Origin of the sequence: Mycolicibacterium chitae (assembly GCF_900637205.1) — a bacterium.
In the GTDB taxonomy this organism is placed as follows: domain Bacteria; phylum Actinomycetota; class Actinomycetes; order Mycobacteriales; family Mycobacteriaceae; genus Mycobacterium; species Mycobacterium chitae.
The window spans coordinates 339,160-396,129 of sequence record NZ_LR134355.1 but is presented as its reverse complement, the minus strand read 5'-3'; the positions used below and the strand labels follow the sequence as shown (position 1 = coordinate 396,129).

Genomic DNA, 56,970 nt, shown 5'->3' with positions numbered 1-56,970 from the left:
TGTCTCGGTGGGCAGCTGTGCGCCGGCCGAGGTTCCGTCGGCGCAGGCCGGCAGTGCCGGGGTGCAGATCAGCACCGGCACCCCGCAGGGCGTGCGCGCCCAGCAGGTGATGGACATGTTGAACTCCGACTGGCCGATCGGACCCGTCGGAGTCGAGACGCTGGCCGCCCCGGACCAGGTCGACGCCGTGGTCACCACCATGGACGGGCTGTGGTGGGACCGGCCCTACACGCTCAGCGGCATCGAGTACGGCGCCGGTTCGGCCACGCTGCGGCTGCTGACGTCCTACGGCGCCCGGCAGGACATCGAACTCGACACCGACGATGCGGGCATGGTCGACCGGTTCGAGGTCGTCAACCACCCGCCGGAGATCAAGTCCTGGGCCGACGTCGACGATGTGCTGTCGGCGACCGGGGCGCGTTACTCCTACCGGGTCTCGCGGATCGTCGACGGCCGCTGCGAACAGGTCGCCGGCACCAACACCGCCGAATCGCTGCCGCTGGCATCGATTTTCAAGCTCTACGTGCTCTACGCCGTGGCCGAGGAGGTCCGCGCCGGGGCGCTGTCGTGGGACGAGGAACTGGCGATCACCGAGGCCACCAAGGCGGTGGGCTCGTCCGGCTTCGACGAACTGCCGCCCGGGGCCAAGGTTCCGGTGCGCGACCTGGCCGAGAAGATGATCGCCAACAGCGACAACATGGCCACCGACATGTTGATCAACCGCGTCGGCACCGCGGCGGTCGAACGCGCCCTGGTCGACGCCGGACATCACGACCCGGCGAGCATGACGCCCTTCCCCACCATGCGCGAGCTGTTCTCCGTGGGGTGGGGCCGGCCGGATGTGCGGGAACAGTGGAAGCACGCCTCCCGCGAGGGTCGCGCCGAGATGCTGCGCGACGCCAAATCGCGCCCCTACGAACCGGATCCGGAGCGCAGCCACTCACCGGCCTCGCCCTACGGCGCGGAGTGGTACGGCAGCGCCGAGGACATCTGCCGGGTGCACGCCGGCCTACAGACCGGGGCGACGGGACCCACCGCACCGGTCAGGGACATCGTCTCGGCCATCCCCGGCATCGACCTCGACCGCGAGAAATGGCCCTACATCGCCGCGAAGGCGGGCAACCTGCCCGGCGATCTGACGTTCAGCTGGTACGCCGTCGACCGCACCGGGCAGCCCTGGGTGCTGAGCCTGCAGATGAACTGGACGCGGTATCACAGCCCGGCCACCGCGGGCTGGCTGATGATGACGATCAAGCAGATGTTCGGCCTCATCCCCGTCGGGCAGCCGGCAGCTCGATGACGACGTCGGCCACCGAACGCGGGTGGTCGCGGCCGATGAATTCCCGTTCCTGAGCGGCCCACCGATCCCAGTGCGGCGCAAAGGTTTCGCCGTCGCGCGCCAGCGCGCGGCGCTTACGTTCGGCCGCGGGCATCTCGAGCCAGACGCCCAGGTCGGCCAGCGCGCGCGAGCCTGGCGTCAGGGCGCCGACGCCCTCGACGATCACCCGCTGCCCGGGCGCGACGGTGTGCCAGCCGGCCGGCGCGCCGGTGGACCAGTCCCAGCGCCGCCAGCGACCGGTCGCCCCGACCGCCCGCGGCGCCAGCAACTCGGTCCGGACGTGGTCGCTGGCCCAGCGCAGCCCGCCCCAGCCCGGATAGATATCGTCGAGGCTGATCACCTCGCTGCCGGACCAGGCGCGGCACAACCGGTGGGCCAGCGAGGTTTTGCCGGCCCCCGACCGGCCGTCGATCAGCACCGTGGTCGCGCCGGCGGGCACCCGGCGCAGCAGCTCAGAGATTTCCAATGAAGTTCCAATGCCCGGTGGCGACGGACACCCCGATCGCCACGGCGACGATGGCGAAAGCCGCCAGGATCAACGCGATCTCGCGGCCGCCGAACGGCGAGGGACGCGCCCAGGTGCGGGTCGGGTAGGCGCCGAACCCGCGGGCCTCCATCGCGGTGGCCAGCATCGAACCGCGCCGCACCGCGAAGACCAGCAGCGCGAATGCCTGCCCGGCCACGCGCCGCAGCCGGCCTCGGTCGGCGACTCCGCGCGCCCGGCGTGCGAAACCCAGATACTGCCAGTCTTCTCGGAGCAGCCCGACGAGGCGTAGGCCCGCCAGCGCCCCGAGCACGAAGCGCGCCGGCAGCCGCAGCACCTGGCCGAGGCCGTCGGCGAGTTCGGTGGGGTCGGTGTCGATGAAGAGCAGGACCGAGGGCAGCGCGATGGCCAGCACCCGCAGGAATGTCGCCAGCGCCAACGTGATCGAGCCGTCGCTGACGTTGATGAGCAGGAAATGCCAGTACACCGTGCCGCCGGGCTGGCCGTAGAGCAGGATCGTGACGGCGGTCAGCGCCGCGGCCAGCAGCACCACCGCGCCGCGCAGCAGCATCTGCCGTAGCGGCACCCGCAGCACCAGCAGCAGGGCCACCTCGAGCACCAGCGCGGTCAGCGCCGACACCCAGTCCACGCTGAAGATCAGGCCCAGGGCGAGGATCAGCGCGGCGGCGAGTTTCGCGACCGGGTTGAGGGTAGGGGCGCCGGTCATGACAACTCGATCCGGCGGTCGGCGAGCACGTCGGTGAAGTCGAGGTCGTGGGTGACCGCGACGACACCGGTTCCGGCGGCGACGATCTCGGCGAGCAGGCCCACCAGCTCCGCCCAGGTGTTGCGATCCTGGCCGAAGGTCGGCTCGTCGAGGACGATCAGCTCCGGCTGGGTGGCCAGGATGGTCGCCACCGACAGCCGGCGCTGCTCACCGCCGGACAGCGTGTAGGGATTCGCCTCGGCCAGGCCCGTCAGGCGCAGGCGTTCCAGCAGCCCGTCGCACAGCTCGGCGATCGTGGCCTCGTCGCGGCCGAGCGCCCTTGGCCCGCAGGCCAATTCGTCGCGCACACTGCCGGTGAGGAACTGGTGCTCGGGATTCTGGAAGACGCTGCCGATGCGGGTGAGCAGCTCGCGGGAGCGCCAGGCGATGGGCGCGCGGCGGTCCGCGGCGGGCGCGAACCCGGCCGCGGCCTCGAGCCGGCCCGCCCGCGGCGGAAGCAGCCCGCCCAACGTCAACGCCAGCGCGGACTTGCCCGACCCGTTCGGGCCGGACACGACCGTGGTTGCGCCGCCGAGGATCTCGACGTCGCCGATGTCCGTGCGACGCCCCGACGGATAGCCGACCGACAGGCCGTGCGAACGCAGCAACGCCGCACCGCGGACGCCGCCGCGGGGCGGGCGGGGCGGTTCGACGCCCGGCACCCAGACCCCGGCGCGGGTCAGCCGCTCGCCCTCGGTGTCGATGACGTCGGCCGGCGCGCCGTCGGCGAGGATCGCCCCGGCCTCGCCCAACACGATCAGCCGGTCCACCACCGGCAGCCACACCTCGGTGCGATGCTCGACGACCACCAGCGTCGCACCCGTGCGTTCGACGGCCGCGGCCACGGCGTCGCGGACCTCGAGCACACCGGCCGGGTCGAGATTGGCGGTCGGCTCGTCCAGCAGGAGCAGACCGGGATTCATCGCGAGCACGCCGGCCAACGCGAGGCGCTGCTGCTGCCCACCGGAGAGCCGGGCGGTGTCCCGGTGCAGCGGCAGCGACAGGCCGACGGCGTCCAGCGCGCGTCGCACCCGCGGCCAGATGGCCCGCCGCTCGACGGTGAAGTTCTCCATCCCGAACGCGACGTCGTCGCCGACGCGGGACAGGATCACCTGCGAGTCGGGGTTCTGCAGCACCATGCCGATCCGGCTGCGCCGCTCGCCCGGCGGCGCGCCGTCCACCAGCAACCGGCCGGACTCGTCGCCCTCCTCGCTGCCGCCGAGCAGCCCCGCAAGCCCTTGCAGCAGAGTCGATTTCCCCGATCCGCTGGCGCCCAGCAGCAGGACCCGCTCCCCCGCGGCGATGTCGAGGTCCAGATCGCTGATGGCGTGCCGGGCGCGACCGGCGTGCCGCCACGACCAGCCCCGGGCGCTGGCCCCGATCACCGCGCGGGGTCGCCGGCCGACCAGGCCCGGCCCGAGGCGAACCGCGACAGCGCCCCGGTCTTGGCCAGCCCGCGGACCGCGAACCAGGACAGCGCCCCGGCGAGCAGCGCCCCGGAGACGATCCCGGCGGCGGTGTAGGTGACGGCGAAGGCCGTCGCGGCCCCCGGATACCAGAGCACCAGATCGTTGATCGCCATCGCCAGCCCGGCGGTCGCGCCGGCGAGTACCGCGACCGGCAGGTTCCACACCCGGTAGAAGAACAGCGCGAACACCAACTCCGCGCCCAGGCCCTGGATCAGGCCGGATTCGAGCGTCAGCACGCCCCACTGGTTGCCGACCAACGCCGACACCGTGGCCGCGACCAGTTCGCCGTAGAGCGCCGCGCCGGGTTTGCGGATCACCATCGCGACCAGCACCCCGGCGAACAGCCAACCGCCGCCGGCCAGCGCCTGCAGACCGGGCAGCAGCGCGCTGAGCGGGGCGGTCAGGGGATTCGAGGCGATGTTCCACAGGACGAACACCAGACCCGCGGCGACCGCGAGCACGCTGGCCACGACGATGTCGACCACCCGCCAGCGGTACACCCGTTCGGCCATGGCTTTCACACTCCCTACGCCGGCATTACCCGGACAGGTACATACGGTCGACGGCCCTCAGCCGTCCTCTCAGCGCACTGCCGCGTGCACTCCCGTGTGGGTTTATCTGCACCAAGGTAGCGCAGTCGCACTGCGGGCAAGCACCGCGGCGGTATGCTCCGTGGGCTGCGGTGAACGGGAACTCGGTGCGAATCCGAGGCGGCCCTCGCCACTGTGAGCGGGAAGACGGTTTCCCCCATGCCACTGCTCGGGCCTCGTGCGCGGGTGGGAAGGCGGACGCCGCCGGTCCGGACCAGTTGATCTGGCCCGGGAGACCCGTGAGCCAGGAGACCGACCACAGCACCAACATCGATGCCCACGAGGTGCTGGGCGGAAAGGCACTACAACCATGCACATTGCAGAGGGCTTTCTGCCCCCGGTGCACGCGGTGGCCTGGACCATCGCGGCCGCGCCGTTCGTCGTCTACGGCGCCAGACAGGTGGTCGTGACGGTGCGGAAGCATCCGTCGGCGGGGCCGTTGCTGGCCGCGGTCGGCGCGTTCTCGTTCGTCATGTCGGCGATCAAGCTTCCCTCGGTGACCGGTTCCAGCTCCCATCCCACCGGGACGGGGCTGGGCACCGCGATCTTCCGGCCACCGGTGATGGCGTTCCTGGGGACGATCGTGCTGCTGTTCCAGGCGCTGCTGCTGGCGCACGGCGGCATCACGACGCTGGGGGCCAACGCCTTCTCGATGGCGATCGCCGGGCCGTGGGCCGGGTTCGCGGTGTTCTTCGCGCTGCGCAAGGCCGGGGTCGGCCTGCTGCCGGCCGTGTTCGCCCTGGCGTTCGTCGCCGACCTGGTCACCTACATCGTCACAAGTGTGCAGCTGGCGCTGGCCTTCCCGGCCGCCGAGGGCGGCATCGCGGAGAGCTTCGCCGAGTTCCTGGCCGTCTTCGCCGTCACGCAGGTGCCGCTGGCCATCGTCGAGGGGCTGATCACCGTCGTCGTGGTCCGCGTGCTCATCCAGGTCGCCTCCTCGGAGCTGGTGAACCTGGGCTTCCTGAACCGCAGCACCGAGCGCGAGGAGGTCCAGTCATGAGCACCGGTTCCAACGGACGTTCCATGGCCCCGATGGTTATCGCCCTGCTGGGGCTGGCCATCGTGATCGCCGTCGGCTCCCTGCTCTTCGGCTACTCCCGCGACGCCGAGGCCGAGTTCGGTGGCGCCGACGGCCAGGCCGAGGAAGTGATCACCGAGATCCACGAGGACTACGAGCCCTGGTTCTCCCCGCTGGTCGGCGAGCTGCCCGGCGAGGTCGAGTCCGGACTGTTCGCGCTGCAGGCCGGGCTGGGCGGCATCGTGCTCGGCGGCGCCATCGGCTGGTACGCCGGACGCCAGCGCGGCCGCAAGGAAACGCAACCCACGACCGGGTGACCACCGCGTCGTGAACCCGCTCGAGATCAGCGCCGCCCAGAACCGGTGGTCGACCGACCCCGCCCTGGAGAAGGTGTGTCTGTACGGCGGGCTGCTCCTGTGCGCGATGGTGCTGCCGCCGCGCACCGGGGCGCCCCTGGTGCTGGTCGTCACCGCGGTCGCGACGATCGCGCTGGCCCGGGTCCGGGCGCGGCTGTTCTTCCTCGCGCTGTTGGGGCCGGCGGTGTTCATCGCGATCGGTTCGGTGCCGATCGCGGTGAGCCTGCGCGGCGGGCCGCACCTGGAACCCGGCGGGGTCGACCTGGCCGTGGACACCGCGCTGCGGTCGGTCGCGGCGTCGGCGGCGACCATCGGCCTGGCCGTGACGACCCTGATGGCCGATCTGCTGGACCTGGCGCGGCGCGCGGGCGTGCCGGCGGCGCTGTGCCATGTCGCCGATCTGACGTATCGCCTGGTCGGCATCCTGGTGCGCTCGGCCATGACGGCCCGGGAGGCGGTCGGGCTGCGGCTGGGCCTGCGGGACGCCCGCGGCGCCATCGCGGTGGTGGGCGCCCAGTCGGCGCTGATCTTCGTGCGCGCCACCGGGCGGGCCCGGGCCATGTCGGAGGCCATGTCGCTGCGCGCCGAACCCGGGATGACCGCGGTGCTCACCGAGGACCGGCCGGTGCGCCCGGCCCGGCTGGCGGTGACCGCCGCGGTGCTCGGAATGGTCGCGGCGGTGTCGGTGCTGAGCTGGCGGTGGCTGCGGTGACGGCCGGGGTCCTGGCGCTGCGCGACGTCGGGTTCGCCTATCCGCGCGGGCCGCGGGTCCTGGACGGGGTCAGCCTCGCGCTGGGGCCGGGCGAGCGGATCGCGCTGCTGGGCGCCAACGGCTCCGGCAAGACGACGTTGCTGCGGCTCCTGGTCGGCCTGGCCACGCCGACGACGGGCAGCCTGCTGCTCGACGGCGCCGCGGTGGGCACCTCCCGGGCCGAGCGGACCCGGCTGCGCACCCGGGTGCAGATGGTGCTGCAGGAACCCGACGACCAGATCGTCGGTGCGACGGTGCGCGCCGACGTCTCGTTCGGGCCGGCCAACCTCGGTCTCGACCGGTCCGAGGTGGTGGCCCGGGTCGACGAGGCGATGGCCGCCCTCGGCATCGCCGACCTCGCCGACCGCACGCCCAATCACCTGTCCTTCGGTCAGCGCAAGCGCGTGTCCATCGCCGGCGCGGTGGCCATGCGGCCGCGGGTGCTGCTGCTCGACGAGGCCACCGCCGGCCTCGACCCGCGCGCCGTCGAGGAACTGCTGGCCACGCTCAGCGCGCTGGCCGAGGCGGGCACCGCGGTGGTGCTGGCCACCCACGACGTCGACGTCGCCTGGACGTGGTCGCACGAGAGCCTCGTGCTCGGCGGCGGCACGGTGCGCCGCGGCGGTACCCACGAGTTGCTCGCCGACGACGACGTGCTCGCCGGGGCCCGGCTCACCGTCCCGTGGGGTGCGGCGGTGTCGCGGGCGTTGAACCGGATCGTGCTGCGGCCCGACGAGGTGTGAATGCACTGCCGTCGTGCGCAACCGGGCCATGCACGACGGGCGGTCACCCCTTCAGGAGTGACCGCCCGTTGTGGCGTGTATCGGCTACTCGGCCGCGGTGGCCGCGAGGTCGGCTTCCTCGCCGCTCTTGGCCGCCTTGGGGGCCCCGGAGAACGTGAACCGCGCGTCCTCGCCGGCACCCTCGCCGTCCCAGTTCTCGACGTCGACGGTGATGAGCTGCCCCGGTCCGATCTCGTCGAACAGGATCTTCTCGCTCAGCGCGTCCTCGATCTCGCGCTGGATCGTGCGGCGCAGCGGCCGTGCGCCCAGCACCGGGTCGAATCCGCGCTTGGCCAGCAGGGCCTTGGCGCGGTCGGTGAGGACCATCTCCATGTCCTTGGTCTTCAGCTGGTTGCCGACCCGACCGATCATCAGGTCCACCATCTTGATGATCTCGTCCTGCGTGAGCTGGTGGAACACGATGATGTCGTCGATGCGGTTGAGGAACTCCGGCCGGAAGTGCTTCTTGAGCTCGTCGTTGACCTTGAGCTTCATCCGCTCGTAGTTGTTCTCGCCGCCGCCCTGGGTGAAGCCCAGCCCGACCGCCTTGGAGATATCGGAGGTGCCCAGGTTCGAGGTGAAGATCAGCACGGTGTTCTTGAAGTCGACCGTGCGGCCCTGACCGTCGGTCAGACGGCCGTCCTCGAGGACCTGCAACAGGGTGTTGTAGATCTCCTGGTGAGCCTTCTCGATCTCGTCGAACAGCACGACCGAGAACGGCTTGCGCCGCACCTTCTCGGTGAGCTGGCCGCCCTCCTCGTAACCGACGTAGCCCGGAGGGGCACCGAACAGCCGCGAGGCGGTGAAGCGGTCGTGGAACTCGCCCATGTCGATCTGGATGAGCGCGTCGTCCTCGCCGAACAGGAAGTTCGCCAGCGCCTTGGACAGCTCGGTCTTACCGACGCCGGACGGGCCGGCGAAGATGAACGAGCCGGACGGACGCTTGGGATCCTTCAGGCCGGCGCGGGTGCGGCGGATCGCCTTGGAGACGGCCTTGACGGCGTCCTCCTGGCCGATGATCCGCTTGTGCAGTTCCTCCTCCATGCGCAGCAGCCGAGTGGTCTCCTCCTCGGTCAGCTTGAACACCGGGATGCCGGTCCAGTTGCCCAGCACCTCGGCGATCTGCTCGTCGTCGACCTCGGCGACCACGTCGAGATCGCCTGAGCGCCACTGCTTTTCGCGCTCAGCGCGCTGTGCGACGAGCTGCTTCTCCGAGTCGCGCAGCCGCGCGGCCTTCTCGAAGTCCTGCGCGTCGATCGCGGATTCCTTCTCCCGGCGCGCGTCGGCGATCTTCTCGTCGAACTCGCGCAGGTCCGGCGGAGCGGTCATCCGGCGGATCCGCATCCGGGCGCCGGCCTCGTCGATCAGGTCGATCGCCTTGTCCGGCAGGAAGCGGTCGTTGATGTAGCGGTCGGCCAGCGTGGCGGCCGCGACGATCGCACCGTCGGTGATCGAGACGCGGTGGTGCGCCTCGTAGCGGTCCCGCAGACCCTTGAGGATCTCGATGGTGTGCTCCACCGTCGGCTCGCCGACCTGGACCGGCTGGAAGCGGCGTTCCAGCGCGGCGTCCTTCTCGATGTACTTGCGGTACTCGTCGAGGGTGGTCGCACCGATGGTCTGCAGCTCACCGCGGGCCAGCTTGGGCTTCAGGATCGACGCGGCGTCGATGGCGCCCTCGGCGGCACCCGCACCCACGAGCGTGTGCAGCTCGTCGATGAACAGGATGATGTCGCCGCGGGTGTTGATCTCCTTGAGCACCTTCTTCAGGCGTTCCTCGAAGTCACCGCGGTACCGGCTGCCGGCCACCAGCGACCCCAGGTCCAGCGTGTAGAGCTGCTTGTCCTTGAGCGTCTCGGGCACCTCACCGTGCACGATGGCCTGCGCGAGGCCCTCGACCACGGCGGTCTTGCCGACGCCGGGCTCACCGATGAGCACCGGGTTGTTCTTGGTGCGACGGGACAGCACCTGCATGACCCGCTCGATTTCCTTCTCGCGGCCGATCACCGGGTCGAGCTTGCCGTCGGCGGCCGCGGCGGTCAGGTTGCGACCGAACTGGTCGAGGACCAGCGACGTCGACGGGTTGCCCGACTCGCCACCGCGGCCACCGGTGCCCGCCTCGGCGGTCTCCTTGCCCTGGTAGCCGCTGAGCAGCTGGATGACCTGCTGGCGCACCCGGGTGAGTTCCGCGCCGAGCTTGACCAGCACCTGCGCGGCCACACCCTCGCCCTCGCGGATCAGCCCGAGCAGGATGTGCTCCGTGCCGATGTAGTTGTGGCCGAGCTGCAGGGCCTCGCGCAGGCTCAGCTCCAGCACCTTCTTGGCGCGCGGAGTGAACGGGATGTGGCCGGACGGGGCCTGCTGCCCCTGGCCGATGATCTCCTCGACCTGGCTGCGCACGCCTTCCAGCGAGATGCCCAGCGACTCGAGCGACTTGGCGGCCACGCCCTCGCCCTCATGGATGAGGCCCAGCAGGATGTGCTCCGTGCCGATGTAATTGTGGTTCAGCATCCGGGCTTCTTCTTGAGCCAGGACGACAACCCGACGTGCTCGGTCGGTGAATCGTTCGAACATCAGTGGTTACCTGCTTCCCTCGATAGCGCAACGGCGCCCTTCCGCGGGTGAGCGCTTTGCCTGCCATCCACTGTAGTGGTCGGAGGTAGGCGGGGAGTTACCTTGGTGCCCGCTGGGCCACCGAGAGGCCCCGCCGGTCCCCCTTGTCCGTTCTGGACGCAATAGAGCAACGTCGGGATACCCCGATTCGTTTCCCTTTTGGTTCGCCGCTAGCGAAAAGCCGCGGCGCGTGCCGAATGCGGCGCCGAACCTCAGTTCGAGGCGTGGAACGCCTCGATGACATCGGCGGGGATCCGGCCGCGCGTCGACACGTTGTGGCCGTTGCGCCGGGCCCATTCGCGAATGGCGGCGCTCTGCTCCCGGTCGATGGCGCCGCGGCCGCCCTTGACGGGGGCGCGGCCACGACGGCGGCCGCCGACCCGGCGCCCCGATTCCACCCATTTCTTCAGATCGGAGCGGAGTTTCGCGGCGTTCTTCGCCGAAAGGTCGATCTCATAGGTGACGCCGTCGAGACCGAATTCCACAGTTTCGTCAGCCGAGCCTTCACCGTCGACATCATCGATCAAGGTGACGGTAACTTTTCTCGCCATTAGCTCACTGACCCTTCTGCGATGCGCTTACCGGGCGATGTGCGGACTGCAATTACCCGTCGGTATCCAATGTGCCACAGGAATGCGAGGCGTTCAACAACACGAGATCGCCCGCGCCTGTTCAGTTCGACTGACGACGAACAATCGGGAATAAAACGGTGTCCCGAATTGACAGTCCCGTGAGTGCCATCAACAACCGATCGATACCCATTCCGGTCCCGGTGGTGGGCGGCATGCCGTACTCCATGGCGGCCAAGAAATCCTCGTCGAGTTCCATGGCCTCGTCGTCGCCGGCCGCGGCCGCGCGGGCCTGGGCGGCGAAGCGTTCGCGTTGGATGACGGGGTCGATGAGTTCGGAGTAGCCGGTGGCCAGTTCGAAGCCCCGGACATAGAGATCCCATTTCTCGGTGACGCCCTCGACGCTGCGATGCTGGCGCGTCAAAGGCGTTGTCTCGACCGGGAAGTCCCGCACGAAGGTCGGCGCCCACAGATGGTCGCCGACCTGGTGTTCCCAGAGTTCCTCGACCAGCTTGCCGTGGCCGTAGCCGCGGTCCCGCGGGATCTCGACTTCCAGGCGGTCCGCAATGGCCCACAAATGTTCGGCGGGGGTCTGCGGGGTGATCTCCTCACCGAGCGCTTCCGACAAAGACTCGTACATTTGTAGGAATTGCCATTCGCCGTCGAGGTCGTACTGTGACCCATCCGCGAGTAGCACCTGGCGTGTGCCCAACGCTTCATCGGCGACTTCTTGAATAACTTCACGCGTCACCAACGCGGAATCGTTGTAGTCGCCGTACGCCTGGTAAGTCTCAAGCATCGCGAATTCCGGCGAATGCGTGGAATCCGCACCCTCGTTTCTGAAGTTGCGATTCAGCTCGAAGATCCGGTCCAAACCACCCACGACGCACCGTTTCAGGAACAGTTCCGGAGCGATACGCAGGTATAGATCCGTATCGAGTGCGTTGGAATGGGTGACGAACGGGCGGGCCGCGGCACCGCCGGCCTGGGTCTGCAGCATCGGGGTCTCGACTTCGAGGAAGTCGCGGCGTTCCAGCGCCGACCGCACGGCGCGGACGACGGCGATGCGCTGCCGGGCGACCTGGCGGGCCTCCGGCCGGACGATGAGGTCCACGTAGCGCTGCCGCACCCGGGACTCCTCGCTCATCTCCTTGTGCGCGACCGGCAGCGGACGCAGCGCCTTGGCCGCCATCTGCCAGGACTCCGCGAGCACGGAGAGCTCACCGCGACGGGAACTGATCACCTCGCCGCGGACGAAGACGATGTCACCGAGGTCCACGTCGGACTTCCAGGCGTCCAGCGCCTCCTGCCCGGCCGAGGCCAGGCTGACCATCGCCTGCAGCTGGGTGCCGTCGCCGTCCTGCAGGGTGGCGAAGCACAGCTTGCCGGAGTTGCGGGCGAACACCACCCGCCCCGAGACGCCGACGACGTCGCCGGTCTGGGCGTCGGGTTCCAGGTCCGGGTAGGCGGCCCGGATCTCGGCCAGGGAATGCGTGCGGGGAACCACGACCGGGTAGGGGTCGTGGCCTTCGGATAGCAGACGTTCGCGCTTGGCCTGGCGAATCCGGAACTGTTCGGGAAGATCGGCCTCACTCACGTCGGGCCAGCCTAAATGACCGGGCGCGATAAGCCCATTCTGTGCACGGTTCGGGGCGCGGCCGGGTCATCGCAGGGGTTTGGCCTTCGCCCGGCCGCCGTCGCGGTTGCGCTCGAACACCAGGCGCAGCCCGTCGAGGGTCAGGTGCTGGTCGTAATGCGCCGCGGTCTGCAGCTCGGGCAGCAGCAGCGGCGCGGTGTGGCCGGTGGCCACCACCACGACGTCGTCGCCGTCGAACCCGTCGATGTCCTCGCGGATCCGCCGGATGATGCCCTCGACCAGCCCGGCGAACCCGAACACCGCGCCGGACTGCATGCTCTCGACGGTGTTCTTGCCGACCACCGAGCGCGGCCGGGTCATCTCCACCCGGCGCAGCGCGGCCGAGCGGGCGGCCGCGGCATCCGAGGACACCTGGATACCCGGGGCGATGGCGCCGCCGAGGAACTCGCCCTTGGCCGACACCACGTCGACGCAGATCGAGGAGCCGAAGTCCACCACGATCGACGGCGCGGCGAACTTGTGGAACGCCGACAGGCAGTTGACGATCCGGTCGGCGCCGACCTCCTTGGGGTTGTCCACCAGCAGCGGCACGCCGGTGCGCACGCCCGGCTCGATCAGCACGTGCGGCACCGCACCCCAGTACTGCTCGAGCATCACCCGGATCTCGTGCAGGATCGACGGCACGGTCGACAGCGCGACGGCCCCGGTGAGCCGGTCGGAGTCATCACCGATGAGACCGTCGATGGTCAGCGCCAACTCGTCGGCGGTGACCTCCGGTTCGGTGCGAATCCGCCACTGCTGCACCACCTTCGCGTGATCGCCGGTCCCGGAGATCAGCCCGACGACGGTGTGGGTGTTGCGGACGTCGATGGCCAGCAGCACTAGCGCAACCCCCGCGGGGAGACCAGGCCGGCGGCATCGTCGGGCACATACGCCGGGTCCGACGCGTGCTCGCCGAGTTCGATCTGACGGTTGTCGGCGTCGACGAACACCACCCGCGGCCGGTACGCGCGGGCCTCGGCGTCGTCCATGGTCCCGTAGGCGATCAGGATCACCAGATCGCCGGGCTGGACCAGATGCGCTGCGGCGCCGTTGATCCCGAGCACTCCGCTGCCGCGCTCACCGGTGATCGCGTAGGTCACCAGGCGGGCGCCGTTGTCGATGTCGACGATGGTGACCTGCTCGCCCTCGAGCAGGTCCGCGGCGTCCATCAGGTCGGCGTCGATGGTCACCGAGCCCACGTAGTGCAGGTCCGCGTGGGTGACCGTCGCGCGGTGGATCTTCGACTTGAGCATGGTCCGTAACATCAGTCCCTCCAGGCCGATTCGTGGTGCTCGTCGGCGTAGGCACCGTCGGCGCCGGCGGCACCCAGTTCCACCGCGGTGTTGTCCAGCAGGCGGGTGGCGCCCAGCCGGGCCGCCACCAGCAGGCGTCCGGTCCCCTGGGCCGGCGCGGGCTGCAGCCACGGGTCGCGCACCTCGAGATAGTCGACCTCGATCCCGGCGACGTCGTCGAGCACCGCGCGGGCCGCGGCCAGCGTCGCCTCGGCCCCCTGGGCGGCGGCGTAGCGCCCGGCCAGCAGGGCCGCCGACAGCGCACCGGCGCTGCTGCGCTGCTCGGCGTCGAGGTAGCGGTTCCGCGAGGACATGGCCAGCCCGTCGTCCTCGCGCACGGTCGGGACCCCGACGATGCGGGTGGGCAGGTTCAGGTCGTCGGCCATCTGCCGGATCAGCACGAGTTGCTGATAGTCCTTCTCGCCGAAGAACGCCCGGTCCGGCCCGACGATCTGCAGCAGCTTGAGCACCACGGTCAGCATGCCCGCGAAGTGCGTGGGGCGGACCGCGCCCTCGAGTTCGGCGCCGAGCGGCCCGGGGTGCACGGTGGTACGCGGGCCGGTCGGGTACATCGCGGCGGCGTTCGGGGTGAAGGCGATGTCGACCCCCTCGGCGCGCAGCAGTTCCAGGTCGGCATCCAGGGTGCGCGGATACGCCTCGAGGTCCTCGCCGGCCCCGAACTGCAGCGGATTGACGAAGATCGACACCGCCACAACAGATCCCGGCACCTTCTTGGCGGCGCGCACCAGGCTCAGATGCCCCTCGTGCAGCGCACCCATGGTCGGCACCAGCATGATGCGACGGCCGGTCTGGCGCAGCGCGTTGGTCACCGCGGAGACCTGGGCGGGCGCGGTGTAGGCGTTGAGTTCACCGGGTGCGAACTTCGGGGCGGACGGGTTGTTCACTCGCTCACTCCTCCGCCCTGCTCGTCGCTGGCAACGCTGCGTCGAATCGCGGGTGTCAACACCTGGAACACCTCCGGGGCTGCGTGGGAACGCTGCGCGGTGCGCAACGATGCGGTCCGGTAGGCCTCGCCCAGCGCGGGGTCCACCTCGTCGAGCGCGGCCAGATGCCGGGCGACGGCATCCGCGTCGTTGCGGGCCACCGGGCCGGTCAGCGCGGCCTGCCCGCGCTGCAGGGCGTTCTCCAGCGCCGCGCGCGCCAGCGGCGCGAGCACGCGTTCGGCGATGCCTCCGGGATCGTCACCGATGAGTTCCTGCCCCAACAACTCCTGGCCCTGCAGCGCGGCCCGCAGCGCCTCCAACGCGTCGGCGATCACGGTGACGATGTGGTTGCTGCCGTGCGCGAGCGCCGCGTGATAGAGCGTGCGGGCGTCCTCGCGCACCCGCACCGGTTCGCCGCCGATCTCGAGCACCAGCGATTGCGCTATGGCATAACCGATCTCGTCGGCGGCGGTGATCCCGAAGCAGGTCTCCGAGAGGCGGGTGATGTCCTCGTCGCCGCCGGTGAACGTCATGGCCGGGTGCAGGGCCAGCGGCAGGGCTCCCCGCTCGGTCAGCGGCGCCAGGATCGCGATGCCGTTGGCCCCGGAGGTGTGCGCGACGATGGTGCCCGGCGCCACGGCGTCGGTGGCGGCCAGGCCGGCGATCAGCCCGGGCAGCTCGGCGTCGGGAACGGTGAGGAGCAGCAGTTCGGCGGCCGCGGCGACCTCGGGGACCGGCTGGATCGGGGTGTCGGGCAGCCGGCTCGCGGCCCGCCGCACGGAGGCGCCGGAGATGGCGCTGCACGCGACGACGACGTGGTCGGCGCGCTCGAGCGCGACCCCCAACGCGGTCCCGACCCGGCCCGCGGAGATGACCCCGACCTTGAGTCGGGCCGGTCGCAGGCCGTCGAGACCTTCCGGCTGCACCATGGCAGAGGACCCTCGCAAGTTCTGTTCGTTTCGTTCCAGTCCCGCGCTGCGGGTACCGGACGGTCAGGGCAAAACTCTAACGGATCAGTCCTCGCGCCGACGGCGGCGTCCGCCGCCACCGGGGGTGGCCTGGAACCGGGCGAGCAGCTCGGCGGCGGACTGCCCGCGCCGGCGTTCCGATTGCTCCTCCTCGTCGGGACCGCGGTGCCGCGCGGCGGGTTCCTCGCTGCGGGGCGCGGGCGGGAACGACGCCGCGATCGGGTCCTCGGCCTCGGCCGGCGCCGAGTGCCGACCGCGCCGCGGCGGGGCGGGCTCGGCCGGCGGGGGCGCCGGGGCCGATGGGGGCGATGGGACGGGGTACTCCGGCTCCGCCGGGCTCGCGTGCCGGCCACGGCGCTCCTCGGTGACCGGGGGCGCCGGCGCGGGTGGCGGCGGTGTTGGGGCCGGGGGCGGCGGCGGTGGTGTTGGCGCCGGGGTCGGGGTCGGGGCAGGGGCTGGGGGCACCGACCAGTCCGCGGCGGGTGCCGCCGGCGGCGCGGGGGTGGGCGGCTTCCAGGTGTTCAGCGGCTCCCACTGGGGATCCGGCTGCGCGACGGGCTCCGGCCGGGGCTCGGGCCGCGGCGGGGCGGGTGGCGGCGGAGGAGGGGGCGGCGGGGCCGGTGTTGGTGTCGGGGCCGGGGGCGGTGTTGGTGTCGGGGGCGGCGGGGACTGCGCGGTCACCGGCGGCACCACCTGAGTCGGCCAGCCGCCGTCGTCGTCCTCCCGGCGACGTCGACGACGACGCGGCTGGGGTTGGGGCTGCGGTTGCTGCTGCGGCGGCGGAGCCGGGCGGGACGCCGCCGGTTGCGGTCGGGGCCGCGGCGCGGGCGGCGGGGGCGGAGGTGGTGGCGGCTCCTCCGGCACGTCGATGATCGGGCTCTCGTTGGTGCGGGTGTTCTCGTCGTCCTGGTCCTCGGTGAAGCGGCTGCTGACCACCCGGTCGGAGCGCACCGGTTCCGGGGTGCGGATCCACTCGCTGTGGGCACGTTCCTGTTTGCGGTCCGACTCGAGGGCCGCCCGGTGCGCCAGGTCGGCGTCGAACAGGATCTCCAGGTTGGTGCGCAGCGCGGCCAGTTCGGCGCGCAGCGCGGCGACCTCGTCGGCGGCCGCCGAGCGCAGTTCGGAGGCGATCTCGCGGCGCAGATGCGTCTCCACGGTCAGCTCGTACTCGCGGCGCGCGGAGATCTCCCGGTCCAACTGGAGGTCGTACACCAGCTTGAGGTCGCGCACCTTGGCGTGGTCGGCATCGCTTTGCCTGCGGTAGATCACCGAGACGAACGCGGCCACCACGGCCGCCCACAGCGCCAGGATGACGGCGAGCTTGAGCAGCTCGACTCGGTTGGTGAAAACCAATGCGGAACTGGCCGCAATGGCGAGGACCAGCAACACGGTCAGGAGTAGCCAACCCGGCCTGCGGCCGCCGCGCCGAGCCCGGGCGCCGCGGGACAGAACGGTCATGGGCCGACTGTACCTGTGCGAGGTCAGAACGCGTGTCGGCCGCTTCGGCGATTCCTAAACCGGGTCGCTTCGAGTGCCATTTTCGTCCAGGTCGTCGTCGCCGTCGGAGGGCCAGCGGCAGCAGTGCTGCAACCACAGCGCGGCCACCAGCAGCGCCAGCGCGCACGCGGCCGCGACGACGGCCCCGGCGGTGTCCTCCTGGGCCACCCGGATCATCGCGCGCCGCGGCAGCAAGTAGGCCAGCACCGCCAGCCACCACCCGAGCACGATGGCCCCGACCCACGCCGAGGCCTTGGCGATCACCACCGTGCGGGCCACCGCCAACGGATTCAGCCGGTCCGCACCCAGGCCGATCTTGCCCGCGGCGATCTTGGAACGCACCTGAGCGCCCCACGCCGCCTCGGCGACGGCGACCGCGGCCAGCGAGGCGCCGGTCCACACCGTCAGCGGCGGGAACCACCGGTAGAGCAACAGCACCGCGAGGTAGCCGACGATGCCGGCGACCACCACGGCCGCGGCCAGGTCACGCTTTCTGGTCGGGCCCATGCAACACCGCATCGAAAAGCTGCACGCCGGCCCGTTCGGCCGCGTCGATCTGATCGAGCAGGTTGGTCGCCGTGCGCGGGGTACCGGCGACGGTGAGCCACCCGTCGGGGTCGACGTCCTGCCACGGGATCAACACGAACGCCCGCAGGTGCGCCAGCGGATGCGGCAGCGTCAGGCCGTCGGAACGGGAGAACACCTCCCGCCCGTCGTCGTGCACCGTGATCAGGTCGACGTCCAGCGTGCGCGGCCCCCACTTCTGCCCGCGCACGCGGTCGGCCTCCCGTTCGAGGCGCTGGGCGAAGTCCAACCAGTCCTGCCCGTCGAGGTCGGGATCCTCGGCGATCACCACCGCGTTGAGGAAGGGCCCCTGATCCACCCCGCCCCACGGCTCGGATTGGTACACCGGCGACACCGCGCGCACGCGGGCCCCGAGTTCGTCGACCGCGGTCTGCAGCCGCGCCATCCGGTCGCCCAGGTTGGACCCGATCGAGAGCACCACCCGACTCACGGCGCCACCTCCTCGCCCCGGCGCCGGCGGGATCGGCGCGCGACCACGGCCACGTCGGCGAAGTCCAGCGGGATGGGCGCCTGCGGCTTGTGCACCGCGACCTCCACGGCGTGCACCCGCTCGTCGGTCATGACGTCCTCGGCGATCTCGCCGGCCACGGCCTCGATGAGGTTGCGCGGTTCGCCGCCGACGATCGCCGCGGCGCGCTGCGCGAGCACCCCGTAGTCGTAGGTGTCGGACAGCCGGTCGCTGGCGGCCGCGGCGGCCAGGTCGAGCCACAGCGTGATGTCGATCAGGAACTCCTGGCCGTCGCGCCGTTCATGATCGAAAACCCCGTGGTTTCCCCGAACAGCCAAGCCGCGCAACTCAATCCGGTCAGTCACCGACACCCTCTCCGCCTGCCTCGTTCCAGGCTCGTAGCACCTTCAACGCGTCCACCGACGCCTGCACGTCGTGCACCCGCACACCCCACGCCTCGTGCGTGGCGGCCAACACCGAGATCACCGCCGTCGCGGTCTCGCGGCCGTCAGGGGGCCGCGGTTCGCCACGCTCGTCGGCCAGCACCGCACCCAGGAACCGCTTGCGGGACGCCCCGATCAACACCGGCAGCCCGTCGGCCACGAACGACGGCAACGCGTGCAGCAGCGCCCAGTTGTGCTGGGCGGTCTTGGCGAAACCCAGTCCGGGGTCGAGGATCAGTTGGCTCTCGGCGACCCCCGCGGCCAGCGCGGCCTCGACGGCGGCGCGCAACTCGTCGCGCACCGTGGCCACGACGTCGTCGTAGTGCGGCACCCGGTGCGGCTCATCGGCTTTCACCGAGCGCCAGTGCATCAGCACCCACGGCACGCCGGCGTCGGCGAGCAGCGGGGCCATCGCGGGGTCCGCGCGCCCGCCGGAGACGTCGTTGACGATGTGCGCGCCGGCGTCGAGCGCGGCGCGCGCCACCGCGGCGTGCATGGTGTCGATGCTGACCGTGATGCCTTGGGCCGCCAGCGCTTCCACCACCGGGACCACGCGGGCCGACTCGACCTCGGCGTCGATGCGCACCGCGCCGGGGCGGGTGGACTCGCCGCCCACGTCGATGATCGTGGCGCCCTCGCGGGCCAGTCGGAGCCCGTGGGCGACCGCACGCTCGGGATCGAGGTAGCGGCCGCCGTCGGAGAACGAGTCGTCGGTGACGTTGACGACTCCCATCACCTGCACGCCGACCCCCTGCTGTGCGTCATTTACGCAGGATGAGTTCCAGCGCCTCGGCCCGAGATGCGTTGTCGGTCTTGAACTGTCCACGCACCGCCGACGTGGTGGTGATGGCCCCCGGCTTGCGGATGCCGCGCATCGCCATGCACAGGTGCTCGGCCTCCATCACGACGATGACGCCGCGCGGGTCGAGTTTGCGCATCAGCGCGTCGGCCACCTGCGCGGTCAGCCGCTCCTGCACCTGGGGGCGCTTGGCGTACAGGTCGACCAGCCGGGCCAGCTTCGACAGGCCGGTCACCCGGCCGTCGTTGCCGGGGATGTAGCCGACGTGCGCCACGCCGTGGAACGCCACGAGGTGATGCTCACAGGTCGAATACATCGGGATGTCCTTGACCAGCACCAACTCGTCGTGTTGCTCGTCGAAGGTGGTGTTGAGCACCTCATCGGGATCGAGATAGAGCCCGGCGAACATCTCCTGGAAAGCCCGAGCGACCCGGGCTGGAGTGTCCACCAGACCGTGTCGATCCGGATCTTCACCGATCGCGTACAACAGCTCTCTGACTGCTGCTTCGGCGCGTTCCTGATCGAACACCGGAACGTCAACCGTAGCCGTACGTGAGTGCGGCTGGGCCATCCATAACTCCCCTCGTCATCAACCGTTTCCCGGCGGTACGGGCCGGTTCGCATCGTCACCGCGCGCATCGCCGTCTGGCTGTTGATGCGGTTGCGGCGGATACGGCTGATGCGGGTAGGGCTGACCCGGGTAGTTCTGCGGCGGCGGCCAACCACCCTGCGGTGGGGCCGGCTGCTGCTGCGGCGGTGGCGGCGGATACCAACCGGGCTGCGACTGGCCCGGGCCGCCCGGCGGCCAGCCGGGGGCATGCCAGCCGGCGGGGGCGCCGTAGTCCGGCTGCACCGCCCCGGGGTTGTCCGCCGGCGGCGCACCGTTGGCCCCGTTGGCGCCGTTGGGACCGTGGGGGGCGTTGGTGCCGTTCGCATTTCGGATGGCGCTCTTGAACGCGGGCTCCGGCTCGGGCTTGGGCCACTCCTCGCCGCGCTCGATCGCGAGCTCGCCCGGGGTCTTGATGGGCGGCTTGTCCGACGGGATGCGCCCGCCGAAGTCGTCGAACGCGGTGATGCGCGGGCGCTTGTGCACATCGGCGAGCACCTCTGAGAGCTCGGCCTTGTGCAGCGTTTCCTTCTCCAGCAGCGCACCGGCGAGGCGGTCGAGCGCATCGCGGTTCTCGGTGAGGATCTCCCAGGCCTCGGTGTGCGCGGCCTCGATGAGCTTGCGCACCTCTTCGTCGATCTCCCGGGCGACCTCGTGGCTGTAGTCGGCCTGGGTGCCCATGGTGCGGCCCAGGAACGGGTCGCCGTGCTCGGTGCCGTAGCGCACCGCGCCCAGCTTGGCGCTCATCCCGTACTCGGTCACCATGGCGCGCGCGATCTTGGTGGCCTGATCGATGTCGGAGGACGCCCCCGTCGTCGGCTCGCGGAACACCAGTTCCTCGGCCGCGCGCCCGCCCATCGCGAACACCAGCCGCGCGATCATCTCCGAGCGGGTCATCAGACCCTTGTCGTCCTCGGGTACCGCCATGGCGTGCCCGCCGGTACGGCCGCGGGCCAGGATGGTCACCTTGTAGATCGGCTCGATGTCGGGCATCGCCCAACCCGCCAGCGCGTGACCGCCCTCGTGATAGGCGGTGATCTTCTTCTCGTGCTCGCTGATGATCCGGCTCTTGCGGCGCGGCCCGCCGACCACGCGGTCGACGGCTTCCTCGAGCGCCGCGGCCGTGATGACCGTGCCGTTCTCGCGCGCGGTCAGCAGCGCCGCCTCGTTGATGACGTTGGCCAGGTCCGCACCGGACATCCCGACCGTGCGCTTGGCCAGCCCCTCGAGGTCGGCGTCCGGGGCGATCGGCTTGCCCTGCGAATGCACGGCCAGCACCGCGCGCCGGCCCGCGAGGTCGGGTGCCGACACCGGGATCTGCCGGTCGAAACGGCCCGGGCGCAGCAGCGCCGGGTCGAGGATGTCGGGCCGGTTGGTGGCCGCGATCAGGATGACGCCCTGGCGGTCGCCGAAGCCGTCCATCTCGACCAGCAGCTGATTCAGCGTCTGCTCGCGCTCGTCGTGCCCGCCACCGAGGCCGGCGCCGCGCTGACGTCCGACGGCGTCGATCTCGTCGACGAAGATGATGCAGGGGTTGTTCTGTTTGGCCTGCTCGAACAGGTCGCGCACCCGGGAGGCGCCGACGCCGACGAACATCTCGACGAAATCCGAACCGGAGATGGTGAAGAACGGAACCCCGGCCTCACCGGCGACGGCGCGCGCCAGCAGCGTCTTACCGGTGCCGGGCGGGCCGTAGAGCAGCACACCCTTGGGGATCTTGGCGCCGAGCGCCTGATACCGCGAGGGGTTCTGCAGGAAGTCCTTGATCTCGTAGAGCTCCTCGACCGCCTCGTCCACGCCGGCGACGTCGGCGAAGGTGGTCTTGGGCATGTCCTTGGTGAGCTGCTTGGCCTTCGACTTGCCGAAGCCGAAGCCCATCCGCCCGCCGCTCTGCATCCGGGAGAACATCACGAACAAGCCGATGAGCAGCAGCAGCGGCAGCATGTAGATCAGCAACGTGCCCAGCGCACTGCCCTGGTTGACCGTGGTGTTGATCGTCGCGTCCTTGCTCTGCAACGCGTCGAACAACGGCACCGCATAGCCGGTGGGGAACTTCGTGATGATCTTGTCGGAGTCCTCGGTGTCGCCGCTGGCCTCCTTGAGATCCAGCCGCAACTGCTGCTCGCGGTCGTCGATCTGGGCGCTCGTCACGTTGTCGGCGTGGATCTGGGCGATCGCCACCGAGGTGTCGACAGGCTTGTAGCCGCGGGTGTCGTCGCTGAAGTAGAAGAACGACCACACCAGCAGCAGCAGGACACCGATCGCCGTCAGCGTGCGGATTACGTTTTTTCGCTTCATTCGAGCATCGACCTTGGAGCGGTCACGTTCCTTCCCAGAAGATTCAGGTTCAGTCAGGCTACCGCTAGACCAACGAGCGACAGTTCCCGACGGTGTGCTTTGGTGAGATCATGCTCACATCGGGGCGGCGATTCGTCGAACGCGACGGCGTCCGGCTCCGCGTCATCGACCAGGGTGATCGCGGGCGGCCCGACCAACCCGTCGTCGTCCTGGCGCATGGCTACCCCGAGCTGGCGTACTCCTGGCGGCACCAGATCCCCGCGCTGACCGCGGCCGGCTACCGGGTGCTGGCACCCGATCAGCGCGGCTACGGCGGATCGGACCGGCCGGCGGCCGTCGAGGCCTACGACATCTTCGCCCTGACCTCGGACCTGGTGGGCCTGCTCGACGACATCGGCGCCGAACGGGCGACGTTCATCGGCCACGACTGGGGCGCGATGGTGGTGTGGCACACCGCGCTGCTGCACCCGGACCGGGTGGCCGCCGTCGCGGGGCTGAGCGTGCCGCCGATCCCGCGGGCCCGCACCCGGCCCACCGAACGCTGGTTGGAGAAGTTCGGTCCGGACTTCTACATGCTGCGCTACCAACAGCCCGGCCTGGCCGATGCCGAGCTGGCGGCCGACGTCGCCGCGACGATGCGGGACATGTTCGCCGAGGGCCGCAGTGCCGGGTTGCCGGACTGGCTCGCGGCCGAGGAGTTCGACGTCTACGTCGAGGAGTTCGGCCGGACCGGATTCACCGGTGCGCTGAACTGGTATCGCAACTACGACCGCAACTGGGCGGGTACCGAGCACCTGGTCGACGCCCGGATCACCGCGCCGGCCCTGTTCGTCGGCGGCACCGACGATCCGGTGCGCGCCACCATGCGTCCCGAACGCGCGGCCGAAGTGGTCGCCGGACCGTACCGGGAGCTGTGGTTGCCCGGCGCCGGTCACTGGCTGCAGCAGGAGCGCCCGACCGAGATCAACCGGATACTGCTGGAGTTCCTGGCCGAGCGGTAGCCGTCACAAGCGGTATATCTCGCGGCCCATCGTGGCCTGATCCAGCCACGAGGACCGGTGATTCCGGGTGTGGGTCGTTTCGCTCACCGTCGCCGCCGACGCCAGTCGGCCGAACGCCCGCGAGAGGCTCGCGGTGATCGTGGCCCAGGGCACCGATCTGGGCGCGGGCAGCGTCAGCGGCCGGACCAATGGATAGCTGCCGAAGTGTGCTGAGCTGGTAGTCATCGTGATTCCCCCGTTCGGATATGCATGAAATCGTGGCCCGCGCGGGGTATCTGAGACACGCGTAATCGGCTACTCGACTGTGGGAGCCGACGGCCCGCGCCGGTAGGGTGCCACCATGCCGACCGTCGGGAACCTCAGCACTGTGCGCCGCCTGTCCGCCACGCTCATCGCCGGTCTGGCCATCTTCGGCCTCGCCGCCTGCGACGCGACCCCGGGCGCCGGGACCGGGAACGGCGACACCGGCCGGCAGGTCACCGTCGTCGGCTCCGGCCAGATCGACGGCACCCCCGACACCCTGACCACCAACGTCGGGATCAGCTTCACCGCGCCCGACGCCACCGCGGCGCTCAACCAGACCAACGAACGCCAGCAGCGCGTGATCGACGCGCTGCTGGGCGCCGGGGTGGACCGCGAGGACATCGCCACCAGCCAGGTGCGACTGCAGCCCCAACTCGAGGCCGACGGCACGACCGCCGCGGGCTATCAGGCCACCAACGCGATCGACGTCACGATCCGCGACGTCAGCGCCGCGTCCCGCGCGCTGGCGCTGATCACCAGCATCGGCGGCGACGCCACCCGGATCAACTCGGTGGCCTTCTCCATCGAGGACGATTCGCAGCTGGTCACCGATGCGCGATCTCGTGCCTTCGAGGACGCCCGCAACCGTGCCGAGCAGTACGCCGAGTTGTCCGGGCTGGAACTCGGCGACGTCATCTCGATCTCGGAGACCGGCGAGCAGTCCACCCCGCCGTCGCCGACCCCGATGCCGCGCGCGATGGCCGCCGACGTGCCGCTGTCCCCGGGCGAGCAGACGGTGAGCTTCTCGGTCACCGTCGTCTGGGAGCTGCGCTGACCCGCTGATTCAGCCGCTGCGTTCAGAGACGATCCATCGCACGGGCCATCGCTGCGTTCTCGATGAAGACGTAGCGACGCGGGTACACGTGCGGAATTCGCTCACCCCCGTCGTCCGCAGCCTTGTGGAGCACGAGCGGCAGGTGTAGCTGCGGCAGGTGCGCGTGCGGCCAATGTGCGTGCGGCAGGTGCATGGCAAGCGTCATGTCGACCCCCTCTATCTAGACCCTGGTCTCAATCAACCAGTCCGTGGCGCGGCGCCGCCTCAGCCGAACGGGTGAAATCGGACTAAACTTGCCCCATCGATCCGCGCGGGGAAGGGCGGGGCGATGGTCACACTCGAAGAATTCTCGCGCGTCACCACCGAGGTCTACGCGTCGTCACTTCGACCAGAGAACTGGCCGACGGCACTGGCCCGCATCGACCGCGCCGTCAGCGCCACGGGTTGTGCGATCTTCGTCGGCGCGGGCGCCGGCCGATCGCTGCTGGCCGCCACCGTTCCACCGGAGGCCCGGGACTGCTACCAGAGCTACTACCACTCGATGGATTACGTGCTGGACGCCGTCGAGACGGGTCCGGCCGGCCTGGTCCACAGCGGTCGGGCGCTGGTCCCGCTGGCGGCCGACTCCGAGTTCGACGTCGACTTCATGCGGCCCTTCCACCTCGACGACGGGCTCTTTGCCCGGCTGGGGGTGGGCGGGACACCCGTGACGTTCCTGGCGGCGGCGGCCAAGGGCGCCGCGCCATTCGCCACCGCCGACCGCGCGAAGTTCATCGGCGCGCTGGTCCCCCACCTGCAGCAGGCGCTCCTCGCGCAGCGGCACCTGCGGGAGTTGGGCACCCGAGCGGGCGAGATCCGCGGGCTGATGGAGACCATCCGCCACGGCGTCGTCATCGTAGGACCGGAATGCGTTGTGCTGCACATGAACTCCGCGGCCGAGCGGATCCTGGCGACCGGTGACGGGTTGACCGTGCGCGGCCACACCCTCGAGGCGACGGGCACGACCTGGGGCGGTCAGTTGCAGCGGAGCATCGGATACGCGTGCGTCCAGCAGCCCGGTGATGTGCGCCGAGGAGATGCGTTCGCGTGCCGTCGGCCGTCCGGGAAGCGTCCGTACATCGTCCACGTCCTGCCGCTGAGTTTCACCGAATTGAACTCGTCGACAACGGCTTTGGTGACCGTCATCGACACGGAGACCGATCCGGCGCCGCCGCGGGTCCTGCTGCGACGGCTCTTCGGCCTGGCGAACGCCGAGGCCGATGTGGCCTTGCGGGTGCTGCGCGGCGGCGGCCTCAAGCCGATCTCGGAGGACCTCTCGGTGTCCACGGCCACCCTCAAGACGCACCTGGCGCACATCTTCGACAAGACTGGCACCCACCGGCAGGCCGAGTTGGTGCGGCTGCTGCTGGCCGTCAGCCCCTGATCAGCCGCTGGGCACCGGGTCGACGGCCGATACCTCGACCGGGATGCCGTTGAGCACCGAGGTTCCCGACAGCGGATCCAGTTGGGTGCCGTCGTTGAGCCGGTTGACGTTGGCCTCGTCCCAGCCGTGCGGGATGGACACGACGCCGGGACGGATGTCGTCGGTGCGTTCGACCGGGATCAGCAGTTCCCCGCCGGGCCCCTTGACCACCGCGACGTCGCCGAGCCCGAGTCCGGCGGCGTCGTCGGGGTGGATCTGCAGCGTGCATCGGTTGGTCCCGCCCACCAGGTGCATCCAGCTGTTGTTCGACCGCAGATGCCGTCGGCCGATCAGCACCAGGCCGTCCACGCGCCGGGTCAACGAGTCCCGCAACCGCCGGGTGTCGGCGATCAACGCCTCGGGCGCCAGTTCCACCTTGCCCGACGGCGTGCGCAGCACCTCCGGCAGCCGCGGCCGCGGCGGTCCCAGATCGATGCCGTGCGGAGCGGCCTTCAGGCGCTGCAGGGTGAGGCCCTCCGGGTCGGCGCCGAAGGCGTCGCCGTAGGGGCCCACCCGCAGCATCATGTCCAGCCGTCGCTCGTAGCCCGGCCCGTCGGGCAGCATCGCCACCAGTTCCTCGACGGTGCGCCCGGCCACCGGCGAGTGCGGGTCGGCGACCTCCTTGCTCAGCGTCGCGGCAATCACCTGTTCGTCGGCCAGGGCCGGGTCGGCGTGGATGCCGACGCCGAAGATCGCCAGCGCGATGCGCGCCAGGATCTCGGTCTCGTCGGGCCGGCCGTCGAGCGGCAGCACTGGCGGCGAGTACCGCGCGTTGTTGCGGATCGCCAGGTTGTTGAGCACGAAGTCGAAGTGCGGGCTCTGCGACGGCGGGGGCGGCGGCAGGATCACATCGGCGTGCCGGGTGGTGGCGTTGACGTACGGATCGATGCTGATCATGAAGTCCAGCCCGGTCATCGCGCGGACCAGGCGCTCGCCGTCGGGCGCGGAGAGCACCGGGTTGCCCGCGATCGTGATGAGCGCCTTCAGCTGTCCGTCGCCGGGGGTGTCGATCTCCTCGGCCACGGCCGCGGCGGGCAACTCGGAGGCCACCTCGGGATAGCCGGAGACCCGGCTGTGCCAGCGCCCGATCGCGAAGCCGCGCCCCGGCCTCGGCGGCCGCGGCTTCGAGGCGGTCGCCGACAGCGGGAACAGCACCCCGCCGGGACGGTCCATGTTGCCGGTGAGGATGTTGATGACCTCGACGAGCCAGCTGCCGACCGTGCCGAATTCGACCGTGGTGGTGCCGATCCGGCCGTACACCGCGGCGCTGGGCGCCGCGGCGATCTCGCGGGCCAGGGTGCGGATGTCCTGCGCGTCGATGTCGCAGTAGCCCGCGACGGCCTCCGGGGTGAAGTCGGCCGCCAGGGCCCGGACCTCGTCGACACCGCGGACGTAGGAACCGATGCCGCCGAGACCCTCGGCCACCAGGTCCTCGTCGAACAGCACGTGCACGATCGCGAACAGCAGCGCGGCGTCGGTGCCCGGCCGGGGTGCGAGGTGCCAGTCGGCCTGGGCCGCGGTGCGGGTGCGCGCCGGATCGATGACGGTCAGCTTGCCGCCGCGCCGGCGCAGGGCCTTGAGCTTGCCCGGGAAGTCCGGCGCGGTGGCCAGGCTGCCGTTGGACACCAGCGGGTTGGCGCCGATGATCACCAGGTGATCCGTGCGGTCCAGGTCCGGGACGGCGAACGCGAACGGGCTGCCCAGCAGGTGTCCGAGCGCCACCTGCTTGGGCATCTGGTCCAGGGTACTGGCGGAGAACACGCTGCGGGTGCCCAGCGCCTTGATCACCATGGGCCCGTACAGCGCCCCGGCGACGGTGTGCGCGTTGGGATTTCCGATGTAGACGCCGACGGCGCTGCCGCCGTGTTCGGCGAGCACCTTGGCCAGTCCGTCGGCGACGGCGTCGTAGGCCTCGGTCCAGCTGACCTCGGTGAGTTCCCCGTCGCGGCGCACCAATGGGCCCGTCAACCGGTGCGGATCGCCGTCGAGTTCGGCGAAGCTGGCCCCCTTGGGGCAGATGAAACCGGCGCTGAAGACGTCGTCGGCGTCACCACGCGCGCCGGTCACCCGGCCGTCCTCGATCGTGAGGGTCAGCCCGCAGGTGGCCTCGCAGATGGGGCAGATGCGAAGTTCCGTGCTCATGGCGACCTCCCGAGAACTCAGGGCGTATAAACCCTCGGTTCCAGAGTGCCTATGTAGGGCAGATCTCGGTAGCGTTCGGCGTAATCCAGTCCGTAACCGACGACGAATTCGTTCGGGATGTCGAAGCCGACGTAGTTGATCTCGACGTCGGCGCGCACGGCGTCGGGTTTGCGCAGCAGCGTGCAGACCTCCAGCGACGTGGGCCGCCGGCTGGCCAGGTTGCGCAGCAGCCAGGACAACGTCAGACCCGAATCGACGATGTCCTCGACGATCAGCACGTGGCGGTCGTTGATGTCGCGGTCGAGGTCCTTGAGGATGCGCACCACCCCGGACGACGACGTCGACGACCCGTAGGAGGACACGGCCATGAATTCCAGCTGGGTGGGCAGCGGGATCGCGCGGGCCAGGTCGCTGACGAACATGACGGCGCCCTTGAGCACCGTGATCAGCAGCAGGTCCTGATCGCCGAGGCGGTCCGCGTAGGCGGCGCCCACGGCGGCGGCCAGTTCTGCGGTCTTCTCCTGGATCTGTTGCTCCGAGAGCAACACCGATTTGATGTCTCCGGGGTACAGCTCATCAGAATTAGCTGGCACGTGCCCCAGCGTGCCACGTCGGCGCCGCGCTGGCCAAAGCGAAACTCAGATGGGCGCGTATTCGAGCACCAGCGCGCCGTCGCGGCGCCGGGCGAACAGTCGGGTGCCGGCGCGGTCGCCGCCGACGGCGACCCCGCCCTGCCCGCGCCAGGCGGTCACCAACTCGTCGACCGCGCGGATCTGCTTGCTGGTCAGGTTGCGCGCGCCACCGGCCAGCAACCAGCCGCGGATCACCCGCAGCCGCACCGCGACGGGCAGCTCGGTCAGGGGGGCGGTCTCGAGGCGGGTCCCCCGATTCTCTTCGAGGGCCCGCTCGGCGAGCGCATCGAGCACGTCGCCGTCCTCCTGCAGGGCGGTTGCGGTGCGGGCCAGCGCCTCGGCGACGCCGCCGCCGAGCACATCCTCGAGCAGCGGCAGCACCTCGTGCCGCAGCCGGGTGCGGGTGAAGCGGCGGTCGTGGTTGTGCGGGTCGCGCCAGGGCGTCAGGCCCAGGGCGGCGCAGGCGGCCTCCGTGGTGTCGCGGCGCAGGTGCAGCAGCGGCCGGCACCACGGCGGGTCGAAGGGCCTTATACCGGCGATGGAGCGCGGGCCCGACCCGCGGCCCAGGCCGAGCAGCACCGTCTCGGCCTGATCGTCGAGGGTGTGTCCGATGAGCACCGGCGCCTGCCCTCGGCCGCTGTCCAGGGCCGCGTAGCGCGCGGTGCGGGCGGCCGCCTCGGGCCCGCCCGCGGTGCCGACGGTCACCGAGATGATCTCCGCACCAACGCAGCCCAGTTCTTTGGCTTGGTTTTGGGCCGTCTTGGCGGCGGCCGCCGACCCGGCCTGCAGGCCGTGGTCGACGATCAGGGCCGTGGTGGGCAGCAGTCCGGCCGCGGCCGCGGTGAGCGCCAGCGAGTCCGCGCCGCCGGACAGCGCGACGCACCACCGGTCCACGTCGGGCAGGTACTCCTTGGCGAAAGCCGCGACCGCCGCGCGCAGTTGCCCTACAGGATTCGATCGATCCATCGCTGTGGTTCGTCGATCTCGTCGGGCAGCGGCAGCGTCTCGGCGCCGGTCCAGATGGTGTTGAACCGGTCCATCCCGACCTTCGTCACCACCTCGTCGACGAACGCCTTGCCGCGGGTGTACTGCGACATCTTGGCGTCGATACCCAGCAGCGCCCGCAGAATCCGTTGCAGCGGAGGCTGTTTGCGATGGCGACGCTCGTCGAACCGGCGCCGGATGGTGACACCGGAGGGCACCACCGTCGGGCCGACGGCGTCCATCACGTGATCGGCGTGCCCCTCGAGCAGTGTGCCGAGCACCAGCAGGCGGTCCAGCGCCTCGCGCTGCGGCTCGGACTGCACCGCGCGCATGAAGCCGAGCACCCCGTCCTGGCGGTCGCGGACGAACTCGGCCAGGCGGCCGATCACCGCGGCGAGGTCGTCGCCGGCGTCGGCCGTCAGGACCTCCAGCGCGTCGGTCATGTATCCGGCCAGCCACGGGTTGGCGGTGAACTGCACCCGGTGGGTGACCTCGTGCAAGCAGACCCAGAGCCGGAAATCCCTTGGCACCACCCGCAATTGCCGTTCCACGGCGATGACGTTGGGATACACCAGCAGCAGCTTGCCGCCGTCGGCGGTGAACGGATCGTATTGCCCCAGAATGCCCGACGACACGAAGGCCAACACCGCGCCGGTCTGCGCACCGGTCACGCGGCCGGACAGGAACCCGCCCGCGCTCTCGTCGCCGCCTGTCATCGAGCGCAGGGATTCAGTTGCGGCCCGGATCCATTCGGGCCGATCGACGATCCGGGCATCCGGGATGGGACCGTCGGTGTGCAGCCGCGTGACGTCGCGCACCGGCGGCTCGGCGTCCCGCGAGCATTCGGCCAGTTCCTCGATCGCCTGCCGGCGCGTGTACTCGGTGACGGGACCCGCCGGGCGGGCCAGCCGGGCACCCACGGTCGCCGCGAACTGCCAGTCGACGGCGCCCCCGAGCGCGGATTGGCTCATCGCACACATCCGCAGGAGCGCAGCGTGGCGGCCAGCGCGTCGATCGCCAGGCGTCCCGTCGGCCCCGCGTCGTTGGACAGGAAGGAGAAGGTCAGCACGCGGCCGCTGCGGTCGGTGACGATGCCGGCCAGGGCGTTGGTGCCGGTCAGCGAGCCGGTCTTGGCGCGCAGCCAGCCCGCCGCGGGCCGGGTGGTGCCGGCTTGCAGGAACCGCTCCGACAGCGTGCCCGATCCGCCGGCCACCGGCAGCAGGTCCAGCAGCGGGCGCAGTTCGCGGTGGTCGGGCCCGGCGGCCTCGCCGACGACCTCGTCGAGGGTGAGCGCGGTGAGCCGGTTGTCGACCGACAGCCCGCTGGAATCCAGCAGCTTGGCACCCGTCAGGTCGATGCCCTCGCCGGCCAGCCGGGTCGACACCGCACCGGCGGCGCCGGCGAAGCTCAGCGGGCGCTGGGAGGCCGCGGCGACCTCGCGGCCGATGCTCTCGGCCATCACGTTGTCCGAGTTGACCATCATCTGGCGCAGCCGCTCGATCAGCGGCGCCGAGTCGACCGAGGCCAGCTCCGGCCCGGTCGGCGGGCCCGGGACGATGGTCACGGTCGCCGGATCGACGCCGAGTGCCACGGCCAGCGCGCGACCGGCGTCCAGCGCCGGGGTCGGGGACCGCCGGGAGTCGAACGTGGTCGGCTGGGTGCGGCCGCCGTCGAGCATCACCGGCTCGATGGGCGCGATGTCGCCGCCGTCGATGTCGGCCGGATCCCAGCCGGGGGCCAGCCCCGGCCCGCTGTACAGCGACGTGTCGACCTGCACCGCGGTCGGGGTGTAGCCGCTCTCGCGGATCTGGCTGACCAGATCGCTCATCCGGGCCGCACCCTTGTACCAGGTGTCTTGATCGGCGGGCGCGGCCGAGAGCGTGGTGTCGCCGCCGCCGACGAGGACGACGACGCCGCGGGAGCCCCGATCGGTCGCGGCGACGACCTTGGTGGTCACCGTGGCGTCGCGCTCCAGCGTGAGCAGGGCGGCCGCGGCGGTGAGCACCTTGTTGGTGGAGGCGGGCTGCATCGGCAGGTCATCGGCCTGCTGCCACAGCGGCTCGCCGGTCAGCGCGTCGCTGATGCGCCCGGTGAGGATGCCGAGGTTCGGGTCGGCCAGGGGTTTGGCCAGCGCGACGCTCATCCCGACCTCGGTGGGGATCTCCGCATCCTCGGCCAGCGGGACCACGCCCGGGCTGGCGGCCACCGGGGCCGGTCGCGCGGCGGCCAAGGCGTCGGTCTGCCGATCGCCCACGAACAGCAGCGACGCGGCGACCAGCGCGACCACCGCCACCAGGACGGCGGCCCCCACCGCCAGGTGCGTGGAGCGGCGCCACCGCTTGGGATGCATGTACTGCAGGGTATCGCCCCACCGTGGTCAGGGCCTGCACGCTAGTGTGGCGTCCGACGAAACGACGGTCAGCCATGCGAAGGAGTCCTGCCGGTGGAGTTTGACGTCACCATCGAGATCCCCAAGGGGCAGCGCAACAAGTACGAGATCGACCACGACTCCGGTCGGATCCGGCTGGACCGCTACCTCTATACCCCGATGGCGTACCCGGCCGACTACGGCTACATCGAGGACAGCCTGGGTGAGGACGGCGATCCGCTGGACGCGATGGTGCTGCTGCCGCAGTCGGTGTTCCCGGGCGTGATCGTCGAGGCCCGCCCGGTGGGCATGTTCAAGATGGTCGACGAGGCCGGCGGCGACGACAAGGTGCTGTGCGTGCCGGCCGGCGATGTCCGCTGGGACCACGTCCAGGACATCAGCGACGTGCCGAGCTTCGAGCTCGAGGCCATCAAGCACTTCTTCGTGCACTACAAGGACCTCGAGCCGAACAAGTTCGTCAAGGCCGCCGACTGGGTGGGCCGCGCCGAGGCCGAGGCCGAGGTGCAGCGCTCGTTCGAGCGGTTCAAGACCTCCGGGCACTGATCCTTTCTGTGTTCCGCTGTGGGTTATCCACAGTGTCGCGCCGTGGGTTATCCACAGTGTCGTTTTGATCCACAGGTGGGTGGTTTCGGTGGTGCGCCGGGGTTGAGGTCGGCTTACTGTCGAACGTATGTGCGAGTTGCTGGCGGATCCTGAGGAGTTGGCTTCGGCCGACGATGCCAGGGTTGTGGACGCCATCTCGGGGTTCGCCCGCGCCGAGAACAGCGCCGCCGCCAGCCGGCTGGCCGCGATCGCCGAACTCATGGACCGCCGCCTCTTCAACATCGACGACGAACGCGAACTGTGGGCCTGCGACGGCTGGGACAGTGTCGCGGCCGAAGTCGCCGCCGCCCTCGGGCTGACCCACCGGCGTGCCTCCACCCAGATGCACCTGGCCCATGCCCTACGGACCCGGATAACGAAGACCGCAACCAAGCTGGCCAACGGTGAGCTGAGCCTGCGCACTGCGACCACGATCGCCTGGCGCACCAAACTCGTCGAAGACCCCACCCTCTTGGCCACCATCGACGCCGAACTGGCCGCCAAAGCCACCCGGTTCGGGACGCTGTCGGACAAGGCCCTCGACAACGCCATCGACGCCGTACTCGCCGAACACGACCCCGACGCCGTCATCGAGCACCGCGACGCCAACCGCAACCGCGACGTCCAGTTCGGCAAACGCGACGACACCACCGGCACCACCTCGATGTACGGCAGCCTCACCAACGTCGACGCCGCCCTGTTCGACCGCCGGCTACGCGCGATGGCCACTAGCGTCTGCGCTAACGATCCCCGCACCACCGGGCAACGCCGCTCCGATGCCGTGGCGCTGCTGATCACCGGCGCCGATCGACTGCCCTGCCGCTGCGGCAACACCGAATGCCCGGCCACCACCGCCCCCGACACCCGCGCCGAACACATCGTCGTCCACGTCGTCGCCGACCAACACGCCGTCCAGCAAGCCCAAGCCGCCAACACCGCGGCCAGAGCCGAAGCCCAAGCGCGGCGCACCGCCAAGACGGTCGAGGGTGCTGCTAGGGCTGACGAGCGCGTCGAGTCCGCAGAGACCGCGGCCGACACCGGCGACACTGCACGCGAGATCCCGCAAGACGGACACGCTGCCCCACCGTCCGAATGCGCGGAGCCCAAGGCCAAGGCCGACGACACCCCCGACGACACCCCCGTCGAGCCCGCAGCCCCCAAAGACCCCACCCCGCAACCCAATCCCGGCAACCGCACCGCGGTCCTGCAAGGCGGCGGCATCGTCCCCGCACCACTGCTGGCCGAACTGGTCGACACCGGCGCCACCGTCAAACCCCTGCGGACCCCCGCCGAGGCCCCCGAACCGCGCTACCGCCCCTCCGCGGCGCTGGCCACCTGGGTCCGCGCCCGCGACATGACGTGTCGCTTCCCGGGCTGTCACACCCCCGCCGAACGCGCCGATCTTGACCATACGATTCCTGATGGTCAAGGCGGGCCGACCCACCCGTCGAATCTGGCTTGCCTGTGCCGAAAACACCACTTGTTGAAGACTTTTTGGACCGAATGGTCTGAAACCCAACACCCCGACGGCACCATCGTCTGGACCACACCGGCAGGCAAGACCTACACCACCTACCCCGGCAGCAAGATCGCGTTCCCGAACTGGAACACCACCACCGCCACCCTGCCCGCACCCACCCGACCCACCAAGCCCACCAACCCCGACCGCGGCCTACAAATGCCCCGCCGCCAACGCACCCGCAAAGCCGACCAAGCCCAACGCATCAAAACCGAACGGGGCGGTCGCGACCCCTGACGCCGGACCCGGGGCACTACCCGGTACCGCAAGTACCGTATTCGGACTACAGTGCAGAACTGAGCGAGAAAGGTGTTCAGAAATGTTGCGCCCACATCGATCCGCACGCGAAGTCGATCCCGGCCCCGTTCAGATCCACGCCCGCAACGTGCACTTCGACGTCGACGGGGTCGGCCCGCACTGGATTCCCGGCCATCCGGCGGCCTCGCACATGGCCAACCTGCTCAACGTCATCCTGCCCACCGCCGAGCGTTGGTTCGTCCAGGCGTTCAACGAGGCCCTGCCGCACGTGCGCGACCCGCAACTGGCCGCCAACATGCGCGGATTCATCGGCCAGGAGGCCATGCATGCCGACGTGCACGACAAGGTGCTGCACACCTACCTCGAGGACCACGGCCTGGAACCGGGGCCGATCCTCGACCTGGTGGAGCACATCTTCGAGAAGGTGCTGGCCCCGAGCACGTCGACCAACGAGCGCCGCCGGCTCAACCACCTGCGCGAACGACTCTGGCTGATCGCGGCCATCGAGCACTACACCGCGGTGCTGGGCGACTTCACGCTGAACAACAACTGGGACGACCACGCGGCCGACCCAACGTTCGCCGACCTGTTCCGGTGGCACGGCAGCGAGGAGGTCGAACACCGCTCGGTGGCCCACGACGTGGCGGTCTACTTCCACGACAGCTACCTGGCCCGGATCCGCGCCATGACCGTGGTGGTGCCGATGATGTTCGGCTTCTTCCAGAAGGGCACCTGGTATTTCCTGAAGAAGGACCCGACGGTCGACGTCAACTGGTGGCAGTTCAACCGGCTACGGATGCGGGACTCGAAGCTGGGCCTGCTGCCGAAGTTCCGCAACCTGTTCGGCACGCAGACTCTGGCCTATTTCGGTCCGCGATACTCGCCCGAATACATGGGGTCGACGGCCCAGGCGGTGGCCTACCTGGCCGCCTCCCCGGCCGCCCGAGCCGCGCTGCACTGACATGCGGCTCCTTCAGCGCCTGCGCCAGACCCCGCCGAGCCTGTCGGGTCAGTTCCGGCACGACCCGTCGATCCGGTTCGCCGACCTGGCCATCAACGGCCTGTGGGCATTGTCGGGAGCTGTTGTCCGCAAACCGATCTCGCCGCCGGCCGAGCAGCCGCTCACGCTGACGGTGGCCGACCGCACCGTCGTCGCGCACGATCAGGACGTCATCGAACTGCGTCTGACCCCCGCACCCGGCGCGACCCTGCCGCCGTGGCACGCCGGAGCACACATCGACGTGCACCTGCCCAGCGGACGGGTCCGGCAGTATTCGCTGTGCGGCGACCCGAACAGCGACGACCACTACCGGATCGCGGTGCGCCGCATCCCCGGTGGCGGCGGCGGATCGGTGGAGATCCACGACCGACTCCCGGTGGGCGCCACCATCACCACGCTGGGCCCGCGCAACGCGTTCCCGCTGGCCGTCCCCGGCTACGGTTCGCCGGCCCAGCGCTTCCGCTTCATCGCCGGCGGCATCGGCATCACGCCGATCCTGTCGATGCTCACCGTCGCCGAACGCCTGGGCGTCGACTGGTCGATGGTCTACGTGGGCCGCAGCCGCGACAGCCTCCCGTTCCTCGACGAGGTGGCCCGCTTCGGGAACCGCATCGAGATCCGCACCGACGACGTCGACGGCCTACCCACCGCGGCCACGCTGCTCGGGGACTGCCCCGACGGCACGTCGGTGTACGCCTGCGGGCCCGCGCCCATGCTGGCCGTGATCCGCGCGGCGCTGGTCGGCCGCGACACCGTGGAACTGCACTACGAGCGGTTCGGCGCCGCACCCGTCGTCGACGGCGAACCGTTCGAGGTGACGGTCGCGTCCACCGGGACGACGGTGCAGGTGGCGGCCGACGAGACGCTGCTGGCGGCCCTGACCCGGGCCGGGGTGGCGGCGCCGTACTCGTGTCAGCAGGGCTTCTGCGGGACCTGCCGCACGCGCGTGCTGGCCGGCGACGTCGAGCACCGCGACACCCTGCTCACCGAGCCCGAGCGCGCCGAGCAGATGCTCACCTGCGTCTCACGCTCGGCGGGCGCCCCGCTGACGCTGGATCTGTAGCCGGCGCAACGTCTGCTCGCCGAGCGCCCGGACGTCCTGCTGCTCGGCGGCCGGGATCAGCGTGACCCCGTCGGCCACCCCAAGGGTGTAGATGTCGTCGACCAGCCCGGCGAGGCCCTCGACCGTGCCGACGTAGTGCACCGCATCCCCGGCGGGCTTCGCCGTGGCCAGCAGCCGCCGCGCCGACCGCCGGTCCTCGGCGATCAGCACGGTCAGGTCCAGCACCACCGCCGCGCCCGTGTCGGCGCGCAACCGGCCGGTGGAGCGCTGCGCGTGCTGCAGGTCGCGGGCCTGCAGCCGCACCGCGGGATCGCCACTATTGGTCAGTTCGGTCCAGTCGTCGGCCGCCTCGACGAAGACTCGCAGGTTCGACATGGCACCACGCTAGGAAGGCCGCCAAACCATGTCGCCGGTTGTACTCACCCGGAGTCGAACCCGGAGGCGAATCAGCCTTCGCGCTCCCGGGCCAGCAACCTGGTCCTGATCAGGCTGGCGATCATCGTGATGAACAACGTCAGGATGATCACGCCCAGGCTCCACAACGTCGGGATCTCCGGCACCGGCACGCCCTCGCCGCCGTTGATGAACGGCAGTTCGTTCTCGTGCAGCGCGTGCAGGAACAGCTTCACGCCGATGAAGAACAGGATGAACGCCAGCCCCTGGGACAGGAACACCAGTCGGTTGAGCATGTCGCCGAGCAGGAAGTAAAGCTGCCGCAGGCCCATCAGCGCGAACACATTCGCGGTGAACACGATGTAGGGCTCGCGGGTCAGGCCGTAGATGGCGGGGATCGAGTCCAGCGCGAACATCAGATCGGTGGTGCCCAGCGCGACGATCACCAGGAACATCGGCGTCATCAGCCGCTTGCCGGTGCCGTCCTTGAGCCAGAGCTTGAGCCCGTCCCACTTGTCGGTGAAGTTCAGGCGCGAGCGGGCGAACTTGACGATCTTGTTCTCGCCGTCCTCGTCGCCGCCGGTGTCGCGGATCAACTTGTACGCCGTGTACACCAGGAACGCGCCGAACGCGTAGAAGATCCAGGAGAACCGCTCGATGGCGACGGCGCCGAGCGCGATGAAGATGCCGCGGAAGATCAGCGCCAGGATGATGCCGACCATCAGCGCCTGCTGCTGGAACTTCTTCGGCACCTTGAAGCTGGCCATGATGATGATGAAGATGAACAGGTTGTCGATCGACAGGCTGTATTCGGTGAGCCAGCCGGCGAAGAATTCGAGCCCGTACTGCTCGCCGTGGAAGTTCCAGGTCCAGATGCCGAAGGCGATGGCCAGGCCCACGTAGAACGACAGCGCGATGCCGCATTCACGCATGGTGGGCTCGTGCGGTTTCCGCGCGATGTAGATGACGTCGAAAAGCAGGATGGCAATGGTCACCCCAAGGGTGATCATCCATTCGGCCTGAGTGACGTTCAATGCAGTTCCTCCGGTCGTCAAAGCGCCAGAGGTCTCTTCCACCGCTCGCATCGTCAGCGGTCCACGGCGCCGGTCGTCCGATGACGGTCGACGTGATGACGACTCCGCGGCGAAGGAGTACTCCCCTCTGCCGGACAGTCTGTCAGTTCCTGGCCGCGGACGCGAAGTCAACCCCGAATCGCCCGTTAGCCGCCGTCCCGCAGACATGTTGGCGGCTTAGTATCTTCGACCTGTGGCAGCGGACCCCAACCACGAGATTCCCGCTCAGTACCTGCTATCGGAGCAAGCACCCGCTCCGCGCACCCTGATCGACATTCTCTACGACACCGCGGCGCGTCATCCCGACGCCGCGGCCATCGACGACGGCACGGTCCAGCTGACCTACAGCGAGTTGACCGCCGACATCGAGGACAGCGTCAAGTGGCTCGCGGCGCGCGGCATCGGCCGCGGCGACCGCATCGGGATCCGGATGCCCTCGGGCAGCTACGCGCTGTACGTGGCGATCCTGGCGACCCTGGCCGCCGGGGCCGCCTACGTGCCCGTCGACGCCGACGACCCCGACGAGCGCGCCGAGCTGGTGTTCGGCGAGGCCGGGGTGGTCGGCGTCATCACCGAGGCCGGGCTGATCCGCGGACCGGGTTCCTCGCGCGGCTGGCGCGCCGGGGCTCCGCTGGGCCGCGACGACGCCTGGATCATCTTCACCTCCGGTTCGACCGGCACCCCGAAGGGTGTTGCCGTCACCCACCGCAACGCGGCCGCCTTCGTCGACGCCGAGGCCCAGATGTTCCTGCGGGACAACCCGATCGGGCCCGGGGACCGGGTGCTGGCCGGCCTGTCGGTGGCGTTCGACGCGTCCTGCGAGGAGATGTGGCTGGCCTGGCGGCACGGGGCGTGCCTGGTGCCCGCGCCGCGGTCGCTGGTCCGCAGCGGCATGGACCTGGGGCCCTGGCTGGTGTCCCGTGACATCTCGGTGGTCTCCACCGTCCCGACGCTGGCGTCGCTGTGGCCCGCCGAGGCCCTCGAACAGGTTCGGCTGCTGATCTTCGGCGGCGAGGCCTGCCCGCCGGAGCTGGTCGAGCGCCTGGCCGTGGAGGGCCGCGAGGTGTGGAACACCTACGGCCCCACCGAGGCGACCGTGGTGGCCTGCCTGGCCGAACTCGACGGCAAGGGCCCGGTCAGCATCGGACTGCCGCTGCCCGGCTGGGACCTGGCCGTCGTCGACAAGGACGGCCGCCAGGTCGGCTACGGCGAGACCGGCGAACTGGTGATCGGCGGCGTCGGCCTCGCGCGCTACCTCGACCCCGACAAGGACGCCGAGAAGTATGCGCCGATGCCGCTGCTGGAACCCGCCGGGGCATGGAACCGCGCCTACCGCAGCGGCGACCTGGTGCGCCTCGAACGCGACGGGCTCTATTTCCAGGGCCGCGCCGACGACCAGGTCAAGGTGGGCGGCCGCCGCATCGAACTCGGCGAGGTCGACACCGCGCTGGTCAACCTGCCCGGGGTGTCCGGCGGGGCCGCGGCGGTGCGCAAGGCCGCCGGCGGCACCCCGCTGCTCGTCGGCTATATCGCCAGCGCGGACCCGGACTTCGATCTCAAGGCCGCCCGCGCCGCGCTGTCGGCGACGCTGCCCGCCGCGCTGGTGCCGCGGCTGGTGCTGGTCGACGAGCTGCCGACGCGCACCTCCGGCAAGGTCGATCGCGACGCCCTGCCATGGCCGCCGCCGGGCGCCGACCAGCCCGAGACCACCGAGCTGGACGGCACCATGGGCTGGCTGGCCGGGCTCTGGCGCGACGTCCTGGGAGCACAGATCGACGGCCCCGAGGCCGACTTCTTCGCCCTCGGCGGCGGCTCGCTGACCGCGGCGCAGCTGGTGGTCGCGCTGCGCGAACGCTATCCGCAGCTGACCGTCGCGCAGCTCTACGACCATCCGCGGCTGGGTTCGCTGGCCGGCTACCTCGACGAGCTGGACCCGCCGGTCAAAGTCGAGCCGCGCCGCGTCGAACCCACCCCCGTCGGCACGCAGGCCGCCCAAGTGCTGCTCTCGGTGCCGCTGGCCACCCTGGCCGCCGCGCAATGGGTGACCTGGCTGGCACTGGCGAACAACGTCGCGGCCGCGGTGCTGCCGCAGGCGCCGGCGTGGCTGGTGCCGCTGAACTGGTGGTGGGTGATCGCGGCGTTCCTGGTGTTCGTCACGCCGCTGGGCCGGATGGGCATCGCCGTGCTGGGCGCCCGGGCGCTGCTGTCGAACCTGCAACCCGGCAGCTACCGCCGCGGCGGGCCGGAACACCTACGGGTCTGGCTGGCCGAACGCCTCTCGGAGGCCAGCGGCGCGGAGAACCTCGCCGGCGCGCCGTGGCTGGTCTACTACGCCCGCGCGCTGGGCAACCAGGTCGGCAAGGGCGTCGACCTGCACTCCGCTCCCCCGGTGACCGGCATGTTGACGCTCGGGCACCGCAGTTCCATCGAACCCGAGGTCGACCTGTCCGGGCATTGGATCGACGGCGACGTCTTCCACGTCGGCCCCGTCACGATCGGCAACGACGCCACCGTGGGTGCGCGCACCACACTGCTGCCCGGCGCGGTGGTGGGCAAGAACGCCGACGTCGCCGCGGGTTCCGGCGTGATCGGCAAGGTCAAGAACAAGCAGTACTGGAAGGGTTCGCCGGCGGTGAAGTCCGGCAAGGCCCAGCACCCGTGGCCGGACCACCGCCCGCCGCGGGCCCCGCTGTGGGTGCTGGTCTACGGCCTGACGTCGATGCTGCTGGGCGCCCTGCCGCTGGCCGCGCTGACCGCCGGGCTGGCGGTGATCGCCTACGCCGTGCGCGGGACCGCGACGCTGACCGACGCGATCGTGCCGGCCCTGCTGTGGGTCCCGGTCGCCACGCTGGCGGCGCTGGTGGTCTACGCGGCCCTGACCGTGCTCGCGGTGCGGCTGCTGGCGATCGGGCTGCGCGAGGGCTACCACCCGGTCCGCAGCCGGATCGGGTGGCAGCTGTGGGCCACCGAGCGGCTGATGGACGGCGCCCGCAACTATCTGTTCCCGGTGTACGCGAGCCTGCTGACGCCGTGGTGGCTGCGGCTGCTCGGCGCCAAGATCGGCAAGGGCACCGAGATCTCGACGGCCCTGCTCACCCCGAAGTTCACCGTGGTCGAGGACGGCGCGTTCCTGGCCGACGACACCATGGTGGCCAGCTACGAACTGGGCGGCGGCTGGATCCACGTGGCCAAGGCCACCATCGGCAAGCGGGCGTTCCTCGGCAACTCCGGCATCACCCAGCCCGGCCGCCGGGTTCCCGACGACGGGTTGGTGGCGGTGCTGTCGGCCGCCCCGCGCAAGGCCAAGCGCGGCTCGTCGTGGCTGGGTAGCCCGCCCATCCGGTTGCGCCGCCAGCCCGACGAGTCCGACGGGCTGCGCACCTTCGCGCCGAGCACGGCCCTGAAGGTGATGCGCGGGATCGTCGAGACCTGCCGCCTGATCCCCGTCATGGTGACGTTCGCGATCGGCGTCGCGGTGCTCGGCGCGCTGCAGGCGTTGGCCGTGCGCTTCGGCTGGGGTTGGGCCGCCCTGGCCGGCGGGCTGGTGCTGCTGGTCGCCGGCGCGGTGGCCGGCACCATCTCGGTGATCGCGAAATGGCTTGTGGTGGGCCGCATCCGCGCGGTCGAGCATCCGCTGTGGTCGTCGTTCGTGTGGCGCAACGAGGTCTCGGACACCTTCGTCGAGACCGTGGCCGCGCCGTGGTTCGCCCGCGCCGCCAGCGGCACCCCGGTCATGAACATCTGGCTGCGCGGGCTGGGCGCCGACATCGGCCGCGGGGTGTGGTGCGAGACCTACTGGCTGCCGGAGGCGGACCTGGTGACCCTGGAGCGCGGCAGCACGGTCAACCGCGGTTGCGTGGTGCAGACCCATCTGTTCCACGACCGCATCATGCGGATGGACACCGTGGTCCTCGAGGACGGCGCCACGCTGGGCACGCACTGCGTCGCCCTGCCCGCCGCCCGGCTGGGCGCCGGCGCCACCGTGGGACCCGCCTCGCTGGTCATGCGCGGCGACGAGGTGCCGTCGTCGACCCGCTGGCAAGGCAATCCCATTGCGCCGTGGGGCGTTCCCCGCAAGAAGGGCCGCCGAGCGTGAGGAACCCCAGGAAGAAGGCCCCGCCCAAGCCGCCGGTGATCGACCCCTACGTGCCCGGCAGCGGCAACTTCGGCTACCGGGTGTCGCGCTACGAACTCGACCTCGAGTACAAGGTGTCGGCCAATCGGCTCACCGGCGAGGCCACCATCACCGCCGTGACGCTCGCTGCGCTGCAAAGGTTTTCACTGGATCTCTCCGACGCGCTGGCCGTCTCGAAGGTCACCGTGAACGGCCGTCGACCCCAGGCGTTCACCCGCGCCAAGGGCAAGGTCAACATCGTCCTGGCCGACACCGTCGCCGCCGGGGCCGCGCTGACCGTCGTCGTCCGCTACGGCGGGAACCCGCGGCCCATTCGGAGCCCATGGGGCGAGGTGGGTTTCGAGGAGCTCACCAACGGCGTGCTGGTGGCCGGCCAACCCAACGGCGCGACCTCCTGGTTCCCGTGCGATGACCACCCCAGCTCGAAGGCCAGCTACCGGATCCAGATCAGCACCGACAGCCCCTACCGCGCGATCGCCAACGGCGAGTTGCTGTCTCGGCGGGTGCGGGCCGGGGTGACCACCTGGACCTACGAGCTGCCGGAGCCGACCTCGACCTACCTGGCGACCCTGCAGATCGGCGAGTACGCGACCTACGAACTCGCCGAGTCCCCGGTGCCGATGCGGGCCGTGCTGCCCGAATCACGCAAGGGCAAGTTCGACGCCGACTTCGCCAAGCAGCCGCAGATGATGAAGCTGTTCCAGAAGCTGTTCGGCCCCTACCCGCTGGCCAGCGGCTACACCGTGGTCATCACCGACGACGACCTCGAGATTCCGCTGGAGGCCCAAGGCATTTCGATCTTCGGGGCCAACCACTGCACGGGATCCGGGCACTCGGAACGGCTGATCGCCCACGAACTGGCGCACCAGTGGTTCGGCAACAGCGTGACGGTGCGACGCTGGCGCGATATCTGGCTGCACGAGGGCTTCGCCTGCTACGCCGAGTGGCTGTGGTCGCAGGAGAGCGGCGGGCCCAGCACCCAGCACTGGGTCGAGCACTATCACGCCAAGCTCGCTGCTTCCCCGCCCGATCTGCTGCTGGCCGACCCGGGGCCGGAGGACATGTTCGACGACCGCGTCTACAAGCGCGGCGCGCTGACGCTGCACGCGCTGCGCGGGGTGATCGGCGACAAGAACTTCTTTGCCCTGCTTCGGGATTGGGCCGACCGGTACCGGCACTCGACGGTGGTCACCGACGACTTCACCGGGCTGGCGGCGCACTACTCCGATGTCTCGCTGCGGCCCCTGTGGGACGCCTGGCTGCACTCGACCGCGGTTCCGCCGTTGTGACCGACGCCGCGGTACCGACCGGCCCCGCCGGACCCATCGCGCGCAGCGGGGTGGCCCGGGTGGGCGTCGCGACCGCCGTCACCGCGGTGTGCGGATACGCCGTGCTGTACCTGGCCGCCAGCGATCTGGACCCGGCCGGATTCTCGGTGTTCGCGGTGTTCTGGGGCGCCTTCGGGCTGGTCACCGGCGCGGCCAACGGCCTACTGCAGCAGAGCACCCGGGAGATCCGCCTGGCCCGGACGGCGCCTGCACGGGTCGGCCCGACCACCCGTCCGCTGCGGGTGGCCGCCGTGGTGGGGGTGCTGTCGGCCGCGGCGATCGCCGCCACCGCAGCACTGTGGTCCGCGCACGTCTTCGTCGAATACCGTTGGCTCTCGGTCGCTTTGCTGGCCCTGGGCCTGGCGTGCTTCTGCCTGCACGCCACCCTGCTGGGCATGCTGGCCGGGGCCAACCACTGGTCGCAGTACGGCGCGCTGATGGTCACCGACGCCGTGACCCGCGTGTTGGTCGCCGCGGCGACGGTGGTGGTCGGCTGGGGCCTGGTCGGGTTCCTGTGGGCCACCGTCGCGGGCGCGATGGCCTGGCTGGCGCTGCTGGTGGCCTCCCCGGTGGCCCGGGCGACCGCGGCCCTGGTCGCCCACCAGGACACCCGCAGCTTCCTGCGCGGCGCCTCCCACGCGATCGCCGCGGCCGGCGCCAGCGCCATCCTGGTGATGGGCTTCCCGGTGCTGCTGCAGGCCACCTCGACGGATCTGGGCGCCGCCGGCGGCGTGGTGATCCTGGCCGTGACGCTGACCCGGGCCCCGCTGCTGGTCCCGCTCACGGCCATGCAGGGCAACCTGATCGCCTACTTCGTCGACCACCGTCGGCGCCGACTGCGGGCGCTGCTCGCACCGATCGCGCTGGTCACTGCCATCGGCGCCGTCGGGGTCGCGCTGGCCGCGGCCACCGGCCCCTGGCTGCTGCGGGTCGGCTTCGGCGCGGACTACGTGACCACGGGCACGCTGCTGGCCTGGCTGACCGCGGGCGCGGTCGCCATCGCGGTGCTGACGGTCACCGGGGCCGCGACGGTGGCAGCGGCCCTGCATCGCGCCTACTCCGTCGGCTGGGTGGGCGCCACGGTGGCCGCGGCCGCCCTGCTGACGCTGCCGCTCGAGCTGGAAACCCGCACGGTGATCGCCCTGCTGTGCGGGCCGCTGGTGGGCATCGCCGTGCACCTGTACGCGCTGGCGGCATCCCGACCCCGGCGCGTCCCTCGGTAGCATCGTCGCTCGTGACCTGGCTTGTGACCGGCGGTGCCGGCTATATCGGCTCACACGTGGTGCGCGCACTGCGCGAGGCCGACGCCGCCGTCGTCGTCATCGACGACCTGTCCACCGGTCTCGTCGGGTTCGTACCCGAGGACGTACCCCTGGTGCGGGCCAACCTGCTCGACGGCGACACCGTGCGCACGACGCTGGACCAGCACGGGGTGCGCGGCGTCATCCACATCGCCGGCTACAAGTACGCCGGGGAGTCGGTGCAGCGCCCGCTGCACACCTACCGGCAGAACGTGTCGGCGATGGTCACCCTGCTCGACGCCGTGACCGAGGCCGGCATCGACAAGTTCGTGTTCTCCTCGAGCGCCGCCACCTACGGCACCCCCGACACCGACCTGGTCGACGAGACCACGCCGACCGCGCCGGAATCCCCGTACGGCGAGAGCAAGCTGATCGGCGAATGGCTGCTGCGCGACACCGCCGTCGCGGCCCCCGGCTTCCGGCACACCAGCCTGCGCTACTTCAACGTCGTCGGGTCCGGGCGCGACGAACTGTTCGACGTCAGCCCGTTCAACCTGTTCCCCAAGGTGTTCGACATGCTGCACCGCGGTCAGACCCCGCGGATCAACGGCGCGGACTATCCCACCCCGGACGGCACCTGCGTACGCGACTACGTGCACGTCACCGACCTGGCCGCCGCCCACGTCGCGGCCGCCCGAGCACTCGACGACGGCGTGGCGCTGGCGCCGGTGTACAACCTGGGCAGCGGGGACGGCACCTCGGTGCGGGAGATCATGACGGCCATCCGCGAGGTCACCGGCATCGACTTCGAGCCCGAGGTCGCCGAGCGCCGCCCCGGCGACCCGGCCCGCATCGTCGCGGCCGGCGAGTTGGCCGCGCGCGATCTGGATTGGCGGATGCGCCATTCGCTGACCGACATGGTGGCCTCCGCGTGGGCGGCCCGCCAACACGCCGGAGATGCGTATCCGGGCTAGGGCTGTGCGACCCCGCGTCGCCGTGATCGCGGCCGCCCTGATCGGGGTGGCGCTGGCGGTCCGCGCGGTGCTGGCGTTCGGCGGCTACTTCTACTGGGACGACCTGATCCTGGTGGGCCGGGCCGGAACCCAGCACCTGCTGTCGCCGGGCTATCTGTTCGACGACCACGACGGGCACGTGATGCCCGGCGGTTTCCTGCTGGGCGGGTTGATCACCCGGCTGGCGCCGCTGCACTGGTTCTGGCCGGCGCTGTCGCTGGTGGTGTTGCAGCTGCTGGCGTCGCTGGCGCTGCTGCGCGCGCTGAAGGTGATCCTGGGCTGGCGCCCCGTGCTGCTGATCCCCCTGACCTTCGCGCTGTTCACCCCGCTGGCCGTGCCCGGGTACGCCTGGTGGGCGGCGGGCCTGAACTCACTGCCGATGCTGGCCGCGCTGGCCTGGGTGTGCGCGGACGCAATCCTGCTGCTGCGCACCGGAAATCAGCGCTACGCGGTCACCGGGACGCTGGTGTTCCTCGGCGGTCTGCTGTTCTTCGAGAAGGCCGCGGTCATCCCGTTCGTGGCGTTCGCCGTCGCGGTCCTGCTGGCCCACGTCCACGGCGAGCACCGGCCGATCCGCACCGTGTGGCGCGGCGGGATCCGGCTGTGGTCGGCGGCGCTGGCGTTGACCGCGGCCTGGATCGGGCTGTACCTGGTGGTCGTCGATCAGCAGCGGTGGAGTTCGGATCTGGGCATGACCTGGGATCTGTTGCGCCGCTCGTTCACCCACGGCATCGTGCCGGGCCTGGTGGGCGGGCCGTGGGAGTGGCAGCGCTGGGCCCCGGCCTCCCCCTGGGGGGTACCGCCGACGACGGTGATGGTGCTGGGCTGGGTGGCACTGGCGGCCGTGGTGGCGCTGACGCTGGTGCGCAAGCAGCGGATCGGCCCGGTGTGGGCGCTGGCGCTGGGCTACGCGGTGGCCTGCCAGATCCCGATCTACCTGATGCGCTCGTCGCGGTTCACCGCGCTGGAATTGGCGCAGACGCTGCGCTACCTGCCCGATTTGGTGGTGGTGTTGGCGCTGCTGGCCGCCGTCGGACTGTGCGCGCCGAACCGGGCGCGCTCGAGGTGGCTGGACGCCTCGGCGGCCCGCACCGCGGTCACCGTCGCGGCCGCGGCCCTGTTCCTGGTCAGCAGCCTGTATTCGACCGCGACGTTCCTGGTCAGCTGGCGCGACAACCCGACCAAGTCCTACCTGCAGACCGCTACCGCGAGTCTGGCTGCCGCGCAGTCGGACTCGGACGCCCCGCTGCTGGACCAGGAAGTCGACCCGATGATCCTGCAGCGGGTCGCCTGGCCGGAGAACCTGGCCAGTCACATGTTCGCCCTGCTGCCGCAACGCCCCGAATTCGAGTCCTCGACAACGGATCTGCGGATGCTGGACTCCAGCGGTCGGCTGGTGGACGCCAACGTCACCTGGGTGCGCACGATCCTGCCGGGGCCCACCCCGAACTGCGGCTACCTGACCCAGCCCGATCAGCCCGTGCGGATGCCGCTGGACGGTCCGCTGCTGCCCGCGGAGTGGACCGCCGAGATCAACTACCTGGCCAACAGCGACGGGGCGATGACGCTGACGCTCGACGAGGGCACCGAGGTGCGGGTGCCGGTCCGACCCGGGCTGAACCGGGTCTACGTCCGCCTGTCCGGTGCCGGCGGCGGGATCGTCGCGCAGGCGCAGACCGCGGCGCTGTCGGTGTGCCTGGCCTCCGGCCCGTTGGGCCACCTCGCGCCGGCCCGGTGAGGCTGTGTCAGAGTATTTCGTATGACTAACTTGCGCGACGACGGCCTCAACGTGTTCCGCGAGATGCTGCCCGGTGTCCTGCCCGACTCCCTGCCGAACGAGAAGGTCAGCTTCGGCACCGGGTTCGCCGCGGAGCTGATGGAGATCGGCATCGAGGGCATCTTCGGCCGGCTGTGGTCCCGCGAGGGACTGTCCCGCCGCGACCGCAGTCTGGTGACGCTGGGCATCCTGATCGCGCTCGGCGCCGAACTGGAGATGGAGTCGCACTTCCGGATCGCGCTGCAGAACGGCCTGACCGAGGACGAACTCGCCGAGATCATCTACCACGCCTCCGGCTACGCCGGGTTCCCCGCCGCCAACACGGCCAAGGACGCCGCGCTCAAGGCGCTGAGCAAGGACATCCAGCTTTGAGCCACCTAGGAGAATCGAACTCCTGACCTATTCATTACGAGTGAATCGCTCTACCGACTGAGCTAAGGTGGCGTGCCCGGCGAACCGGGCGCAGCAGAGTCTACAGGTCGCTGCGCAGGGCCTGCCCCACGGAGGCCACCATCGCGTCCACCGCGAACCTCGGCTTCACGTTGACCGCCAGCGCCTCCCGGCACTGCAGCACCGCCTCGATGCAGCGCAGCAGCCGATCCGGGGGGGCGTGGGCGGCCATCGCGGCCACCCGCTCGGCCATGTCGGGGTGATTGGGGGTGACCGCGCCGCTGCCCGTCGCGACCAACAGCGCGTCGCGAAAGTAGCTCGCCAGGTCGATCAGCGCGCGGTCCAGCGCGTCGCGGGAGGCCCGGGTCTGCCGCGACTTCTGCCGCTTCTCCAGGTCCTTGATGGCCCCGGCCGCCCCGCGCATGGTGCCCGCGGTGCCCTTGCCGGTGCCGCCGGCGCCCAGCGCGGTGCGCAGTTCCTCGGTCTCGGCGTCGTTGCGGCCCTCGGTGAGCGCCTTGGCCTCGGCCTCGGCGGCGGCCACCAGTTCCTCGGCCGCGGCATAGGCCCGCGACGGGGTGGCGGCATCCCGCGCCAGCCCCAGCGCCCGCTTGCGCCGGTCGCGCGCCTCCGGGTCGGTGGCCAGCCGACGGGCGCGACCCACGTGCCCGCCGCTGACCGAGGCGGCCCAGCGGGCCTCCTCGGGCGCCAGGCCGTCGGAGTCGATCAGGACCTGGGCGATGGCGTCGGTGCCGGGGGTCACCAGCGCGATGTGCCGGCAGCGCGAGCGCAGCGTGATCGCGATGTCCTCCGGGTCCACCGACGGCGCGCACAGCAGGAACACCGTCGACGGCGGCGGCTCCTCGACGACCTTCAGCAGCGCGTTGGCCGCGCCCTCGGTCAGCCGGTCGGCGTCCTCGATCACCACGATCTGCCAACGCGCGGTGCTCGGCCGCCGGGATGCGATCTGCACGATGGAGCGCATCTCGTTGACGCCGATCGACAGGCCCTCGGGGATGACGCGGCGGACGTCGGCGTGGGTGCCGGCCATCGCCGTCGTGCAGTCCCGGCACTCCCCGCAGCCGGGCACGCCGTCGGAGGTGCATTGCAGCGCGGCCGCGAAACACAGCGCCGCCACCGACCGGCCCGAGCCCGGCGGACCGGTGAACAACCAGGCGTGTGTCATGCTTCCGCCGCTGTTCGGGCTGTGAATCGCATCACCCCGGGCCGTTTGTGCGGCCGCGACGAGTTCGGCCTCCACCGTCTGTTGGCCCACCAAGCGCGCGAAAACCCCTGACATCAACGGCAAGACTAGTGCTCACCGGCGACATCGCGGCGCGGGGCACCGCCGAATGCCCGGCCCTAACGGTTCGGATTGGTCGCTCTTGACCGATACGGTGAACGGGTGACCGATGGGGAGGTACCGCGAGGACGAATCAGCGCATTCGTCCGCTGGGTCGTGCGTACGCCCTGGCCGGTGTTCACCCTCGGGATGGTGCAGGCCGACATCATCGGCGCCCTGTTCGTCCTGAGCTTCCTGCGCTTCGGTCTGCCACCCCAGGATCGCGTCCAGCTGCAGGATCTGCCGCGGCTGAACCTGTCCATCTTCGTGGTCTACCTGTTGATCTCGTTCGCCATCGGCGCCTACGTCAGCCTGCGGCTGCTGGTGCCGGTGTTCCGCTGGCAGCGCCGCGAGGGCCTGCTGTCGGATTCCGACCCGGCGGCCACCGACCTGGCGCGCACCCGCGCGCTGCGGATGCCGATCTACCGCACCGCGATCAGCCTGACCAACTGGTGCCTGGGCGGCATCGTGTTCATCGCGGCCAGCTGGCCCGTGGCCGGGCATTCGGCGCCGGTGCTGGCCGTGGCCACCGGGCTGGGCGCCACCGCGACCGCCATCATCGGTTATCTGCAGTCGGAGCGCACGCTGCGGCCGGTGGCCGTGGCGGCGCTGCGCAGCGGGGCGCCGGAAAACTTCCGCGCCCCTGGGGTGATGCTGCGGCTGGTGCTGACGTGGGCGCTGGGCACCGGGGTGCCGCTGCTGGCGATCGTGCTGTCCATCGTCGCGAGCAAGTTCGCCATCCTGCAGACCTCCGCCGACCAGCTGTTCACGCCGATCCTGTTGATGGCGCTCGCCGCGCTGGTCATCGGGCTGGCCGGCACCGTGCTGGCGGCCATGTCGATCGCCGACCCGCTGCGCCAGCTGCGCTGGGCGCTCGGCGAGGTCCAGCGCGGCAACTACAACGCGCACATGCAGATCTACGACGCCAGCGAACTCGGCCTGCTGCAGGCCGGCTTCAACGACATGGTCCGCGACCTGTCCGAGCGGCAGCGGCTGCGCGACCTGTTCGGCCGCTACGTCGGCGAGGACGTCGCGCGGCGTGCCCTGGAGCGCGGCACCGAGCTGGGCGGCCAGGAACGCGACGTGGCGGTGCTGTTCGTCGACCTGGTGGGTTCGACGCAGCTGGCCTCCACGCGGCCGCCGGCCGAGGTGGTGAACCTGCTCAACGAGTTCTTCCGGGTGGTGGTGGAAACCGTTGCCCGGCACGGCGGTTTCGTCAACAAGTTCCAGGGCGACGCGGCGCTGTGCATCTTCGGTGCGCCCATCGAGCACCCCGACTCCTACGGCGCCGCGCTGGCCGCGGCCCGCGATCTGCACGACGAGCTGCTGCCGGTCCTCGGCAGCGCCGAGTTCGGCATCGGGGTCTCCGCCGGCCGCGCGATCGCCGGGCACATCGGCGCGCGGGCCCGCTTCGAATACACCGTGATCGGCGACCCGGTCAACGAGGCCGCGCGCCTGACCGAACTCGCCAAGCTCGAGGAGGGCCGGGTGCTGGCGTCATCGCAGGCGGTCAGCGGGGCGCTGGACGCCGAGGCGCTGTGCTGGGACGTCGGCGAGGTGGTGGAACTGCGCGGCCGCGTCGCCCCCACCCAACTGGCCCGGCCCGTCAAGCTCGCCGCGCTCAGCGAGATCCCGGACGTGTCCGCGTCCGAGTCCAGCTGAGTCCGAGTCCAGCTGAGTCCGCATCGAGCCTGCGGCGGCGGTCTCAGGCCTTCTTGGCGGTGCGCTTGGCGGCCTTCTTGGCCGGCGCCTTCTTGGTGGTCTTGCGGGCCGCCTTCTTCGCCGGTCCCCGCGCGCGGCGGTCGGCCAGCAACTCCGAGGCGCGCTCGTCGGTCACCGACATCACCTCGTCGCCCTTGCGCAGGCTGGCGTTGGTCTCACCGTCGGTGACGTACGGGCCGAAGCGGCCGTCCTTGATCACCATCGGCTTGCCCGACACCGGGTCGGTGCCCAACTCGCGCAGCGGCGGGGCCGCGGCGGCCTGGCGGCCGCGGCGCTTGGGCTCGGCGTAGATCTTCAGCGCCTCGTCGAGGTCGATGGTGAACATCTGTTCCTCGGTGGCCAGCGAGCGAGAGTCGGTGCCGCGCTTCAAGTACGGACCGTAGCGGCCGTTCTGCGCGGTGATCTCCTCGTTGGAGTTCGGGTCGATGCCGACCACCCGCGGCAGCGACAGCAGCCGCAGCGCGTCCTCGAGGGTGACGGTCTCGAGGTCCATCGTGCGCAGCAGCGAACCGGTGCGCGGCTTGGGGCCGGTCGGCTTCTTGCCCTTCTTGGCCGGGCTGCCGGCGCTGCCGTCGTCGGGGTTCTCCGGCTCCGGCAGCACCTCGGTGACGTACGGGCCGAAGCGGCCGTCCTTGGCGACGATCTCGTGCCCGGTCGCCGGGTCGATGCCCAGCGACCGCCCCTCTTGCGGTGTGGCGAAAGCCTTTTCGGCGAGCTCCAGGGTCAACTCGTCCGGGGTCAGCTCGTCCTTGAGGTTGGCGCGCTGCGGCTTGAGCTCACCCGGATTGTCCGGATCGGCGATCATCCGCTCCAGGTAGGGCCCGTTGCGACCGACCCGGACGTTGACCGCGCGACCTTCGGCGTCGTCGAACAGCTTGATGGAGTTGACCTCTCGGGCATCGATGCCCTCCAGGTTGCCGCCGACCAGCTGCTTAAGGCCGCCATCCCGGGCGACCGAGCCCTCCACACCGTGCTCGCCGCCGAAATAGAAGTTGTTGAGCCAGTTGGTCCGTCGCTCGTTGCCGGCGGCGATCTCGTCGAGTTCGTCCTCCATGGCGGCGGTGAAGTCGTAGTCGACCAGCCGACCGAAATGCTGTTCCAACAAACCGATCACGGCGAACGCCACCCAGGACGGCACCAGCGCGCTGCCCTTCTTGTGGACGTAGCCGCGGTCCTGGATGGTCTTGATGATCGACGAATAGGTCGACGGGCGGCCGATGCCGAGTTCCTCGAGCGCCTTGATCAGCGAGGCCTCGGTGTAGCGGGCCGGCGGGTTGGTGGAGTGCCCGTCGGGGGTCAGCTTCTGCGCCTGGACCTGCTGGCCCTGCTTGAGATTCGGCAGGCGCCGCTCGGCGTCGTCGGCCTCACCGCCGGCGAGTTCGTCGACCGTCTCGACGTAGGCCTTCAGGAAGCCGGGGAAGGTGATGGTGCGGCCGCTGGCCGAGAAGGTCACGGTGCGGGTGCCCTCGGCGCCGGCGGCCTCGCCGGTGATCCGCAGGCTCAGCGTGGTGCCGCGGGCGTCGGCCATCTGCGAGGCCACGGTGCGCTGCCAGATCAGCTCGTAGAGCCGGAACTCGTCGGATTCGAGCTCGCGACGCACCGCGTCGGGGGTGGCGAAGGTGTCACCCGCGGGCCGGATCGCCTCGTGGGCTTCCTGGGCGTTCTTGACCTTGCGGGTGTACTGGCGGGCCGTCGGATAGACGTACTCCTCGCCGTAGAGCTGCCGGGCCTGGTTGCGCGCAGCATCGATGGCGCTGGCCGACAGCGTCGTCGAGTCGGTACGCATGTAGGTGATGTAACCGTTTTCGTAGAGCCGCTGGGCGATGCTCATGGTGCGCTCGGAGGAGAACCGCAGCTTGCGACCCGCTTCCTGCTGCAGCGTCGAGGTCATGAACGGCGGGTACGGCCGACGGGTGTAGGGCTTCTCCTCGACCGAGGACACCGACAGCTGGGCGCCGGACAGCCCGTTGACCAGGGCACCGGTGGCGGCCTCGTCGAGCACCACCACCTCGGTGGGCTTCTTGACCGCGCCCACCGAGTCGAAGTCCCGGCCGGTGGCCACGCGCAGGCCGTCGACGTTGACCAGCCGGGCGTTGAACACCGGCGGGTGGGCGTTCGGATCGGACACGCTGGCGTCGAGTTCGGCCACGATGTCCCAGTACTCGGCGCTGCGGAACGCCATCCGCTCGCGTTCGCGCTGCACGATGATCCGCGTCGCGACCGACTGCACCCGGCCGGCGCTGAGCTTCGGCGCGACCTTCTTCCACAGCACGGGCGAGACCTCGTAGCCGTAGAGCCGGTCCAGGATGCGCCGGGTCTCCTGCGCGTCGACCAGATCGATGTCCAGTTCGCGCGGACTCTCGGCGGCGGCACGGATGGCGGGCTCGGTGATCTCGTGGAACACCATCCGCTTGACCGGGATGCGGGGCTTGAGCGTCTCGAGCAGGTGCCAGGCGATGGCCTCACCCTCGCGGTCACCGTCCGTCGCCAGGTAGAGCTCGTCGACGTCCTTGAGCAGGCCCTTGAGCTCGGTGACCGTGGCCTTCTTGTCGGGGCTGACGATGTAGAGCGGCTCGAAGTCGGCGTCCACGTTGACCCCGAGGCGGGCCCAGGGCTCGGACTTGTACTTGGCGGGTACGTCCGCGGCGGCCCGCGGCAGGTCACGGATGTGGCCGCGCGAGGACTCGACAATGTAGTTCGAGCCGAGATAGCTCGCGATTTTGCGCGCCTTGGTGGGCGACTCGACTATGACGAGTCGCCGGACGCTTCCATTGCCGTCAGCCAACTGCGGTTACGCTCCACTTCTTCATCGCATCGCAGGGCGCGATGCCTGCGAGCAACTGCCAATTTTGCATTGTGCACGCACCGAAGCAAACTGACCGGCCTCCGTTGGCGCGTCAGACCCGGGGCCATTGGGCCTGCGCCTCGGGGTCCTCGGGGGGCTCTCCCACGTTCTCTACCAGCCGCGACAGCCGTCTACGGCCGTTGATCCGCAGCGCGGGATGGCTCCCGCGGGTGCCGATCAGCGTCGGCGCGATTCCGATCCGCATCAGGGCCGAGGCCAGCGGGGAATGCGTATCCGGGGCGTGCAGGTCCAGACCCAGCAGGTAGCGGTCGCCGTCGGCGTAACCGGCCGCCAGGGTCCAGGCGCGCAGCTCACGCGGGCCGGGCACCCACTGGGCCGGCACCGTCTTGACCGCGCCCCGGGTCCAGGCCCGGGCCAGCGGCACCAGCCGCAGGTCGACGGCGGTCCGCACCAGGGGGGTGTCCTCGTCAGTGCGGGCGACCTCCGGCTCCAGGCCGGCCTCGACGATCATCTCGGCCAGCGCGGTGGCCCGCCAGGGCCGGTCCACCACCACCGACAGTCGGGCCCCGACCACGTCGGGCGAGCCGACCAGGACGATCTGGCCGGCGGTTGCGAGCAGCCCGGTGAGATCGGAGACCGCGGGCGGCACCGATTCCGCAGAGAAGAAGGAGAGCTGACTCACGTGACGACAGTAAGGCAGACAAAACGTCCCGGGCGGTAGGACCGCCCGGGACGTTTATGTCAGAGAATTCTCAGACGGCGCGAACGCCGGTGGCCTGAGGCCCCTTGGGGCTCTGGCCGACCTCGAACTCCACCCGCTGGTTTTCCTCGAGGGTCCGGAAGCCCGAACCCTGAATCTCCGTGTAGTGGACAAATACGTCAGCGGAGCCGTCCTCGGGCGCAATAAAGCCGAAGCCCTTTTCCGCGTTGAACCACTTCACAGTTCCCTGTGGCATCTTTCGATCTTTCCTTACTTTTCCTACCGGGTGCGGTGCACCACCGTTGCAGTGCACCGGGCCCGTTGTGACCGCACATCCTTCGCAGGAACCGCGATCGCAACGTTGATCCTGCGAAAGCTTTGACACCACACAGAAGCTGCGACCACCCACATCCAATCATGATCGGCGGGTTAGCGACAGTCTCGTTGCTACGAACTGGTGAACAATTGCCCCTGTGGAGACGAATTTCGGCAGTGAGCTGCTGTCCGCGGCGCTGGCCGGCACCGACGAGGGCGTCGAGCCTCCGGTTCGTCACGTTGCCGAACTGCCGGCCCGCGGCGGACGGACGGATCGCTGGCCGGACTGGGCCGATGCCGACCTCGTGCGGGCCTTCACCGAGCGCGGCGTGGCCGCGCCCTGGACCCATCAGGTGCGTGCCGCCCAGCACGCCCACGACGGCCGCCACGTGGTGATCAGCACCGGGACGGCCTCGGGCAAGTCGCTGGCCTATCAGCTGCCGGTGCTGACCGCCCTGGCCGCCGACCCGCGGGCGCGCGCACTGTACCTGTCCCCGACCAAGGCCCTGGGCCACGATCAGCTGCGCGCCGCCTACGCCCTGACCGCGGCGGTCCCGGGGCTGGCCGACGTGGCGCCCACCGCCTACGACGGGGACAGCGCGACCGAGGTGCGCCGGTTCGCCCGGGAACGCTCCCGGTGGCTGTTCTCCAACCCGGACATGATCCACCTGTCGCTGCTGCGCAACCACGCGCGCTGGGCGGTGTTCCTGCGCGGGCTGCGCTACATCGTGGTTGACGAATGCCACTACTACCGCGGGGTGTTCGGCTCGAACGTCGCGATGGTGCTGCGCCGGCTGCTGCGCCTGGCCCAGCGCTACGGCGCCGCCGACGCCGCGGGCCCCACGGTGATCTTCGCCAGCGCGACGACCTCCGCCCCGGGCGAGACGGCCGCCGAGCTCATCGGCCAGACCGTCGCGGAGGTCACCGAGGACGCCTCACCCCAGGGCGCGCGCACGGTCGCGCTGTGGGAGCCGCCGCTGCGCACCGACGTCACCGGGGAGCACGGGGCCCCGGTGCGACGGGCGGCCGGCAGCGAGGCGGCCCGGGTGATGGCCGACCTGATGGCCGAGGGGGCGCGCACGCTGACGTTCGTGCGCTCGCGCCGCGGCGCCGAACTGACCGCGCTGGGCGCCCGCACCCGGCTGGCGGACATCGCGCCGCCGCTCCTCGACAAGGTCGCCTCGTACCGGGCCGGTTATCTGGCCGAGGACCGCCGCGAACTCGAGGCCGCCCTGGCCGACGGCCGACTGCTGGGCCTGGCCACCACCAACGCCCTGGAACTCGGCGTGGACATCGCCGGGCTCGACGCGGTGGTGCTGGCCGGCTTCCCGGGTACCGTGACGTCGTTCTGGCAGCAGGCCGGGCGCTCGGGCCGGCGCGGTCAGAGCGCGCTGGTGGTGCTGATCGCGCGCGACGATCCGCTGGACACCTACCTGGTCCATCATCCCGAGGCGCTGCTGGACAAGCCGATCGAGCGGGTGGTCATCGATCCCACCAACCCGTACGTGCTCGGCCCCCAATTGCTCTGCGCGGCCACCGAATTGCCGCTCGAGGACACCGAGGTGCGCGAGTGGAGCGCGGAGTCGGTGGCCGCCGAACTGGTCGACGACGGGCTGCTGCGCCGCCGCGGCGGGCGGTACTTCCCAGCGCCGGGCGTGGACCCGCATCAGGCGGTGGACATCCGCGGATCCATCGGCGGGCAGGTGTCGATCGTGGAGAGCGACACCGGGCGCCTGCTCGGTGGCGTGGGCGCCGGCCAGGCCCCCGCGCAGGTGCATCCCGGCGCGGTGTACCTGCACCAGGGCGAGACCTACCTGGTCGATTCCCTGCAACTCGACGACGGCCTGGCGTTCGTGCACGCCGAGGATCCGGGCTACACCACGTTCTCCCGCGAGCTGACCGACATCGCGGTGACCGGCCCCGGCGAGCGGGTCGAGCTGGGCGGGGTCACCCTCGGGTTCGTCCCGGTGGCGGTGTCGCACACCGTGGTGGGCTACCTGCGGCGAACCATGACCGGGGAGGTTTTGGACTTCGTCGAGCTGGAGATGCCGACCCAGACGCTGTCCACCAAGGCCGTGATGTATTCGGCGACGCCGGAGTTGTTGATCGCCAACGGTGTCGACCCGCTGCGCATACCGGGGTCGCTGCACGCCGCCGAGCACGCCGCCATCGGGTTGCTGCCGCTGGTGGCCAGCTGCGACCGCGGCGACATCGGCGGGATCTCGATGGCCGTCGGCCCGGAGAACGGCCTGCCGACGGTGTTCGTCTACGACGGGCACCCCGGCGGCGCCGGCTTCGCCGAACGCGGTTACCGGCGCGCGGCCCAGTGGCTGGGCGCGACGGCCGAGGCGATCCAGGCGTGCGAATGCCCGCA

Annotated in this window: 51 protein-coding genes, 1 tRNA gene and 2 riboswitches (2 of these 54 cut by a window edge); of the genes, 21 read left to right on the top strand and 31 right to left on the bottom strand. The window is 70.6% G+C overall.

Features of this window, described 5'->3' with window-relative positions; genetic code table 11:
* Positions 1 to 1,300, top strand: the 3' portion of a protein-coding gene (locus EL338_RS01940) for a serine hydrolase (protein ID WP_126332199.1). The gene continues 77 nt to the left of window position 1, outside the view; the window shows 1,300 of its 1,377 coding nt (coding positions 78-1,377); its start codon lies beyond the left edge, outside the window; its stop codon occupies positions 1,298 to 1,300.
* Here EL338_RS01940 and EL338_RS01935 read toward each other — a convergent pair.
* The 4 genes from EL338_RS01935 to EL338_RS01920 all read right to left on the bottom strand — a co-directional run bounded on the left by EL338_RS01935 (position 1,269) and on the right by EL338_RS01920 (position 4,570).
* Positions 1,269 to 1,805 carry a nucleoside/nucleotide kinase family protein gene (locus tag EL338_RS01935; protein ID WP_126332198.1) on the bottom strand — a complete coding sequence of 179 codons (537 nt, stop codon included), beginning with the start codon at positions 1,803 to 1,805 and terminating at the stop codon, positions 1,269 to 1,271. The two genes, EL338_RS01940 and EL338_RS01935, sit on opposite strands and share 32 nt — an antisense overlap.
* Positions 1,792 to 2,550, bottom strand: a complete 759-nt coding sequence (locus EL338_RS01930; protein WP_126332197.1) for an energy-coupling factor transporter transmembrane component T family protein — start codon at positions 2,548 to 2,550, stop codon at positions 1,792 to 1,794. Before EL338_RS01930 ends, EL338_RS01935 begins: the two co-directional genes overlap by 14 nt.
* Positions 2,547 to 3,974 (bottom strand): ABC transporter ATP-binding protein, encoded by a 1,428-nt coding sequence (locus EL338_RS01925; protein WP_126332196.1) that lies wholly within the window; start codon positions 3,972 to 3,974, stop codon positions 2,547 to 2,549. The genes EL338_RS01930 and EL338_RS01925 overlap by 4 nt, the downstream gene beginning before the upstream one ends.
* Positions 3,971 to 4,570 (bottom strand): ECF transporter S component, encoded by a 600-nt coding sequence (locus tag EL338_RS01920; protein ID WP_126332195.1) that lies wholly within the window; start codon positions 4,568 to 4,570, stop codon positions 3,971 to 3,973. The genes EL338_RS01925 and EL338_RS01920 overlap by 4 nt, the downstream gene beginning before the upstream one ends.
* Positions 4,565 to 4,676: riboswitch (TPP riboswitch) on the bottom strand. It overlaps the preceding gene by 6 nt.
* 45 nt (positions 4,677 to 4,721) lie before the next feature.
* A riboswitch (cobalamin riboswitch) is annotated at positions 4,722 to 4,923 on the top strand.
* 35 nt (positions 4,924 to 4,958) lie between these two features.
* Here EL338_RS01920 and EL338_RS01915 point away from each other — a divergent pair.
* From EL338_RS01915 to EL338_RS01900, 4 genes are read left to right on the top strand one after another with little or no spacing between them, the layout of a single operon-like run.
* Positions 4,959 to 5,648, top strand: a complete 690-nt coding sequence (locus tag EL338_RS01915) for an energy-coupling factor ABC transporter permease (RefSeq protein ID WP_126332194.1) — start codon at positions 4,959 to 4,961, stop codon at positions 5,646 to 5,648.
* On the top strand, positions 5,645 to 5,983 hold the full coding sequence (locus EL338_RS01910; protein WP_126332193.1) for an energy-coupling factor ABC transporter substrate-binding protein: 339 nt from the start codon (positions 5,645 to 5,647) through the stop codon (positions 5,981 to 5,983). The genes EL338_RS01915 and EL338_RS01910 overlap by 4 nt, the downstream gene beginning before the upstream one ends.
* A 10-nt stretch (positions 5,984 to 5,993) precedes the next feature.
* Complete coding sequence (locus EL338_RS01905) at positions 5,994 to 6,734, top strand: CbiQ family ECF transporter T component (RefSeq protein ID WP_126332192.1); 741 nt, start codon at positions 5,994 to 5,996, stop codon at positions 6,732 to 6,734.
* Positions 6,731 to 7,516, top strand: coding sequence for an energy-coupling factor ABC transporter ATP-binding protein (locus EL338_RS01900; RefSeq protein WP_126332191.1), 786 nt, complete (start codon positions 6,731 to 6,733; stop codon positions 7,514 to 7,516). Before EL338_RS01905 ends, EL338_RS01900 begins: the two co-directional genes overlap by 4 nt.
* A gap of 84 nt (positions 7,517 to 7,600) precedes the next feature.
* Here the strand turns inward: EL338_RS01900 and clpC1 are convergent, their stop codons facing one another.
* The 14 genes from clpC1 to ftsH all read right to left on the bottom strand — a co-directional run bounded on the left by clpC1 (position 7,601) and on the right by ftsH (position 22,254).
* Positions 7,601 to 10,126 (bottom strand): ATP-dependent protease ATP-binding subunit ClpC, encoded by a 2,526-nt coding sequence (clpC1, locus tag EL338_RS01895; RefSeq protein WP_126332190.1) that lies wholly within the window; start codon positions 10,124 to 10,126, stop codon positions 7,601 to 7,603.
* A gap of 251 nt (positions 10,127 to 10,377) precedes the next feature.
* Positions 10,378 to 10,716, bottom strand: a complete 339-nt coding sequence (gene lsr2, locus EL338_RS01890) for a histone-like nucleoid-structuring protein Lsr2 (RefSeq protein ID WP_126332189.1) — start codon at positions 10,714 to 10,716, stop codon at positions 10,378 to 10,380.
* Positions 10,717 to 10,837: 121 nt separating this feature from the next.
* The gene (gene lysS / locus EL338_RS01885; RefSeq protein WP_163791976.1) at positions 10,838 to 12,331 is read right to left on the bottom strand and encodes a lysine--tRNA ligase; all 1,494 of its coding nucleotides are present in this window, start codon (positions 12,329 to 12,331) and stop codon (positions 10,838 to 10,840) included.
* A gap of 66 nt (positions 12,332 to 12,397) precedes the next feature.
* Positions 12,398 to 13,213 (bottom strand): type III pantothenate kinase, encoded by an 816-nt coding sequence (locus tag EL338_RS01880; protein WP_126332187.1) that lies wholly within the window; start codon positions 13,211 to 13,213, stop codon positions 12,398 to 12,400.
* Positions 13,213 to 13,638 (bottom strand): aspartate 1-decarboxylase, encoded by a 426-nt coding sequence (gene panD, locus EL338_RS01875; RefSeq protein ID WP_126332186.1) that lies wholly within the window; start codon positions 13,636 to 13,638, stop codon positions 13,213 to 13,215. Before panD ends, EL338_RS01880 begins: the two co-directional genes overlap by 1 nt.
* Entirely contained in the window at positions 13,638 to 14,570 is a 933-nt protein-coding gene (panC, locus tag EL338_RS01870) for a pantoate--beta-alanine ligase (RefSeq protein ID WP_126332185.1), read from the bottom strand. Before panC ends, panD begins: the two co-directional genes overlap by 1 nt.
* Positions 14,567 to 15,538: a Rossmann-like and DUF2520 domain-containing protein gene (locus EL338_RS01865; protein ID WP_126332184.1), complete on the bottom strand. Its 972-nt coding sequence runs from the start codon at positions 15,536 to 15,538 to the stop codon at positions 14,567 to 14,569. Before EL338_RS01865 ends, panC begins: the two co-directional genes overlap by 4 nt.
* 84 nt (positions 15,539 to 15,622) lie before the next feature.
* Complete coding sequence (locus EL338_RS01860; RefSeq protein WP_126332183.1) at positions 15,623 to 17,035, bottom strand: DUF6779 domain-containing protein; 1,413 nt, start codon at positions 17,033 to 17,035, stop codon at positions 15,623 to 15,625.
* Positions 17,036 to 17,089: 54 nt separating this feature from the next.
* Positions 17,090 to 17,581 (bottom strand): DUF3180 domain-containing protein, encoded by a 492-nt coding sequence (locus EL338_RS01855; RefSeq protein WP_126332182.1) that lies wholly within the window; start codon positions 17,579 to 17,581, stop codon positions 17,090 to 17,092.
* Positions 17,559 to 18,089, bottom strand: a complete 531-nt coding sequence (gene folK, locus EL338_RS01850) for a 2-amino-4-hydroxy-6-hydroxymethyldihydropteridine diphosphokinase (protein ID WP_126332181.1) — start codon at positions 18,087 to 18,089, stop codon at positions 17,559 to 17,561. Before folK ends, EL338_RS01855 begins: the two co-directional genes overlap by 23 nt.
* Positions 18,086 to 18,472 (bottom strand): dihydroneopterin aldolase, encoded by a 387-nt coding sequence (gene folB, locus EL338_RS01845; RefSeq protein WP_126332180.1) that lies wholly within the window; start codon positions 18,470 to 18,472, stop codon positions 18,086 to 18,088. Before folB ends, folK begins: the two co-directional genes overlap by 4 nt.
* Positions 18,465 to 19,283: a dihydropteroate synthase gene (gene folP, locus EL338_RS01840; RefSeq protein ID WP_126336622.1), complete on the bottom strand. Its 819-nt coding sequence runs from the start codon at positions 19,281 to 19,283 to the stop codon at positions 18,465 to 18,467. Before folP ends, folB begins: the two co-directional genes overlap by 8 nt.
* A 28-nt stretch (positions 19,284 to 19,311) precedes the next feature.
* Positions 19,312 to 19,920, bottom strand: a complete 609-nt coding sequence (folE, locus tag EL338_RS01835) for a GTP cyclohydrolase I FolE (RefSeq protein ID WP_126332179.1) — start codon at positions 19,918 to 19,920, stop codon at positions 19,312 to 19,314.
* Between the two features lie 18 nt (positions 19,921 to 19,938).
* Positions 19,939 to 22,254 carry an ATP-dependent zinc metalloprotease FtsH gene (gene ftsH / locus EL338_RS01830; RefSeq protein ID WP_126332178.1) on the bottom strand — a complete coding sequence of 772 codons (2,316 nt, stop codon included), beginning with the start codon at positions 22,252 to 22,254 and terminating at the stop codon, positions 19,939 to 19,941.
* A gap of 110 nt (positions 22,255 to 22,364) precedes the next feature.
* On the opposite strand from ftsH, the gene EL338_RS01825 reads away from it, so the two are divergent.
* From EL338_RS01825 to EL338_RS01820, 3 genes are all read left to right on the top strand, one after another.
* Positions 22,365 to 23,255 (top strand): alpha/beta fold hydrolase, encoded by an 891-nt coding sequence (locus tag EL338_RS01825; protein WP_126332177.1) that lies wholly within the window; start codon positions 22,365 to 22,367, stop codon positions 23,253 to 23,255.
* Between the two features lie 67 nt (positions 23,256 to 23,322).
* Positions 23,323 to 23,451 (top strand): hypothetical protein, encoded by a 129-nt coding sequence (locus EL338_RS26740; protein WP_258538441.1) that lies wholly within the window; start codon positions 23,323 to 23,325, stop codon positions 23,449 to 23,451.
* Positions 23,452 to 23,595: 144 nt separating this feature from the next.
* Positions 23,596 to 24,333 (top strand): SIMPL domain-containing protein, encoded by a 738-nt coding sequence (locus tag EL338_RS01820; RefSeq protein ID WP_126332176.1) that lies wholly within the window; start codon positions 23,596 to 23,598, stop codon positions 24,331 to 24,333.
* A 22-nt stretch (positions 24,334 to 24,355) separates the two neighbouring features.
* Here EL338_RS01820 and EL338_RS01815 read toward each other — a convergent pair whose 3' ends face one another.
* The gene (locus EL338_RS01815) at positions 24,356 to 24,538 is read right to left on the bottom strand and encodes a hypothetical protein (RefSeq protein ID WP_126332175.1); all 183 of its coding nucleotides are present in this window, start codon (positions 24,536 to 24,538) and stop codon (positions 24,356 to 24,358) included.
* Positions 24,539 to 24,661: 123 nt separating this feature from the next.
* On the opposite strand from EL338_RS01815, the gene EL338_RS01810 reads away from it, so the two are divergent.
* The gene (locus EL338_RS01810; protein ID WP_126332174.1) at positions 24,662 to 25,756 is read left to right on the top strand and encodes a helix-turn-helix transcriptional regulator; all 1,095 of its coding nucleotides are present in this window, start codon (positions 24,662 to 24,664) and stop codon (positions 25,754 to 25,756) included.
* On the opposite strand, the gene EL338_RS01805 is transcribed toward EL338_RS01810, so the two are convergent.
* The 5 genes from EL338_RS01805 to dacB are packed head-to-tail and all read right to left on the bottom strand — an operon-like array spanning position 25,757 to position 31,903.
* On the bottom strand, positions 25,757 to 27,937 hold the full coding sequence (locus tag EL338_RS01805) for a molybdopterin-dependent oxidoreductase (RefSeq protein WP_126332173.1): 2,181 nt from the start codon (positions 27,935 to 27,937) through the stop codon (positions 25,757 to 25,759).
* A gap of 17 nt (positions 27,938 to 27,954) precedes the next feature.
* Positions 27,955 to 28,530 (bottom strand): hypoxanthine phosphoribosyltransferase, encoded by a 576-nt coding sequence (gene hpt / locus EL338_RS01800; protein ID WP_126332172.1) that lies wholly within the window; start codon positions 28,528 to 28,530, stop codon positions 27,955 to 27,957.
* A gap of 45 nt (positions 28,531 to 28,575) precedes the next feature.
* Entirely contained in the window at positions 28,576 to 29,535 is a 960-nt protein-coding gene (gene tilS / locus EL338_RS01795; RefSeq protein ID WP_126332171.1) for a tRNA lysidine(34) synthetase TilS, read from the bottom strand.
* A complete protein-coding gene (locus EL338_RS01790; RefSeq protein ID WP_372941946.1) occupies positions 29,514 to 30,533 on the bottom strand; it encodes an Rv3626c family coenzyme F420 biosynthesis-associated protein in 1,020 nt (339 codons plus the stop codon). Before EL338_RS01790 ends, tilS begins: the two co-directional genes overlap by 22 nt.
* Complete coding sequence (dacB, locus tag EL338_RS01785) at positions 30,521 to 31,903, bottom strand: D-alanyl-D-alanine carboxypeptidase/D-alanyl-D-alanine endopeptidase (RefSeq protein ID WP_126332169.1); 1,383 nt, start codon at positions 31,901 to 31,903, stop codon at positions 30,521 to 30,523. Before dacB ends, EL338_RS01790 begins: the two co-directional genes overlap by 13 nt.
* 93 nt (positions 31,904 to 31,996) lie before the next feature.
* On the opposite strand from dacB, the gene EL338_RS01780 reads away from it, so the two are divergent.
* The 4 genes from EL338_RS01780 to EL338_RS01765 all read left to right on the top strand — a co-directional run bounded on the left by EL338_RS01780 (position 31,997) and on the right by EL338_RS01765 (position 36,364).
* Complete coding sequence (locus EL338_RS01780) at positions 31,997 to 32,485, top strand: inorganic diphosphatase (protein ID WP_126332168.1); 489 nt, start codon at positions 31,997 to 31,999, stop codon at positions 32,483 to 32,485.
* 127 nt (positions 32,486 to 32,612) lie between these two features.
* Complete coding sequence (locus tag EL338_RS01775) at positions 32,613 to 34,280, top strand: DUF222 domain-containing protein (protein ID WP_126332167.1); 1,668 nt, start codon at positions 32,613 to 32,615, stop codon at positions 34,278 to 34,280.
* Positions 34,281 to 34,362: 82 nt separating this feature from the next.
* The gene (locus EL338_RS01770) at positions 34,363 to 35,262 is read left to right on the top strand and encodes a metal-dependent hydrolase (protein WP_126332166.1); all 900 of its coding nucleotides are present in this window, start codon (positions 34,363 to 34,365) and stop codon (positions 35,260 to 35,262) included.
* Position 35,263: 1 nt separating this feature from the next.
* A complete protein-coding gene (locus EL338_RS01765) occupies positions 35,264 to 36,364 on the top strand; it encodes a PDR/VanB family oxidoreductase (protein WP_126332165.1) in 1,101 nt (366 codons plus the stop codon).
* Here the strand turns inward: EL338_RS01765 and EL338_RS01760 are convergent.
* Positions 36,326 to 36,739, bottom strand: a complete 414-nt coding sequence (locus EL338_RS01760) for a hypothetical protein (protein WP_126332164.1) — start codon at positions 36,737 to 36,739, stop codon at positions 36,326 to 36,328. The genes EL338_RS01765 and EL338_RS01760 overlap by 39 nt on opposite strands.
* 71 nt (positions 36,740 to 36,810) lie before the next feature.
* Positions 36,811 to 37,791, bottom strand: a complete 981-nt coding sequence (locus tag EL338_RS01755; protein ID WP_126332163.1) for a TerC family protein — start codon at positions 37,789 to 37,791, stop codon at positions 36,811 to 36,813.
* 232 nt (positions 37,792 to 38,023) lie between these two features.
* Here EL338_RS01755 and EL338_RS01750 point away from each other — a divergent pair, with 232 nt between their 5' ends.
* From EL338_RS01750 to EL338_RS01725, 6 genes are read left to right on the top strand one after another with little or no spacing between them, the layout of a single operon-like run.
* Complete coding sequence (locus EL338_RS01750; RefSeq protein ID WP_126332162.1) at positions 38,024 to 41,926, top strand: Pls/PosA family non-ribosomal peptide synthetase; 3,903 nt, start codon at positions 38,024 to 38,026, stop codon at positions 41,924 to 41,926.
* Positions 41,923 to 43,254, top strand: a complete 1,332-nt coding sequence (locus EL338_RS01745; RefSeq protein ID WP_126332161.1) for a M1 family metallopeptidase — start codon at positions 41,923 to 41,925, stop codon at positions 43,252 to 43,254. The genes EL338_RS01750 and EL338_RS01745 overlap by 4 nt, the downstream gene beginning before the upstream one ends.
* Positions 43,251 to 44,516, top strand: a complete 1,266-nt coding sequence (locus EL338_RS01740; protein ID WP_126332160.1) for a hypothetical protein — start codon at positions 43,251 to 43,253, stop codon at positions 44,514 to 44,516. The genes EL338_RS01745 and EL338_RS01740 overlap by 4 nt, the downstream gene beginning before the upstream one ends.
* A gap of 11 nt (positions 44,517 to 44,527) precedes the next feature.
* Positions 44,528 to 45,508 (top strand): UDP-glucose 4-epimerase GalE, encoded by a 981-nt coding sequence (gene galE, locus EL338_RS01735; protein ID WP_126332159.1) that lies wholly within the window; start codon positions 44,528 to 44,530, stop codon positions 45,506 to 45,508.
* Positions 45,492 to 47,285 carry a hypothetical protein gene (locus tag EL338_RS01730; protein ID WP_179967152.1) on the top strand — a complete coding sequence of 598 codons (1,794 nt, stop codon included), beginning with the start codon at positions 45,492 to 45,494 and terminating at the stop codon, positions 47,283 to 47,285. Before galE ends, EL338_RS01730 begins: the two co-directional genes overlap by 17 nt.
* A gap of 21 nt (positions 47,286 to 47,306) precedes the next feature.
* Complete coding sequence (locus EL338_RS01725) at positions 47,307 to 47,696, top strand: carboxymuconolactone decarboxylase family protein (protein WP_126332157.1); 390 nt, start codon at positions 47,307 to 47,309, stop codon at positions 47,694 to 47,696.
* Here the strand turns inward: EL338_RS01725 and EL338_RS01720 are convergent.
* Both EL338_RS01720 and EL338_RS01715 read right to left on the bottom strand, forming a co-directional pair.
* Positions 47,696 to 47,768, bottom strand: a tRNA-Thr gene (locus EL338_RS01720). The two genes, EL338_RS01725 and EL338_RS01720, sit on opposite strands and share 1 nt — an antisense overlap.
* A 28-nt stretch (positions 47,769 to 47,796) precedes the next feature.
* Complete coding sequence (locus EL338_RS01715; protein WP_126332156.1) at positions 47,797 to 49,011, bottom strand: DNA polymerase III subunit delta'; 1,215 nt, start codon at positions 49,009 to 49,011, stop codon at positions 47,797 to 47,799.
* 105 nt (positions 49,012 to 49,116) lie between these two features.
* Between EL338_RS01715 and EL338_RS01710 the strand changes: the two genes are divergently transcribed.
* Positions 49,117 to 50,715, top strand: a complete 1,599-nt coding sequence (locus EL338_RS01710) for an adenylate/guanylate cyclase domain-containing protein (protein WP_163791974.1) — start codon at positions 49,117 to 49,119, stop codon at positions 50,713 to 50,715.
* Positions 50,716 to 50,758: 43 nt separating this feature from the next.
* Here EL338_RS01710 and topA read toward each other — a convergent pair whose 3' ends face one another.
* From topA to EL338_RS01695, 3 genes are all read right to left on the bottom strand, one after another.
* Complete coding sequence (gene topA / locus EL338_RS01705; protein WP_126332155.1) at positions 50,759 to 53,560, bottom strand: type I DNA topoisomerase; 2,802 nt, start codon at positions 53,558 to 53,560, stop codon at positions 50,759 to 50,761.
* A 112-nt stretch (positions 53,561 to 53,672) separates the two neighbouring features.
* Positions 53,673 to 54,263: a hypothetical protein gene (locus EL338_RS01700; RefSeq protein WP_126332154.1), complete on the bottom strand. Its 591-nt coding sequence runs from the start codon at positions 54,261 to 54,263 to the stop codon at positions 53,673 to 53,675.
* A 70-nt stretch (positions 54,264 to 54,333) separates the two neighbouring features.
* Positions 54,334 to 54,537: a cold-shock protein gene (locus tag EL338_RS01695; RefSeq protein WP_005138711.1), complete on the bottom strand. Its 204-nt coding sequence runs from the start codon at positions 54,535 to 54,537 to the stop codon at positions 54,334 to 54,336.
* Between the two features lie 217 nt (positions 54,538 to 54,754).
* Here EL338_RS01695 and EL338_RS01690 point away from each other — a divergent pair, with 217 nt between their 5' ends.
* Positions 54,755 to 56,970, top strand: the 5' portion of a protein-coding gene (locus tag EL338_RS01690) for a DNA 3'-5' helicase SftH (RefSeq protein WP_435404883.1). It continues 109 nt past the right edge of the window; only the first 2,216 of its 2,325 coding nucleotides appear in the window; its start codon is at positions 54,755 to 54,757; its stop codon lies off the right edge, out of view.

Excerpts from the sequence above, each read along its gene's own strand:
- EL338_RS01930 (WP_126332197.1), bottom strand. The coding sequence starts at position 2,550 with ATGACCGGCGCCCCTACCCTCAACCCGGTCGCGAAACTCGCCGCCGCG.
- EL338_RS01920 (WP_126332195.1), bottom strand. The coding sequence starts at position 4,570 with ATGGCCGAACGGGTGTACCGCTGGCGGGTGGTCGACATCGTCGTGGCC.
- EL338_RS01915 (WP_126332194.1), top strand. The coding sequence starts at position 4,959 with ATGCACATTGCAGAGGGCTTTCTGCCCCCGGTGCACGCGGTGGCCTGG.
- EL338_RS01910 (WP_126332193.1), top strand. The coding sequence starts at position 5,645 with ATGAGCACCGGTTCCAACGGACGTTCCATGGCCCCGATGGTTATCGCC.
- clpC1 (WP_126332190.1), bottom strand. The coding sequence starts at position 10,126 with ATGTTCGAACGATTCACCGACCGAGCACGTCGGGTTGTCGTCCTGGCT.
- lsr2 (WP_126332189.1), bottom strand. The coding sequence starts at position 10,716 with ATGGCGAGAAAAGTTACCGTCACCTTGATCGATGATGTCGACGGTGAA.
- panD (WP_126332186.1), bottom strand. The coding sequence starts at position 13,638 with ATGTTACGGACCATGCTCAAGTCGAAGATCCACCGCGCGACGGTCACC.
- EL338_RS01865 (WP_126332184.1), bottom strand. The coding sequence starts at position 15,538 with ATGGTGCAGCCGGAAGGTCTCGACGGCCTGCGACCGGCCCGACTCAAG.
- EL338_RS01860 (WP_126332183.1), bottom strand. The coding sequence starts at position 17,035 with ATGACCGTTCTGTCCCGCGGCGCCCGGGCTCGGCGCGGCGGCCGCAGG.
- EL338_RS01855 (WP_126332182.1), bottom strand. The coding sequence starts at position 17,581 with ATGGGCCCGACCAGAAAGCGTGACCTGGCCGCGGCCGTGGTGGTCGCC.
- folP (WP_126336622.1), bottom strand. The coding sequence starts at position 19,283 with ATGGGAGTCGTCAACGTCACCGACGACTCGTTCTCCGACGGCGGCCGC.
- folE (WP_126332179.1), bottom strand. The coding sequence starts at position 19,920 with ATGGCCCAGCCGCACTCACGTACGGCTACGGTTGACGTTCCGGTGTTC.
- ftsH (WP_126332178.1), bottom strand. The coding sequence starts at position 22,254 with ATGAAGCGAAAAAACGTAATCCGCACGCTGACGGCGATCGGTGTCCTG.
- EL338_RS01825 (WP_126332177.1), top strand. The coding sequence starts at position 22,365 with ATGCTCACATCGGGGCGGCGATTCGTCGAACGCGACGGCGTCCGGCTC.
- EL338_RS01820 (WP_126332176.1), top strand. The coding sequence starts at position 23,596 with ATGCCGACCGTCGGGAACCTCAGCACTGTGCGCCGCCTGTCCGCCACG.
- EL338_RS01815 (WP_126332175.1), bottom strand. The coding sequence starts at position 24,538 with ATGACGCTTGCCATGCACCTGCCGCACGCACATTGGCCGCACGCGCAC.
- EL338_RS01810 (WP_126332174.1), top strand. The coding sequence starts at position 24,662 with ATGGTCACACTCGAAGAATTCTCGCGCGTCACCACCGAGGTCTACGCG.
- EL338_RS01805 (WP_126332173.1), bottom strand. The coding sequence starts at position 27,937 with ATGAGCACGGAACTTCGCATCTGCCCCATCTGCGAGGCCACCTGCGGG.
- tilS (WP_126332171.1), bottom strand. The coding sequence starts at position 29,535 with ATGGATCGATCGAATCCTGTAGGGCAACTGCGCGCGGCGGTCGCGGCT.
- EL338_RS01790 (WP_372941946.1), bottom strand. The coding sequence starts at position 30,533 with ATGTGTGCGATGAGCCAATCCGCGCTCGGGGGCGCCGTCGACTGGCAG.
- dacB (WP_126332169.1), bottom strand. The coding sequence starts at position 31,903 with ATGCATCCCAAGCGGTGGCGCCGCTCCACGCACCTGGCGGTGGGGGCC.
- EL338_RS01775 (WP_126332167.1), top strand. The coding sequence starts at position 32,613 with ATGTGCGAGTTGCTGGCGGATCCTGAGGAGTTGGCTTCGGCCGACGAT.
- EL338_RS01770 (WP_126332166.1), top strand. The coding sequence starts at position 34,363 with ATGTTGCGCCCACATCGATCCGCACGCGAAGTCGATCCCGGCCCCGTT.
- EL338_RS01765 (WP_126332165.1), top strand. The coding sequence starts at position 35,264 with ATGCGGCTCCTTCAGCGCCTGCGCCAGACCCCGCCGAGCCTGTCGGGT.
- EL338_RS01760 (WP_126332164.1), bottom strand. The coding sequence starts at position 36,739 with ATGTCGAACCTGCGAGTCTTCGTCGAGGCGGCCGACGACTGGACCGAA.
- EL338_RS01730 (WP_179967152.1), top strand. The coding sequence starts at position 45,492 with ATGCGTATCCGGGCTAGGGCTGTGCGACCCCGCGTCGCCGTGATCGCG.
- EL338_RS01725 (WP_126332157.1), top strand. The coding sequence starts at position 47,307 with ATGACTAACTTGCGCGACGACGGCCTCAACGTGTTCCGCGAGATGCTG.
- EL338_RS01715 (WP_126332156.1), bottom strand. The coding sequence starts at position 49,011 with ATGTCAGGGGTTTTCGCGCGCTTGGTGGGCCAACAGACGGTGGAGGCC.
- EL338_RS01695 (WP_005138711.1), bottom strand. The coding sequence starts at position 54,537 with ATGCCACAGGGAACTGTGAAGTGGTTCAACGCGGAAAAGGGCTTCGGC.